The organism is Micromonospora sp. BQ11 (assembly GCF_052068135.1).
Lineage (GTDB): Bacteria > Actinomycetota > Actinomycetes > Mycobacteriales > Micromonosporaceae > Micromonospora.
In genome coordinates this window covers 227,867-285,537 of the sequence record NZ_JBQHDB010000008.1, presented here as the reverse complement: position 1 = coordinate 285,537, position 57,671 = coordinate 227,867, and the positions used below count along the sequence as shown (strand labels likewise).

Here is a 57,671-nt window from a genome sequence, read left to right as displayed (position 1 = left end):
CCACCGGCCGGGAGGGCTACCTGCAACTGGTCGACCTCGCGCCGACCGCGCTCACCGCGCTGGGCCGGCCGCTGCCGGAGCGTCCCTTCCTCGGCCGGCCCGCCGAGTCCGTCGGTGGTCGGCCCGCCGACCTCGCGGCCGCGATCGCCGCCCCGGCCGACGCCGACCGGGAGGCCGCCGCCCAGCGCCGGATCGCCGGGTGGTTCTTCGCGGTACTCGCCGGCGCCCAGGTGCTGCTCGCGCTGGCGGCCCTGCCGATGCTGCGCCGGGCGCGCCGCCACGCCGGCCCGTACGGCCCCGAGCCGGTGTCCGGGCGGATCGTGGCGGTGGTGGAGCTGCTGCTGATCGCCGCGGCGCTGGCCGTTCCGGCGGCCCTCCTCGCCAACCTGGTGCCGTGGTGGCGCGGCGAGCATGCCGGGGTGTCGTTCGCCGGCACCACGATCGCGCTGGTGGTCGGGGCGACGGTGCTGGTACGCCTCGCACCCGGCTACGCGAGCACCCTCGGGCCGCTCGGCGCGGTCGCCGCCCTGGCCACGCTCACCGTGGGCGCGGACGTGCTCACCGGTGCCCGTCTCCAGCTCAACGGTGTCGCCGGCTACTCCGCCCTGGAGGGCGGGCGGTACGCGGGCCTGGGCACCGTCGGGCTCGGAGTGTTCGTCGCCGGCGCGCTGCTGACCGCGGGGTGGCTGGCCCAGCGGGTGCACAGGTCCTGGCGGCCGATGGTGATGGTGGCGGTCGGTGGGGCGGCCGTGGTGGTGGTCGGCAGCCCGTACCTCGGCGCCGATTCGATCGGGGCGATCGGGCTCACCGCCGGGGTGAGCGTCGCGGCGGCGATCAGCGCCGGTGGCTGGCTGACGGTCAGCCGGCTGGCCTGGGCGACGATGGCCGGGCTGGCGGTGACCATCGGCTTCGCGGTGCTGGACGTGCGCCGCCCACCCGTCGAGCGGGGCAGCCTCGGGCGGTTCCTGGCGGCGGTGGGTGACGGCACCGGTGGGCTCACCGTGCACCGCTCCGGCAGCGCGAACGTCGAGACGCTGGTGAACAGCCCGTTGACCGTGCTGGCCCTGGCCGGCGCGCTGCTGGTCTGGTTCGCCCTGCTCCAGCCCTGGGGTGGCCTGATGCGGCTGTTCGGCATCTACCCGGCGGTGCGGGCCGCGATGGCCGGTACGGCGGTCGCGGCGGGCCTCGGCGGGGTGCTGGGCGGCGCGGCGCTGGACGTCGCGGGGGCCTCCGCCGCGTTGGTGGTGCCGATGGCCGTGCTGGCCTCACTGCGGGTGCTCGGCCACTCCACCGACCGGACGCGGCCCGAGATGCCCCGCACCCGCGACGGCGGTGCGGCGGACGGTGGGCCGGGGCCGGGATCCACCGGACCGGGTGGCGACGGCCCCTCCGGACCGGGTGGCGACGGCCCGTCCGGACCGGGTGGTGATCGCCCGTCCGGCTCCGGTGGGAGCGTCCCGGACGGTCCCGCTCGGGACGGCGCGGGTGCCGCTCGCCCCGGCGGCGGGCCGGGCGACGGGGGAGCGGCGGACCGCGGCGGAGCGGTCGCCCGGGTATCGACCGAGGTCACGGCGAGCTGAGGCGGCGCGGGACGCCCGCGGACGTGCTCCGGGTGCCCCCGGTGGTGCGGCCCGACGAGGTGTTACCGTGGAATCCCGTGGATCGCGTGATCACTCTGCTGATCGCACGGCGGTCTGCACGACCGCGACGGACGACACGGGAGCAGGCCTTGGCCCCTTCAGCACGGACGACCAGGCACATTTTCGTCACCGGGGGCGTTGCCTCCTCGCTGGGTAAGGGCCTCACCGCCTCCAGCCTCGGGAACCTGCTCACCGCGCGCGGCCTGCGCGTGGTCATGCAGAAGCTCGACCCCTACCTCAACGTCGACCCCGGGACGATGAACCCGTTCCAGCACGGCGAGGTCTTCGTGACCGAGGACGGCGCCGAGACCGACCTCGACGTCGGGCACTACGAGCGGTTCCTCGACCGGGACCTGTCCGGCAAGGCCAATGTCACCACCGGCCAGATCTACTCCGAGGTGATCGCCAAGGAGCGGCGCGGCGAGTACCTGGGCGACACCGTCCAGGTCATCCCGCACATCACCAACGAGATCAAGTCCCGGATCCTCGGCATGGCCGACCCGGACGCCGACGGCCAGGTGCCGGACGTAGTGATCACCGAGGTCGGCGGCACCGTCGGCGACATCGAGTCGCTGCCGTTCCTGGAGGCCATCCGGCAGATCCGCCACGACCTGGGCCGGGACAACTGCTTCTACCTGCACGTCTCGCTGGTGCCGTACCTGGCGCCCTCGGGCGAGCTGAAGACGAAGCCGACCCAGCACTCGGTGGCGCAGCTGCGCAGCATCGGCATCCAGCCCGACGCGCTGGTGCTGCGCTGCGACCGGGACATCCCGGACAAGGTGAAGGAGAAGCTGTCCCTCTACTGCGACGTCGACCGCGAGGCGGTCACCGCCGCCCCGGACGCGCCGAGCATCTACGACATCCCCAAGGTGCTGCACCGCGAGGGCCTCGACGCGTACGTGGTGCGCCGCCTCGGCCTCTCCTTCCGGGACGTGGACTGGGCCAGCTGGGACGACCTGCTGGACCGGGTGCACCAGCCCCGGCACACCGTCACGGTCGCCCTGGTCGGCAAGTACGTCGACCTGCCCGACGCGTACCTGTCGGTCAGTGAGGCGATCCGGGCCGCGGGCTTCGGCCACCGGGCCCGGGTGCAGCTGCGCTGGGTGCCCAGCGACGACTGCGTCACCCCGGCCGGCGCGGCCGCCGCCCTGGCCGGCGTGGACGGCATCGTCATCCCCGGCGGCTTCGGCGTGCGCGGCATCGAGGGCAAGATCGGCACCGCCCGGTACGCCCGCGAGAACGGCATCCCGCTGCTCGGCCTCTGCCTCGGACTCCAGTGCATGACCATCGAGGTGGCCCGGCACCTGGGCGGCCTGGACGGCGCGAACTCGCTGGAGTTCGACGAGGAGGCCGTGCACCCGGTCATCGCCACGATGGCCGACCAGCAGGACATCGTCGCGGGTCGCGGCGACCTGGGGGGCACGATGCGGCTCGGTGCGTACCCGGCGACGCTCGCCGAGGGCTCGCTCGTCGCCGAGGCGTACGGCAGCACCGAGGTCAGCGAGCGGCACCGCCACCGGTACGAGGTCAACAACGCCTACCGTGACCAGCTCACCAAGGCCGGCCTGCACATCTCCGGCACCTCGCCGGACGGCCGGCTGGTCGAGTTCATCGAGCTGGACCGGGAGCTGCACCCGTTCTTCGTGGCCACCCAGGCCCACCCGGAGCTGAAGAGCCGGCCGACCCGACCGCACCCGCTGTTCGCGTCGTTCGTGAAGGCGGCCGTCGCGTACTCCGAGGCCGACCAGCTTCCAGTCGACCTCGACGCCGTCCCGACGGCGAAGAAGGCCGGCCGCAACGGCGCCGCGGCTGCGGCGAAGGCGGGTTCGACCTCGTGAGCGCGCCGGGCGAGCGAGCGTTAAGAGGGGACCCTTCCTCTACCGGAGGCGTTAACAGGGGGCCCTTCCTTGCACACCGGTACGAGCTGCGGTCCCGCACCGAGCGGTACCGGGGCAAGATCTTCGACGTGGTCAGCGACGAGGTGACCATGCCGGGCGGGGGCACCGCCGTGCGGGACCACGTCCGGCACGTCGGTGCGGTCGCCGTGGTCGCGATCGACGACGCCGGTCAGGTGGTGCTCATCCGCCAGTACCGGCATCCGGTCGGGCGGCACCTGTGGGAGCTGCCCGCGGGGCTGATGGACGTGACCGGCGAGGACCTGGCCGTCGCGGCGGCGCGGGAGCTGGCCGAGGAGGCCGACCTGACCGCCGGTCGGATGGACGTCCTGGTGGACCTGCACAGCTCGCCGGGGTTCAGCAACGAACTGGTCCGGGTCTTCCTGGCCCGGGACCTGGCGGACGTGCCGGCGGACGAGCGGCACGACCGCCACGAGGAGGAGGCCGACCTCCAGGTCGTGCGGATCGACCTGGACGAGGCGGTCGGCATGGTGCTCGCGGGCGAGGTCACCAACGCCTCGGCGGTGGCCGGGCTGCTCGCCGCCGCCCGGGCCCGCGACGCCGGGTGGTCGGTCCTGCGCCGGCCGGACGCGCCGCTGCCCCGCTGAGACCCCGGGACGGTACATGAGAAAGGGGCCGCGCGGTTCGCCGCGCGGCCCCTTTCCGGTCGATGGTCCGGTCAGTCGCGCAGCGGCCGGCCCTGCGCGTCGGTGCCGCCGTTGACCAGGATCAGGATCCCGTCGATGAGGCCCCAGAGGCCGCCGGCACCGCAGGTCACGAGGCTCACCACGAGCTGCAGGACGGCGATCTTGGTGTGGCCGGTGTAGAAGCGACCGGCACCGAAGGTGCCGAGCAGGATGCCGAGGATGCCCGCGACGATCTTGCTCTTGTCGGAGACGCCCGCCGGGTAACCCGGCTGGTACGGAGGAGTGGTCATGGGGCGACACACTAGTGATCCACTTACCGCCTGTCCCCGGCGTGACACGCCCGGTGGGACGATAATGGTCGAACACTGTCCTGTCGGCTGAGGCGGTCTCCACCGTCGGCCGGGGTGGCACCTGACAGTTCGTCAGGCCGGCCGAGCACCGGATGTCACTGTGCTGGCTCGCGGAGGCGCCAGGCGCGCCTAGACTGCCGCCGGCGGGACCGGTGGACCGTGGCGGCAACGGGGCCGTCGTGGCGCCGAGGCAGTCGGGGGTGAGCGGCCCCGAAGAGAGGTGTCTGCATCGTGAAGGTCGGAATCCCCCGCGAGGTCAAGAACCACGAGTACCGGGTGGCGATCACGCCGGCGGGCGTCAACGAGTTCGTCCGCGCCGGCCACCAGGTCTTCGTCGAGTCCGGTGCCGGTGTCGGCTCCAGCATCAGCGACGACGAGTTCGCCGCCGCCGGCGCCAAGATCCTGGCCACCGCCGACGACGTGTGGGACGCCGCCGAGCTGGTGCTCAAGGTCAAGGAGCCGATCGCCGAGGAGTACCACCGGATGCGCGAGGGGCAGGTGCTCTTCACCTACCTGCACCTGGCCGCCTCGAAGGCGTGCACCGACGCGCTGGTCGACCGGAAGGTCACCGGCATCGCGTACGAGACCGTCGAGCTGCCCGACCGGTCGTTGCCGCTGCTGGCCCCGATGTCCGAGGTGGCCGGTCGGCTCGCCCCGCAGGTCGGCGCGCACCACCTCCAGCGCCAGGGCGGCGGGCGCGGCATCCTCATGGGCGGCGTCTCCGGCGTGTACGCGGCGAAGACCGTCGTCATCGGCGCCGGTGTCTCCGGCATGAACGCCGCCGCCATCGCGCTGGGCCTGCAGGCCGAGGTGCTGCTGCTGGACAAGAACGTCGCCCGGCTGCGGCAGGCCGACGCCATCTACCGGGGCCACCTCCAGACCGTCGCCTCCAACGCGTACGAGGTCGAGCGGGCCGTCCTCGACGCGGACCTGGTCATCGGCGCGGTGCTGGTGCCCGGCGCGAAGGCCCCGACCCTGATCTCCAACGAGCTGGTGTCCCGGATGAAGCCGGGCAGCGTGCTGGTCGACATCTCCATCGACCAGGGCGGCTGCTTCGAGGACTCGCGGCCGACCACCCACGCCGACCCGACCTACCAGGTCCACGAGTCCATCTTCTACTGCGTGGCGAACATGCCCGGCGCGGTGCCGCACACCAGCACCTACGCGCTGACGAACGTCACCCTGCCGTACGCCCTGGAACTGGCCAACAACGGCTGGCGCGACGCGCTGCGCCGTGACCCGGCGCTGGCCCTGGGCCTGAACACCCACGACGGTCAGGTCGTCTACGGCCCGGTCGCCGAGGCGCACGGCATGGCCACGCTGCCCCTGGCCGAGGTCCTGGCCTGACCGGCGACAGCCTGACCACCACAGCGCGTCGGGCCGGCACGGGCGTGGAGCCCGCGCCGGCCCTTCGGCGTGCCGTCCGCGGCTACCTCGACCACCTCACCGTCGAGCGTGGACTGTCCACGAACACCCTCGCCTCGTACCGGCGGGACCTGGACCGCTACGTCACGACGCTGGCCGAGGCCGGCATCGCCGACCTCGCGTCGGTCGGTGCCGGCACGGTCGAGTCGCACCTCGCGCGACTGCGCGCCGGCGACGACGGGCATCCGCCCCGGGCCGCCGCCTCCGCCGCCCGCGCGGCCAGCGCCGTACGCGGGCTGCACCGCTTCGCGCTGCGCGAGGGCCTGGCCGGTGCCGACCCCAGCCGCGACGTCCGACCGCCCACGCCGCCGCGCCGACTGCCCCGGGCACTGCCGGTCGACGCCGTGGTCCGGCTGCTGGAGACCGCCGGCCCGGTGACCGCCACCGGCGACGGCGCGGCCCGTGCGCTACGCGACCGGGCGCTGCTGGAGTTCCTGTACGGCACCGGCGCGCGCATCTCCGAGGCGGTCGGCGCGGCCGTGGACGACCTGGACGTCGACGAGGGCGCCGCGCTGCTGCGGGGCAAGGGCGGGCGCACCCGCCTGGTGCCGATCGGCGGGTACGCGGTCGAGGCGCTGCGCGCGTACCTGGTGCGGGCGCGTCCGGTGCTCGCCGCCGGCGGCCGGGGCACCCCGGCGGTCTTCCTCAACGCCCGCGGCGGGCCGCTGTCCCGGCAGGGTGCCTGGACGATCCTGCGCCGGGCCGCTCAGGGCGCCGGGCTGCCGGTGGACGGACCGGAGGCGGTCTCCCCGCACACGTTGCGCCACTCGTACGCGACCCACCTTCTGGACGGCGGCGCGGACGTCCGGGTGGTGCAGGAACTGCTCGGGCACGCCTCGGTCACCACCACCCAGGTCTACACGCTGGTGACCGTGGAGCGGCTGCGCGAGGTGTACGCGACGGCCCATCCCCGGGCCCGGGGCTGAGGCCGGCCGCCGACACGCCGCACGGGTGCCGAACGGCCTGCTGGACGGTGGCGTACAGTCGGGATCGGCGCGGACCTGGCGGGGCGACGCGGACCCAGGGTGCGCGGCGGCGCCGCGAAGGGACGTCGGTCGACTCCGACGCCGGGTGGTCGTCGGGAGGGGGCAACGAGGACATGGCGGGCAACGGTGACCGTGCCGAGACCTGGACGTCGGAGCTCCGCGAGCAGCAGGCCACGCTCGGGGCGGACCTCGGTCCGGCGGACCCGGCGGCCTACACGATGCGCAAGCCGATCCCCGAGCCGATGCCGACCGACCGGCACGGCCCGGCCCGGATCATCGCGATGGCCAACCAGAAGGGCGGGGTGGGCAAGACCACCACGACCATCAACCTGGGCGCCGCCCTCGCCGAGTACGGCCGTAAGGTGCTGCTGGTCGACTTCGACCCGCAGGGCGCGCTCTCGGTCGGCCTGGGCGTCAATCCGCACAACCTCGACCTGTCGGTCTACAACCTGCTGATGCAGGACGACGTCACCGCCGAGGACGTCCTCATCAAGACCGACGTGGCGGGCCTGCACCTGCTCCCGGCCAACATCGACCTGTCGGCGGCCGAGATACAGCTCGTCAACGAGGTCGCCCGGGAGATGGCCCTGGCCCGGGTGCTGCGCAGCGTCCGCAAGGAGTACGACTACATCCTGATCGACTGCCAGCCCTCGCTGGGCCTGCTGGCGATCAACGCGCTGACCGTCGCGCACGGCGTGCTCATCCCGCTGGAGTGCGAGTTCTTCTCGCTGCGCGGTGTGGCGCTGCTGCTGGACACCATCGACAAGGTCCGCGAGCGGCTCAACTTCGACCTGGAGCTGGAAGGCATCCTGGCGACCATGTACGACAGCCGCACCACCCACTGCCGGCAGGTCCTTCAGCGGGTCGTGGAGGCGTTCGGCGACAAGGTCTACCAGACGGTGATCACCAAGACGGTGAAGTTCCCGGAGTCCACCGTCGCCGGCGCCCCGATCACCACGCTCGACCCGGCGTCGTCCGGGGCCCGCAACTACCGGCAGCTGGCCCGCGAGGTGATCGCCGCGCAGTCCGAGCGGTAGCCGGAACGCCGGGTGTCCGCAGCGTGGACTACGGTTCTCCGGTGACCGCGCCACCCCTCGACCCGACCGCTCCGCCCCGGGCCGCCGACCCGGCCGTGGCGGCGGAGCTGGCCGCCGAGGTCGACGACGTGGTGCCGGCCAGCACGGACGACGCGGCCGCGACGAGCGGCTTCACCGTACGGCTGGCGAACTTCACCGGCCCCTTCGACCTGCTGCTGCAACTGATCAGCAAGCACAAGCTGGACGTCACCGAGGTGGCGCTGCACAAGGTCACCGACGAGTTCATCGCCTACATCCGGGCGATGGGCGACCAGTGGGACCTGGACGAGACGAGCGAGTTCCTGCTGATCGCCGCGACCCTGCTCGACCTGAAGGCGGCCCGGCTGCTGCCTGCCGCCGAGGTCGAGGACGAGGAGGACCTCGCCCTGCTGGAAGCCCGGGACCTGCTGTTCGCCCGGCTGTTGCAGTACAAGGCGTACAAGGAGGCGGCGGCGCACATCGCGGCCCTGGAGGAGGTCGGTGGGCGGCGCTACCCGCGCGCGGTCACCCTGGAGCCCAGGTACGCCGAGGCCCTGCCCGACCTGGTCCTCGGCATCGGCCCGGAGCGGCTGCTGAAACTCGCGATCAGGGCCATGACGCCGAAGCCGGTGCCCGAGGTGTCCATCGCGCACGTGCACATGGTCCGGGTCAGCGTCCGGGAGCACGCGGCGATCCTCACCGAACGACTCCGCCGCGCCGGCACCGCCGCGTTCTCGCTGCTCTGCGCCGACTGCGAGATCACCCTGGAGGTGGTGGCCCGCTTCCTGGCGCTGCTGGAGCTGTACCGCGAGGGCCTGGTGGCCTTCGTGCAGGAGCAGGCCCTGGAGGAGCTGACCGTACGCTGGACCGGCCCCGCCGACGGCGGCCCCGACCTGCACATCGACGAGTACGCCGGCAGCCCCGAGCCACCGGAGGACGGCGTGGCCGAGGCGGCGCCCGCCGACGTGGCCGAGCCGGGTGACGCGGCCCAGCCGGACGGCGTGGCCGAGCCGGAGCGCACGGCAAGGACCGAGGAGTGAGCGCGATGAACGACGAGGAGCGCCGGGACTCCCTGGCCGACCAGGCCGCCGCCTGGGTCCCGCCCTGGGACCGCCCCCGCCCCCCTGCGCCCACCGAGGCCGCCCCGGCGGACACCGGATCGGATCTTGGTACCGAAGCGCCCCTGGAGGGGCCGGAACGTACCAAGATCGGCGCGCCGGCTGACGCGGCGCCGGCTGACGCGGCGCCGGCTGACGCGGCGCCGGCGGGGGAGGGGGAGGCTGCGGGCGTACCGGAGAGGGCGCCTCGACCTCGACGGCGGGCGACGGTCGTGCCGGAGCCGGCGCCGCAGCTCGACGACGCGGAGCTGCGCGGCGCGCTGGAGGCGATCCTGCTGGTGGTGGACGAGCCGGTGAGCGAACTCGTCCTCGCCCAGGTGCTCGAGCAACCGGCCGAGCGGGTCGGGCCGGTGCTGGACGAGATCGCCGCCGGGTACACCGCCGCCGGGCACGGTTTCGAGCTGCGTCGGGCCGCCGGTGGCTGGCGTCTCTACACCCGGCCGGAATACGCGACGTACGTGGAGCGGTTCGTACTGGACGGGCAGTCGGTCCGGCTGACCCAGGCCGCGCTGGAAACCCTGGCCGTGGTCGCCTACCGGCAGCCGGTCACCCGATCCCGGGTCTCCGCCATCCGCGGTGTCAACTGCGACGGCGTGATCCGTACGCTGGTGTCCCGAGGCCTGATCGAGGAGTGCGGCACCGAATCCGACAGCGGTGCCTTCCTCTACCGGACCACCACGATGTTCCTGGAGAAGCTCGGGCTGAACAGCGTCGACGATCTCCCGCCGCTGGCCCCGTTCCTCCCCGACGATGTAGAAGAGCTTGCCGATGCCACGCGATGACCGCGCCCCGAAGTCCGACGCCCCCGTCCACACCGGCACCGAACGCCTGCAGAAGGTGCTCGCCGCCGCCGGCGTGGGCTCCCGACGTGCCTGCGAGGACCTGATCTTCCGCCGCCGCGTCACCGTCAACGGGCGGGTGGCGCAGCTCGGAGACAAGGTCGACCCGGCCACCGCCGTCATCCACGTCGACGGCGAGCGCCTCCAGGCCGACAACCGCCTGGTGTACGTGGCGATGAACAAGCCGCGCGGGGTGGTCACCACCATGTCGGACGACAAGGGGCGCAACGAACTCGCCGAGTTCATCGGCAACCGGGTGGAGCAGCGCGTCTACCACGTGGGCCGGCTCGACGCGGACAGCGAGGGCCTGCTGCTGCTCACCAACGACGGCAATCTCGCCCACAAGCTCACACACCCGTCGTACGAGGTGCTGAAGACCTACCTCGCAGAGGTGGCCGGGCCGATCCCGCGCAACCTGGGCAAGCGGCTGATGGCCGGCGTGGAGCTGGAGGACGGCCCGGTGCGGGTGCACTCGTTCAAGGTGGTGGACACCCTGGGCAAGACCGCCCAGGTGGAGCTGACCCTGCACGAGGGGCGCAAGCACATCGTCCGGCGACTGCTGGCCGAGGTGGGGCACCCGGTGAGCCGACTGATCCGTACGTCCATCGGGCCGATCAAGCTCGGTGACCTGCGTACCGGTCGGATCCGGCGACTGACCAACGCGGAGGTCGCCGGCCTGTACAAGGCCGTGGGCGAGTGACTGACGGCGGCCTGCCGGGGTACGGCTGCCGGTAGGCTCCGTGCCGCCCGGCGACGGGTGGCGGGCGTCGCCCTGCGCGACGGCGCGTGAGGACCCGGCGTGGCGCCGGGCATGATGGAGAACGTGTGGTTACCGCTCGCGGGACAGGATGTTCCGTGAGGTACGGGCTGAGGAGGACGACGGTGGAGGAAAACGAACGGATCGGGCGCTGTGTGGTCGCTGTGGACGGGCCGTCCGGTTCGGGTAAGTCCACCGTCTCCCGGCGGCTCGCCGTCGGGCTCGGTGCCCGCTACCTGGACACCGGCGCGATGTACCGGGCGATCACCTGGGCGGCGCTGCGCTCCGGCATCGACCTGGCCGACGCCGAGTCGGTGGCCAAGGTCGCCGGCGAGGTGGACCTGCGCATCGGCACCGACCCCCAGGGGTACGGCGTGACCGTCGACGGCGTCACCGTCGACGCGGACATCCGCGGGCCCGAGGTGACCGGCGCGGTGTCCGCCGTGGCCGCCGTGCCGGCGGTCCGCGCGCTCCTGGTCGCCCGGCAGCGGGAGATGATCGCCCACGCGGTCCGGATCGTCGTCGAGGGCCGGGACATCGGCTCGGTCGTGGCGCCGGACGCGAACCTGAAGGTCTTCCTGACCGCCTCCGAGGCCGCGCGCGCCGCCCGGCGCAGCGCCGAGGACGCCGCGGACGTCGCGGTGACCGCCGCCGACCTGGCCCGCCGGGACCTGCTCGACTCGACGCGCAAGGCCGACCCGCTCACCCAGGTCGACGACGCGGTCGTGCTGGACACCACCGAGCTGGGCATCGACGAGGTCGTCGCACGCCTGCACGCACTACTGACCGAGCGAGGTGTGGCATGAGCGATGTCGGTGGATGGGTGGAACTGCGCGAGCCGGACGTCGAGACCGAGGAGCAGACCGGCCCGCAGCCCGTGGTGGCCGTGGTCGGCCGCCCCAACGTGGGCAAGTCGACGCTGGTGAACCGCCTCATCGGTCGCCGGCAGGCGGTCGTCGAGGACGTCCCCGGCGTGACCCGGGACCGGGTGCCGTACGACGCGCAGTGGAACGGCCGGCAGTTCACCGTGGTGGACACCGGCGGGTGGGAGCCCGACGCCAAGGACCGGGCGGCGGCGATCGCCGCACAGGCCGAGGCGGCGATCGGCACCGCCGACGTGGTGCTCTTCGTGGTCGACGCCATGGTCGGTTCCACCGACGTGGACGAGGCCGCGGTGAAGATGCTGCGCCGCAGCGCCAAGCCGGTGCTCCTGGTGGCGAACAAGGCGGACAACACCTCCATCGAGATGGAGGCGACCTCACTCTGGTCGCTGGGTCTCGGGGAGCCGATGCCGGTCTCCGCCCTGCACGGACGGGGGTCCGGCGAACTGCTCGACGCCATCCTCGACGCGATGCCCGAGGCACCGAAGATCGTGGAGAACCGGCCGCGCGGGCCGCGGCGGGTGGCCCTGGTCGGGCGGCCCAACGTCGGCAAGTCCAGCCTGCTCAACCGGTTCTCCGGCGAGGAGCGGGCGGTGGTCGACTCGGTCGCCGGCACCACCGTCGACCCGGTGGACAGCCTCGTCCAGATCGGTGGCGAGACGTGGCAGCTGGTGGACACCGCCGGCCTGCGCAAGCGGGTGGGCAAGGCCAGCGGCACCGAGTACTACGCCAGCCTGCGCACCGCCGCGGCCATCGAGGCGGCCGAGGTGGCCGTCGTGCTGCTCGACGCCAGCGAGGTCATCAGCGAGCAGGACCAGCGGATCCTGTCCATGGTCACCGAGACCGGCCGGGCACTCGTCATCGCCTTCAACAAGTGGGACCTGGTCGACACCGACCGGCGCTACTACCTGGACAAGGAGATCGAGCGGGAACTCCGCCGCATCCCGTGGGCGATCCGGCTCAACCTGTCGGCCATGACCGGCCGCGCGGTGGACAAGCTCGCCCCGGCGCTGCGCAAGGCCCTGGCGAGCTGGGAGACGCGTATCCCGACCGCCCAGCTCAACTCGTGGCTGACCGCCCTGGTGCAGGCCACCCCGCACCCGGTGCGCGGTGGACGGGCGCCGAAGATCCTCTTCGCCACCCAGGCGGGCGTGGCGCCGCCGCGCTTCGTGCTGTTCACCACCGCCCCGCTGGACCCCGGCTACCAGCGCTTCGTCGAGCGCAAGCTCCGCGAGGAGTTCGGCTTCGAGGGCAGCCCGATCGAGATCTCCGTACGCCCGCGCAAGAAGCTCGGCCCCGGCGGCCGGGGCAAGGTACACGGCTGACCGCTCGTCCGGATCCGCCCCGTCACCCACCCTCCTAGGACGCTTGAGGGGTCGTGGCGGGGCGCTCCGGAACGGGAGGGGCGGGTGCGGACTGTCGGAAGATCCTGCGCTAAGCTGTACCGGCTGTCGCGGGGGAAATCGCGCGAGGGCATCGGGACGTGGCGCAGCTTGGTAGCGCACTTGACTGGGGGTCAAGGGGTCGTCGGTTCGAATCCGGCCGTCCCGACAAAGAAAAAGCCCTGACCAGCGAGAATGCTGGTCAGGGCTTTGGTTTTCTTCTATGAAGTTTTGAACCTCCCCCGAAAAACCCCCCACTTACGGGGTGCGGCAACCCGGTTAGTCATCGGTGTGCATCGTTGCGTGCTGTTCGTGGTTGTGGTTGGTTTCGGTTGGTGCCGAGCCGTTCGAGGATGCCGGACACGTCTGGGGCCTGTACCGGCTTGGCGATGTAGTAGGTCTCGGTGATCTCCTCGCTGGAGTGGCCGAGCTGTGCCGCGGCGCTCTTGGTGTCGGTCTCCTCCTTGATCAGGGTGGCCACGGTCTTGCGGAAGGTGTGGGGAGTGACCCAGTCGAGGTCGGCGTCGGCACGAGCCTGGCGCCACTGGCGGCGCACGTTGTTGGGCGACAGCCAGGTGCCGCGTCGGGAGGCGAAGATCGCGTCATGCGGGTTCTCGGCCGCCCCGAGCTTGCGGGCCAGGAGCATGCCGACCGCGAACCGCGGCAGGACGACCATCCGATAGCCGGCGTCACTTTTGGTCCAGGGTTGTCGGAAGATGCCCTGGCCTTTGACGAAGACGAGGGTGCCGCAGATCGTCAGGGTGGGTCGTTCGGCGGCGAGATCCAGGTCTTCCCACCGCAGGGCGAGGATCTCGCCGATGCGGGCGCCGGTGGCGAGCATGAGGTCGACGACGTCGGCCAGGTCGCCGGTGTGTCGAGGCCCCGGCTTGCCGGGGACCGGTTCCTGCCATTCGCGGATGGCCGTGCGGACAGCGTGGAGGTGCTCGTCGGTGAGGGCGACTACTGTCCGGCGGGGTTTGCGTAGCCGGCCGGTGTCGCGTACGGGGTTGGTCGGGATCGCGCCGTGGCGTACGGCCAGCGCGAACATCTGGCCGAGGACGACCTTTACTCCCTTGGCCGTTGACGGGCGATCCTTGGCGATGTCGCGTAGGAGCCGGTCGAGACGGCCGACGCTGGCTTCTCGGATCCGGAGGTTGCCCAGGGCAGGCACGATCGCGGTGCGCACGCTGGTCTCGTATCGGTGGATGGTCTGTGGTGCGATCCGTTCCTCGGCAGTGACTTCTTCGACCCACAGCTCGGCGAGTCTGCCGATGCGGGTTTCGCGGGCGATTTCGTCGTTGTTGGGTGTGGCGCGGTCGCGGAGCTTGACCTTAAGAGCCCGTTCGGCGGCCGGACCGGTGGTGTCGGTGGCCTCGATGTCACGGGTCTTGCCGTCGTAGTCGCGGAACCGGGCGCGTGCCCGGAACCGGTTGGGTCCTAGTTTCGCGGTGCGGATCTTGCCCCAGGTGCCGACGGGGAGTTCAGGTCGGGCCACGGCTCACCGCTCCGCGTCGGTGTGGTCGTCGAGCCAGCGTTCGACCTCACTGCGGCGGTAGCGCAGCGTGTTGCCGACCCGGATGGCGCGGGGCCCTTTGCCGCGGCTGTGCCAGGCGTAGAGCGTGTTCTTCGGCTTGCCCAGCCAGGCAGCGAGTTCATCGATGGTCAGTAGTGGGTCTGGCCGCCATTCGCGGGCGGCGGGGCTGTTCATCGCCGGTCCAGGGTGTTGGCCGAACGGGGGTGCCGGCGTGGTGTGACGCGGCCGGCAAATCGCCGGTTGACGCCGACGCCTGACGGTACGAATTCGGGGCCTAGGCGGGGATGGGGTGCGCATGGATCCGGCTTCCTCTCGGGGTCACAGCGCCGCTGTAACCGGTTGTTGCTGCTGCAGTCGCTGCGATGCACGGTCGCGGTATTTGTCACTTGTGGACGTCCATCCACCCGTTGCGGCCGCCAGGTGTCAAGCCTGCTTGCCGTAGCGGTGGTTGCGGTGCGCTGCCGGCTCCGTGGAGCCTTTGAGCAGGGATTCTCGTTCTGGTCCTTCAGACCGTTGGCCCGTGGACGAGGGCGACTCGGCGAGCCGTTTCTCGACGGTGGCGAAACGGCGCGTGCACCCGTACGGGGCTCGGGCGCGCAGGAGCGTGTCGCCCAGGCGGGGGTACTCATTCGTCTCGTCAGGACGATGAGGATCGGAAAGTCCTGGAGTGTCTTCATGGTGCTGGCCTTTCGGAGGGGTTCAACAGGGTGAGGTGCTCGGGGCGGTACTGACCGCACTGCCGCGATAGCGGGAGCGCGCGCGTCCGCCAGCGGCTCGGCCAGGCGAGCCGGCCGACTGGAAGGGCGGAGTGGGTTCGGACGCGGCTGAGCTGAACGTCGTCGTAGCTCGGTCAACGCCACGATGCGATGCCTCCTTCGCTCGACCGGACACGTGCAGATAGCCCGCCGAGCGAAGAGCTCAGCGGGCTGGCTTTCATGGAGTGGGGGCCGCCGATCTGGCGGCCTGTCAGCTGTCAGACGGCCGTACCGGCGCAGGTGATCACGGCGTACTGCACCTGAGCGTCGCTGAGCCCGCAGTCTGACCGGCGACCTTCCGCGCTCGATGCCTGTACCTGGCGGTTTGTCAGGAGTTAGAGCCGCCCATGAGACGGCTTAGCGTCTGCCTCGCGGTGGGGTAGGCAAGTCGCAGGGTATGAGCGGTGAGACGGAGGCCCCACCAGGTGAGAGCGATGAGGTAGCCGACGATCAGGGCGCTGCTGGTGTTGCTGCTGAAGACGAGGGCGTAGCCGATGGCCAGGCCGGGTGCGGTGATGGCGCGGGTTACGCGGCTGCGGCTGGCGGTGAGGGCGGTGGCTGCGCCGAGGAGGGCTGCGCCGATGCTGCCGGTGAGGCCGGGCATGCCGGTCAGGTCGACGGGGGTGGTGATGGTGAGGGCGGCGCGCATGAGGAACATGCCGGCGGCGGCGGTGATCGTGTGGGTGATGACGGGGCGGGTCAGGGCGAGCCAGGTGGGCATGGCCTCGGCGGGGATTCGTGGCGCGGTGACGGCGATCAGGGCGGCGCAGGCGGCCAGGGGGAGGGCGGCGCCGAGGGTCCATTTCAGGTAGGGGGTGTAGTCGAGTCCGACGGCGGTGCCGGTGGCGAGGCCGTAGAGAGCTGCGGCGACGGTGCCGCCGACGGCGGCGGCGAGGTAGCCGCGGCGGATGAGACTGCCGGTGGTGGGCTCCGGTCCTGACGCGGCGGTGGTGCCGGCGAGCCAGGTGGTGGGTGCCAGGTGCGCGACGGCGAGGGCGGTGAGCATGGCGAGCGCGCCGGCGATGCCGAGTTGCGGTAGGGAGGTGCGGGCGCCGATGACGGTGGTGAGGATGGTGGTGATGTCGGCGGTGAGGACGGCTTGCAGGAGCAGAGTCAGGGAGCATGCGCCGATGAGCAGGGCGCCGGTGAGGTCGCTGACGCGCAGCCGCACGCGGGGTAGCCGTGCGGCGGCGGCGCGAGGGTCGGGTTGGTGGGCTGCGGTGAGGTTCAGGGCTCCGTCGGCCAGGGCGTGAGGGTGATCGACCAGAACGGGGCTGAGGCCGGTGGCGTGGGCGAGCCGGTCGGTCAGCGCGGGCAGGGCGCGGGCGGGCCGCAGGATGACGGCAGCCAGTTTCTCCTTGTCCACGTCGGCGGCGTCGAGGAGCTCGATGACGGTGGTGGGTATCTGATCCAGGAGCGGCTGCGCGGCGGTTGTGATGTCGTCGCGGGTGATGACCGCGGGCTGTCGGGGTGCGGGTAGTAGGACCGGTGCGCGGTCCTGGGTCGCGAGCAGGGTTCTGGCCGCGCGGACGGACTCCACGATGGCCAGACGACCGTCGCCGTCTGCGGATGAGTTACTCGCCGTTCGCAGCGGATCATCGTCTGCGGTAGCTGCTCGCACGACGTGCTCGGTGATGAGGCTGTCGAGGTCGGGTACGCCGTTGAGCTGCTGTGTCGCCAGCTCGCGATAGCCGTCGTCGACCGCCTGCAGGACGGTGACGATCGCCGGATGGCGGTCGGCCTGGCACACAAGCACACAGGAGTTCTCGGGCGTGGTGAGGCCGAGCGTCGTGGCGTACGCGGTGAGGGCGGCGGGCGCGGTGACCAGGGCGGGAGAAGGTAGTCCTGCTCGGGTGGCCGCCTCGCTGACGTGTCCGCGGCGGCGTGGCCCCCAACTCGGTGGGATGGTCAGGGTGAGCTCAGCGATCGGCTGGCCGACCTGGTCGGCCGCATGGTGTCCGGCATGTCGTAGGACGGCAGCGAGCAGGTCCACGGGGTCGGGTTGTGTCGGGTCGTCGGGGCCAGTGGGCGTGCCGAGCAGGGTGGTGGGGTCGTCGACGAAGCGGTGGTCCGCGGGGAGTGATCTGACGGCTGCGGTGTCGAGACCGACGTAGATCTGACCCGCGGGTCCGGTGGCGACGCCCGCGGGCATGGCGGGCCGACCGTCGATGAGAACCGGGATCCGGACGCCCTGCTGGGTGACTGTGACGGCGACGGCCGAGGAACTGAGGTCGATCGACGCCCTGACGCCCCCGCTTGGCATGAGGGGCAGTCTCACGCGTGAAGGTGACGTGACGCCAACGTGATCCTCTCCGAGTGATCCTTTGTGCGCGTATGGTGAGAATCCTTCTTGACGGGATGGCGGTATCCACTGACTCTCGTGTATCCGGAGAGGTCATGGATCAACCGGCGAGGAGAGGGGGTGCCGTGAATGTCTCCAGACAACAGCGACCGGATCGCCGAGTACGGTGCACGGGCCACGGTGCACCTACCACGCGACGTACCTCCACCGCGTAGGTCGACGTCACGGTCCTTGGCCGGTCGTGTGCGCGCGGTCATCGGCGCTGTTTTCTTGCTCGTGGTGGTACCGGCGTTGCTCTGGCTCGCAGGCGGCAATCCGGTGCGGCGGCTGCCCGCGTGGTCGCAGATCCCGGAGTGGTTCGAACGCTCGGGCGGACGGTTCACGCCGGAGGTCCTGATTGGCGCGGCTCTCTGGGTGATGTGGCTGCTGTGGGGCGTGTTCGCGCTGCTGCTGTTCGCCGAGCTCGTCGCAGTGCTGACCCGTCGCCGTATTCCCGTGCTCAGGCTGCCGGCGCCGCTGCACCGGCTCGTGTTCGGCCTGGCCGGCACCGCTGCGCTCGCCGTCACCTCCACCGGCTCGCTCGATCGCGCGGCGAACCCTGACGTACCGGCCACTTCTGCTGCCGCGGCGGAGCGCGCTGACGTTCCTCGGCAGGCCGCCGCCCGGGGCCCTGCGGTCATCCACGTCGCCGGCCAGCGCTACCTCTACACCGTTGAGCGGCACGACACCCTGTCCAAGGTCGCTAGGGAGTGGCTGGGCGACGCGGACCGGTGGCCGGAGATCTGCACGCTGAACAAGCACCGCCACTTCCCTGAGGTCGGCGGCAGGCTACGCGACTGCAACCTCATCTACCCCGGCTGGGAACTACGACTGCCCGGTGACGCCCGTCCACCACAGGCCGCACGGCTCGCACCGCCACCCGAGCCACCCTCGACGGTCACGCCCCCGCCCGAGAAGCCGGGCGCCACTGCAGAGCCACCTGGTCCCACCGTGCAGCCGCCCACCACCCGTAAGGAGCCGTCCGCCGTCCCGAGCACGGCACCATCGACAAACCCGAGCGCTTCCTCACCGCCGGCTCGCTCAACGGCACCGCCCAGTGTTGCCGCGCCGCCGCCAGTTGCTCCGACCGTCACCGGCACCGACAGTCCGGCGGTGACGACCGACGAAGACGGTGTGCAGCTGTCGCCCTCTACCTGGCTGCCGTGGTCCCTCGCCGCCGCGATCAGTGCCGCCACCGCATTGGTGTGGCTCCAACGCCGACGCCGCTACACCAGCGAACCGGACACCGAACCACCCATCGACCTGCCGCCACCGGTTGTCCAGGTCCGCCGCGCCGTGGCCACCCACCGCCCTCCGCTACCCGACGCCGACGACGACGGCGAGCCGGCCGACCCCGTACCCCAGCTCATGTCACTGCCGACAGGCGGAATCGGCGTCGTCGGCGACGGCGCACACGCCGCAGCCCGCGCCACGCTTGTCGCGGCCCTGGCCTCCGGCGGCCCGCACCACCCCGATGCACGCGGCGAAGTCATCATCGACTCCGCCACCCTGGTCACGCTCCTCGGGCCCGACGCCACCGCCCTGCAACCGTGGCCACGGCTGCACATCGTCGACAGCCTCGACCATGCACTCACCGCGATCGAGGCCCGGCTCCTGCACCGCAGCCGCATCCTCGACGAGCACGCACTGACCGACCTGGACACCCTGCGCCGGCAGGCCCCCGACGAGGAAGCCCTACCACCGATCGTCGTCATCACCGCGGCCCCGCCCGCCGTCGTATCCATGCGGACCAAGACCGCTCTCACCCTCGGTGCCACCCTTGGCGTGTCCGCCGTGCTGCTCGGCGAATGGCAGCACGGCGTCACCCTCGACATCGCCGCGGACGGCCACACCAGCCACGCCTCCGGGGCGGCCAGCGGGCCGATCCCCCCGCGCCTGCCCGTCCTTGACACCCCCACCGCCATCGGCGTCCTCACCACCCTGCGCGAGGCGCAGACCGGGGAAACCAGCGCACTGCTCACCGACGCGGCACCGGGCCCGGTGGTCCCACTGCACGCGAGTCGAACCGACCCCGCACCGCCCAATCCGCCGGCACCGGTCACCGCGACCGTCGAGCCCATCACTGCCGGCAAGGCGCACCTACGCGTGCTTGGACAGCCGCGCATCGACAACATCAGCCAACCCGGCCGACCACTACGCGCCAAAGCACTCGAACTCGCGGTGTTCCTGGCCTGCCACCCCGACGGCGTCACCACCCGCGAGATCGGCGAATACCTCGAACCCGACGCCCGCCTCAGCCAAGCCGACCAGCGCGTGCACACCAACGCCAGCAACCTGCGACACGTCCTCGCCCGCGCCGGCACCTACGAGGCCAGGAACGCCTACGTCGTCAAGAACGCCGGACGCTACCGGCTCGACCCCGCCGCCGTCGACGTCGACGTCTGGACCCTGCGCGACCTGCTCCGCACCGCCACCATCGCGACCGGCCCACGCCGCCGCCAACTGCTCACCGCCGCCTGCGACCTCTACACCGCGCCCCTGGCCGACGGCCACGACTACGAATGGCTGCCACCACACCGGGAGACCGTGCGCCGCTGGGCCACCGAAGCCCACCTACTCCTGGCAGACGACCTCATCAACACCGACCCACAGGCCACATCCGACCTCCTCGACAAGGCCATTGGACTGGACCGCTACAACGAAGCCCTCTATGCCAAGGCGATGCAGGCCCGCCATGCCCTCGGCGACACCGACGGCATCCGCGCCCTCCTGCGCGCCCTGACCAAAGCCCTCGCCGACCTCGACGCCGAACCCCAGGAAGCGACCATCACGCTCGCCCACCAGCTTCGGAACAACCTTGCCGGCAGCTAATCACCACGGGTACCGGCGCACAGCCAGCCAGGGACTGACGCCGGCTGCCGAAGCCATCCAGAGCCATGGCCGGAGAGATGTCGACGTCCGGACATGCCGAATATAGTGCGTCGTGGAACAGCCCCTAAGGGTGCCATCCTTTCGTGACCTCATGGGAGGGGCGCCTGTTGGGAATGATTAATTCCTAGGTGGCGACTTGCTGCCAGCGGGAGGTGGATGCATAACTCGAAAAGTTTATCGCCTGGTACGTGCAGCCTGTCACGCATTTGTCCGCTTCGCCGGATTGTCGGGTATGCGCCTAGTTGATCGCGAGACAGCTCACTTGTGTCCGAACTGGGGAGGCCGCGCCGATGTCGCGACGCTAGCGGAATGGTGTCCATGCCGGCTTGGAGACAGGAGTGATCGCGTTGAGTGACCCGCCAGAGCTGGCGTTGGACGATCTCGTCGGTGAGGCCGCAGTGCTGCGGGTCTACCGTCAGGTCTTCTCGGTACTTGCTCGCGAGGCCGGGGCGATGATCGTGGATCCAACCACGATCAATGTCGACGAGTCGATCTTGGAAGCCTTCGCCGAGGCGGCCGGCGAAGGGCTGACAGTGGAACAGGCTGTTGCCGAGTGTCGGCAATGGGCTGCTTCGATCGTGAGGCGGCGGTTCGACGTCTTACGCAGCTACGGCGCGATCAGCCGGGTCAATGATCGGCCGAATGAGCTCTACCACCGGGCCGCGTTCGCGCCCTATGTAATGCTGCTGTTCTTGCGGCGTATGGCCGAGCAGGGCGGTCAGTCGGAACTGCATCAGCTGCTGACCTTGGAGCAGTTGAACGTCAAGAGCGCGAACGCCGTTGCGGCCGACGGCGTGGCCTCGGTGCGCCGGTTGACCAAGGTATTCCGATTACTGGGCAATGAACTGGCCATCCTGGCGGCGGGCAGCACAGCCGAGACGCTCGGTAACAACGCCCAACTCTTGTGGGGTAACGAGTCGCTGATTGACCAGGCCAAGGACGTCCACACTGTCGTGCTGGGTAAGTGGCCCGAACTCGACCGCGAGTGCGCGGAACTCCGGGTCGCGCTCGCTGCCTACGCGGACGCGATTGACGCGGCGGCGGGCCGCTTGATCGCACAGGCCGGCACCACCCGCGCGTTGGGGCTGCTTCCGGTGGAGGCGTGGCGCACCTTCGGCCGCGAGTCGAGCCCGGAAGTGCTGGCCGCGGTGCTCGATCGCTTTGTCTTCGACGCCCCCGCGCCGTGGTTTTCACCGCAAGCGCTGATCGAGGCAGTGGAAGCGGGACGCCAGATCAGCACAGCGAGGGTTCCGCCTCCCCGCTCTGATAACGCCGAGCCAGCACCAGAGGCTGATGCTGATATCGCCGACGACGTTGAGAAACTCAGAGCCATCGCAGAGCGGCTGCTGGCGGACGCGAACTCGGTGAGCATTGTCGATGTGCTGGATGACGCCGGTGACTGGATATCGGCACGTCGCGTGCTCGCCGAGGTCACCGCCATCCATCACCACCCTGACCTTGACTACGAGCTCGTGTGGCGCGACGGCGTGCGTATCGAGGTCGCCGCCAGCCCTTCATGGACGTCACAGGGGCGCTTTCGGCGCGCCAGCCGGGCGGGCGGGTAGGAGGGATGAACGAGTCGGAAACGGCACTGTGGTGGGCGCGCATTCGCGCCGCCGGCCCGCAACGCGTGGCGCCGAGCAGCGCCTTCCCAGCGGGAATGCTGCGCCTGGTCGAGCCTGACGTCACGGCGGTATGGCTGTTGACAGTGGTTCCCGAAGGCGCGAGACCCAGCGTGTTGGAGGAGTTGGGATTGCCTGCGCTCGCCGTTGAACAACCCAACGACACCGCGCGCGTGCTCGCTGCCTGCCTGCGCTGCTGCTGGGCGGAGCCGACCGGGTCGATGTGGCCGGGGACACCGGTGTCCAGGCAACAGGTGGCAGCGGTGTTCGAGGAGATCACTAACCGGGACCAGGTTGCCTCCCACCGAGCCTTACTCGCGGCGATCCGGCGTTTGGCTGGTGCCGGCTGGCTACTCTGGGACGAGCCCGGCCAGACGGTGCGGCTCGGTCCGCGAGTCGCCGCATGGGGATCAGCGGATCTGAGTGCCCTGCGTGAGCTGTTGCGGATGTTGCCCTCCGCCGCCAGCATCGGCCACGGCGACCCGGAAACTCGGCGATGACTAGCCCTAACGCAGCGCATCCGGTATTTGAGCCGATCCTTGCAGGGCTGAGCGAACGGCACCGCGACGAAGTCCTTGCCGCGTTCGCGGCGGTGGAACATAGCGCCCACCCGGTCCCCGAGGTGCAGATGTTGGCGTTGCGGGATGCCACGCTACGCAGGGACCTTCAGCGGCTATTGCACCGAATGGGACGGACGCTCGTCCCAGTGGGTGGCACGCAGTGGACCTCGGGGTACCGCGACGACGTCGCTGCCGAACTGACTGGTGCAGGCTGGAATGCCCTCCCGGTCATCGACCGGGCCGTGCTCGTGCTGGTGTTGATTCACTCGGTCGCGATTCCCCGTAGCCAGGGACTACTGTCCGGCGACTCTTGGATCTCCGCGCAACCGACGCCAGTCGATGAAATTCTTCGCTACGCGCAGCCTGGAAGAGGTGACGTTCGTGTCGCTCTGCAGAGGTTACGTGCTGCTGGACTCGTACAGCTCGCTCCCACTCGAGGCAGAGGATCCGCCGGCAGGACTGCTTACTTGCCCGGTCCTCAACTTCACCGGCTGACACCCGTGGCACGCGCGGCGTTGCAGCAAGAGTTGATTCTGGCCGCCGCACCGCACAGCCCGCTGGCTGCCGCGATACGAACGCGCCGCGCGCATCCCCGAGGAGAACAGTGAGCACGGCCCTAACCTGGTCTACGGCGGGTGGCGATTCCGGCCCTGTCGACGTTGTCGGCGAGCGGGTGCTGGTCGGCGTCCAAGTGGTCAATATCTCTCGGTTGTCCACGCACCCGGTACCGATGATCAGCCAGGGCCTGGTCACGGTCGCGGGTCAAGGCCCGAAGGACTCCAACGGTGCGGGGAAGTCCTCATTGATCGCCGCAGTGAGCCTGCTACACGCCGATGAGCAATGGCGGCTGGCCAGTGGGGCGGCCGGGGCTGCGGAGCTGCTGTTCACCGCCGAGATCGCCGCGCAAGAAGGCCGCTGGTCCAACGTCGACTGGGGGTATGTGATCGGCGTGTTCACCGACCCCCGCGCCGACACCTCCGATGCGCTTTCGGCCAGCGCCCTGACCGTGTGGATACGGATCAACCGTAAGGCCTCGCACATTAATCTGCGCTGGAAGGATGGGCTCTATGTCCCATACGGGGCGACCGAGTTCGAACGAGCCGCAGGAGTCGACACATTGTGGGACGCGCTCCCTACCAGCAACGGGCGTAGCGACTTCCACGCGAACCGGCTCGCATCCGTCCTATACGGAAGCCACGTGCGGTGCGTGTCATTCCTGTCGACCTCGGTGCGGTCCAGCCCAGCGGCCAACCTACTCGCCCAGCCCCTCAACGACCTGGACCCGCAGAGGATCTTCGACGCCATCGCCACACTGACCGGGTTGGACCGCGAACTCGAACAAGAGCAGGCCCTCCGGTCGGCTGAGCATACCCACCGCAACAACGTCCGCGACGCCGTAAGAGATCTCGATGGCTGGGAACACGAAATGGCAGTCGTTGAAACCGGCATTGCGCAGCGCGGTCACGCTCGCCTCCTGTTGGGCAATGCGAAGGCGTCGTGGCAGGCCCGCTGCGCTCGACACTTCGTTGACGGGGCCGCTCGCAGCGACGAAATCCGCCATGAACTCAACGCGCTGGAGGTCCGCACCAAGGAGTTGCAAGCAAAACTGTCCGCCGTGGAAGGCGATCTTTCAGGATTGACTGACGACGAGGAGTTCAACCGCAACTTCCGCGAGGTCGAAGGGCGCTGGAAGGAACTCAATGGGCGTGACCAGCAACTGGACACCGAGCATCAGGTGGCCGCCCAGCATCTCGAAGACCTGACTACGACACATCGGGAGCTTTCCGACAAGGCTCGCGCGGCTGACGGACGCAGCGTCGAGACCGCGCAGGCTGAGGAGGCCGGCGCACGCACGGCAGTGGAACAGGCTCTCGGGTCCAGGGGAGTCGCCGAAGAAGCCGAAAAACAAGCGAGCAGGCTGCTGGCCGCCGCCGAGTCCGGTGAGGACGTCGCCGCGGACGAGCTACAGGTGCTGCGCGATGAGGGTATCCCCGCCGCCGCGTTATTGGACGTCGTCCAGCTCAACCCCGACCAGCGACGCAACTGGGAGCCCCGCCTTGTGCCCTATAGCGGTGCCGTCGTGGTCCTACGCGGGCACGTTGACAGAGCCCAGGAGAAACTCGCGGGGCGGCCAAGGAGGGCGACACTGGTCATCGCTGACCCGCCTCGAACGCACGCGCCCACCCACAGCACCAGCCTGCCCGCGAGCGCCGATACCAGGTTCGACCTCACCGCGTTCTTTACCGCGATCCTCGACCGGGCGGGCACCCAACCTGCAGAGATCGACGTGGCCGCCGGGGTAATCGTGGTGGGTGAATTCGCAGATCCACTCGCCGGCCGAGCCGCACGCATCGCCGCAGCCCGCGCTGAGCATCGCGCGAAAGCCGATCTTCTCACCGAAGCCAACAAGCTCCTCGCCAGTGCCCGGCACACGCTGGCCCGAGCCGAAACCCGTACCAAAGCGGCCGAGGCAGGTGAGCAAGCGGACACGACCGAACTGAAGATCTCCGAACTGCGAGCGGCCAACCAGAAGCGACAGGAGCGACGCGATGCGCTGAAGCCCGCGCTGGACGTCGCCCATGCGGCCTACACCGACGCGCTGGGCGCGGGCAAAGCACGCGAGGAACGGATCGAGAACCTGCGCGGCACCAAACAGCGCCTTGAGCGTGAGCAGATCGAGCAAGACGAAAGCACGACGAAGCTCACCGATGAGCGGTTGGCTCTGGACCTGCCCGGCCGCGAGGCGGCCTGGGGAGACTCACCCCAGTCCGCAAACCGGTTCCTGCTGACCCTGGACGCCGAGCAGCAGACCCGTATCACCGCGGCGTGGAACGAGGAAACCTGCTCTCAAGTCAACGAGGTCGTCCGGCGGTGTTTCCCCGAAGGCACACCCCACGACGAGATGCCCGCCGAGATCCGAGAACTGCTCATCGAACAACGTTGGCATCGCGGCGGACTGGACATTCGCGTCGGTCTGGTCCCCGCACTCATCCGCGCGCTGCGTACCCATCTGACCCAGACCGAACAGCACGACCACTACCAGCAGCAGCAAATCGCCACCCAGCGTGCGCAGCGCACCGGTGACCTGCAGGCGGCGCGGCTAGGCTTGAGTGAGGCCGAGCAGACCTCCCGGGCGCACCGGGCATCGCTTGCCCAGGGGATCAAGGCGAAGCTAAAGAAAGTCAGCGAAGAGTTCAACCGCCTCGACGAACGGTACGGCGGTTACGGGGCGAGCCTGGACTACCCCGAGCCCGAGCCACCCGCTGAACCCGATAGGCCGTGGCGGTGGACCGTCACACCCAAGTGGCGGCGCGCCGAGGGACAGCGGATGTCGGGCTACAACCTTCGTAGCAACACCGCCCAAATGGACGAGAAGGCCGTCAAGCTGGTGTGCGCCGCCGCGCTTGCTGGAGGGGGCGGTCGCCCCTTGCTGCTCGTTCTCGATGAACTCGGCCGCAACCTCGGCAAGCAACATCGCCGTGAGGCGGTCGCGCTGTTTGAGCAAATCGGAAAGGACCGCAACATTACCGTGATTGGTGCGCTACAGGATGACATGGAGCGCTACGCCATCGAGGCATCTGGGCTCTATATCAAACTCCGTCGCCGCTCCGACAGCATGGCCTACAACGAAGCACCTGTCATCGTCGGAGACGACGCCAACCGTGCCCGCGTCGAACTGCTCCAGGAGTGGTTGACCTCCTACCGCCCCGCCGCCGACATCGCCAACGAAGAGTCCGACGAGGACGATTTGGATGACGACGCGGCGTGACCGAACCGTCGCACCCAACAGGGGAATTCCCCATGCCCGGCCACCCCGGCGTGCCCGAGGGACTCCGCGCCTATGCGCAGCCCACAAACGCCGACGGCACCTTCGACCACGACCGCGCCGGCCGCCCCAAAGTACGGCGAGTACACCTACGCACGCACCCGCCCACTCCACCACAGCGACCGGACGGACTCGTCAACGACGCCGACTGGAGCTGGGCCACCAGCGCGCCTCGCCGCTGGAACACCATCACGACCAAACTCGGTGATCGTGCCGATGACGTGGCACTCGCCCTGGCCCGAGCAGGATGCGTTGGCCTCGAACACGACTACCGATCAGGCACGATCTGCCATCCACCCCGCGGCTGGACTCCTCATCCTGACCTGCACGCCGCCCGGCAAGAGCAAAACCGCCAGCGCGCCGCCCACCGGGCCGCACAGGCCGACGAGGCACGCCGCCTCGCTGCCGAGCTCATCCACCGTCCGGCCACCAGGCCACTTGTAGCCATGCTCACAGCGCAACGGGGCGGGCCATACCGTGACCACGTCATCGGGGCCGCCCGCGCCCTCCTAGCCGACGGCACCATCACCGACACCAATATGGCCGCAACGTGGGCCGCTGTGCGCTGGCTCAAGCGCGGAACGAAGTCGGACTACGACAGAGACCAAGAGCCGCTCGCTGAAGGAGGTCAGGGCGCGGTCTACAGCGGCATGCACAAATACACCCGCACCCCCATTGCGCTGAAGCAACTCCGCTACGTCGATGAGGACGCCCTACGCCGCATGCGCCGCGAGATCTCCTTCGGGCACCGCTACGGAGAGCACCCGAACGTCATGCCGGTCTTGGACTCCGACCCAGACGGGCGGTGGTTCGTCATGCCGCTCGCGAACGGCAGCGCAGCCAGCCATGCGGAACGCCTCAGGCGGGAAGCAAGAGCACTCCGGGACCTCGTCACAGCCGTCTGCGAAGGGCTGCGCCGCCCACACACCGACGACAGAATCCACCGCGATATAAAGCCAGCCAACGTCCTGCTCCTCGACGGCAAATGGGTCGTAGCAGACTGGGGACTAGGCCGGCAGCCCCGAGGGGAAACCAGCATTCCGCGCCAAACTCGGACCGGCACCGGCTTCGGCTCCGAGGGATTCGCCGCACCGGAGCTGTCGTCCGGAAACCCCCACAACGTCACAGCCGCCGCCGACATCTACAGCATCGGGCGGCTCATCGCAGCCATCCTAACCGGGGGACGACCGGAGCAGAATCTCCCACTGCTGCCTCCCAGCGGACCATGGGTAGCTGTAGTAGCGGAAGCAACCCGGCACAAGCCAACCGACAGGCCACAAGACGTCGACGAATTCCTCCGCCTGCTCAAGGACATCCCGTGACCGCTCCCTCGCCGTCCCGACCGAAAGGATCATCTTGTCGATGACGCGCATTGCGCTCGAGCCGTACTTCCTGCACCAGGACCAGGTTCAGTCCCTACTCGGAGAGCACCGGACGGAATCCGCACGGGCGCGGGCGGCCCGCAGGAGCGATCCCGAAGCAGCACTGCCCTACGTGCTTGCCGCAGAACTCGCCCAGGCGCTCTCCTCGCTGGGAATCGGCGAACTAGCCAGGCACGTCCTGGAGCGGGACCTACGCGCGGGGCAAGTCGTCGGCACCGAGCTGCAGTTTGAGTTCCAGCGAGACCGGGACCGCGACGCCCCAGGCTTCAAGCCAGCCAGCTTCACGGCGGTACTCGACGCGGGCGAGCCTATGCGTGTCACCGGAACATTCAACGCGGTACGAATCGCCAGTTCCTCCGCGGCCGGGAGCCTCGCCGGGAACAGGCGGGTTTACCTGATCGGGACGGTCACCAATCTCAGCGCGGAGCAAGTCGAGCTCAGGCCGGTCTTCATCGGAATCAGGTCGTTCGTCGATGACGAACTTCCCGCCGGAGTTTCAGCGCCGAGAGCGCGGGTCTACCCCAGCGATATCGGCCAGTTCAGCGGCATCGACTTCGCATCTCCCTTCGCCGAGGCCGAGGGTGAAGCGGTGCTGCGTGTGCCGGAGGACACGGTGAAGCGCGCCTTTGCCGAGCTGCTCGGCGAGCCGTACGTTCCGAAAGACTGGGGTGGCGAACGCTCCGACCTCTACACCTCACGAGTGTTCGCCCGTGGGCGCCAACTGTCGGCCGCCTGGCTGTTCAAGGGACCGGGCTTCCCTCGCGCGATGGACGTCAAGGCTCTGGGCAAGAACGGTGACCAGATCGACCGGCTGTTCACCGAGCCCGCGGAGCTACTCGTTCTGCAGCACTGTCATCAGATCAAGCCGAGTGTGGTTGGCATGATGGATGCCTACGCCCACGACGTGCGGCACCCCCGTTTCTACATGATCATTGATGGGGCCGATACCGGACGCATACTGAGGTCTTTGGGTCTGCTCCCTGTAGCCCCCGCACGTCCGCCTCTGTAGATCCACAGGAGCCGGCGGCCGCTCGGCGCGGGTCGAGCGGCTCACCTGGGGTGAACCGTTGCCGCATCGGTGGCATCAGCTGTCACGGGTCAGGGAGTGGTCCTGTCTGGTGGCCTTTTGATCTTCTTTGCGGGCGGACAGCAAAAATCCGTGCTGGTGGTCAGGTGATCTCCGGTTGGGTCAGGTCCGCGCTCACCCCTTTGCCGGCGAGGGCTTGCTGCAGCCTATGAGAGTCGCCCTGAGTGGTACCAGGTGAACAAGATCAGTTGTCTTGGTACGGGGCTTCCGAACTGCGATCGGCATCTTCGTCTGCCGCAACAGGGCGCAGCAAACAGAATTTAGCGGCGCTGACACTGTCAACGGCGGCTGAAATCTGACCCCTGGTGACGCGCGGGTCGCTACGTAAGGGGTCAGTTTTCACACGTCGTCGATATTGACACCTCGCTGTGTCAACAGCAATCGCTCGCCGCACTCTCATAGCCGCGATTCGCGCAGCCATGCCGCGATCCGGGTGGTTGCAGCCGACCGGCTGGCCCTGCTGGTGTCGGCTCCGCCTGAAAGTTCAGCCGGTGTTGACAGCTGGGACTTTCGGGAGCCCGCTCACGACGAGTGGGCTCCCCGGAGCCTGGCCCGACTCGAACGGTGCTGCCACCCCTGGGCTCAGTGACGCGCGGTACCGGCGCCGCGTCGTTGGGCAGGCCGGCCCCAAGCCTAGTGCGCTCGTCCACGATCGGGGTGCCGCACATGCCACCGCGTAGGGCGTACCGAGAGAGATCGACACCTTCCGGGAGTCCTGCCATTGCCGATCGGCGCACTCACCGGCGTTGGATAGAGCTGAGGCTCTGAACTGCGGTGATTTGAGCGAGCGATTCGGCGTGGCGTCCCAGGAGAGACCGAAGTGGTCGGCTGTATGTTTCGCAAGGCGCGGATCGGGTGTCCGCTACGTCCGCCGGCTCATGCGTCGCTGTCAGGCTCGGTATAGCCGTGTGTGAGTAGCACGGCCAGGAGCTGGTTGTGCCACGTCTTCTCATCGGCGTCGCGCCACCGGTGCTGCCGTGGGCACTGCCAGTTCGGTGGCGGTTCTTCGGGGAGGAGACATCCACCGAGCGCGAGCTGGCCGTCGGTGGCAGCAGCTCTCGCTTCTGGGGCGGGACGGCCGAAGAGCAAAGGGACGCCTGCTGTGTGGCACTCGGGGCAGGCTGGGATCACGTCGCTACGGTACCGAGCCTGCGACCTCTGCGGGGCTCCTGTGGTCGGGTCGGGTCCGGCAAGCTGGCTGGAGGAGCGAAGAGGCCGGGTGCCATGTGCGTCTACGGCATCGGTGGCCGCTCCGTCGGGCCCGGCGTGGTCGGGTCGACCTCCGCACGTGCTGAGACCGGCGCGTGACGCAGTCACGCGCGGAGGCGTGACCAAACTCTGCGGCCCGGGTCGGGTGCAGATATGAAGTGGCGGGCGGGAGCGTTACCGTTGCCGGCGTCCCGACGGTGTGCTCAGCCATTGCTCCGCTCGGCGGCGTTTGTCGTCGTCGCCTGACTCCTCACTGCCACCAGTAGACGCATCCGTAGCTCTGCCGGGACTTTGGCGATGTCCCTCGCCTGGTGCGTGCGTGCCTTCCAGCCGCACAGGTGCCGCACGGCGCCGGCGTCGATGTGAGCTTCCGTGGGGTAGGTCTGCATGGCTCGGATGAGGTGGGCGATCGGAGTTTCGACGAGCGCTGGCGCCGGCAGTGCTTCGTGTACGGGGAAGCCGGTACAGCGCCCTGTTCCCGAGCCATACCAGGCGAGCGTGACGCCAGCCCGCTCGACCGGATCCGGAATCGCTTCTTCGAGACGGCGGGCGACCAGCCGGTGTATCCCCTCGGGAAGAAGCCCGTCGGCGCTGCCGGCGGCCACCGCCACATCAAGTAGGTCATGTACTGCGGCGGGTGCAGCGGCCCTCCACCGCTGCTCGGCGAGCCGCCGCTCGTGGCGTTCGCGTTGCCGCTGTTCCTCCTGCACCAACGGATTTTCGATCCCATGCTCGGCGAGCCAGCGCAGCACCGCACCGCCATCGCGCAGCCTGGCGTCGCCGTCCCAGCCCGACCAGCGCAGGTAGTGGGCGTGATGAAACCCCACGGCTGCAGTCAGCCGCCCGCTCCGGTCGAAGAACTCGAAGGCGAGATCGCCATGACACATGCAGTACCCGTCGGTCGTCTGCGTGACGGCCAAGGCCTGGACCAGCCGGCGAACTGCCACCGGCTCAGCCACCTCCAGCAGCACATCCTCGCCCAGCACCCAGATACCGGACACCCCACCATTGGTCACCCGAACTCGGGCGGCGCTGCGCAGAACCTCGCCGAGGGTGGCTTCCGAAGTCACCCCGCTATTCTGCGGTCGCAACGCCCTGTCGACGAGACCCGCCCCTGGCGATCTCCGTACTGGTGCTGTCCATCATCCGCGGCCGGCCCGACCCCACGAACCTGGTCGTCGCCTCCGGTTCGGTGGCATTCGCGTTCCTGTTACAACACATGGTTGGCTGGACGTTGAACCGGTGAAACGGCATCGGGGTGTGCCTGTCTCCGGCGAGTCGGGCCTCCGGCGAGAGCCGGGCACCTACTGCCGGTCGGCTGACGAGCTGGGTAGGACGTGGTGATGACCGTTGACTGGAGCCGGCTCGGGCACGCGTACGGCCGGGCGACCGATACCCCGGAGCACCTGGCCGCGCTGGAGTTCGGTGACGCCGAGGCCCGGGAGGCCGCACTGGATCACCTCGACATGGCGGTGCTGCATCAGCGTTTCCCGGAGACGGCGACCGCGCCGGCAGTTCGGGCCGTGACCGAACTGCTCGCCGAGGGGCGAGCCCACCCGGACACCGTCGAATCGCTTCTGGAGTTCCTCGGCGACGCCGCTATGAGCGTGACCGACCTCGCCGACGATCGCCACTTCGCCGGGATACTGCCGGACCTCGCCGATGCCGTGGCGCAGGCATACCCCGTGGTGCTTCCGCTGCTCGCCGCGTCTTCGCCGGACCGGGCGCTGTTTCACGCGGAGAACCTCGTGGCGATCGCGCGGATGCCGTCCCTGGTCGACCGGCGGGAGGAACTGGCGGCGCTCATCCTCGAATGGTCGAAACGAGGCGCCGGGCCGCAGACGGGATGGCTGCACTGCCTCGGCCAGCTCGGCGTCGACCTCCGCGACCGGCTCCTCGACCCGGACCCGGCGGTCCGGCTCCGAGCCGCGCTGGCCCACGAGGACGACCCACGCGCCCGTGAGCTGATCCTGACCGCGCTGGCTGAGCCACCCCCTCCGGGAGTGCACCAGTTCACGATCGTCGCCGCAGCGATCCGCATCGCCACCGACTTCGACGAGATCACCACGGCTGCGTGCCAGGTGGCCAGTCGGGACAGTTGGACAGGCTTCGACGACGGCTGGGGAGCGCTGGTGCGGTTCGCCTTCCCCAAACCGCACGCGACGCACCGGCCCCTCACCGAACCGCAGCGCGCACTGGTGCGGGCGCTGGTAACCAACCACGAACTCTGGGACCCGACGAACGGCAGCTGCGGGCTCGTCTTCACGCAGGCCGGACTACCGCACAACCGGAGTGCCTGTCGCCGGCTCGCTCGGTGAGCGCACGAGAAAAGCGCTCAACAGCCAGAGGATCGATGCCTGCGCAGGGTGCAATGATCCACGCGGCGATCGCGGTGGCCGTCCTCATGCTCACGCCACGCCCAACGCCGAAGCCAAATGACGGGCGAGTACTAATGGCTATCCGGACGCCGGGCGGCCCTCCGGTCGGCGACGGCGATCGCCACCGTGCTGACCATCAACGCCAGGAAGTGCGCCGCCATCAGGGCCAGCATGGCTCCCGACCACGATTCGTCCGGGTCCTGCCGCAGCGCGGTGACGGCCAGTCCGGCCGTGGTGGGCGCGAACAGCGCCACCCCGATCACCCTTACCCGGGCCCGCGGGTCGGTGCGGAGGACATGCTCGGCGTACGTGCGCGCGCCCGGTGAGAGGGCGCGCCAGGTGCGGGTCGCCCAGAGCAGCCACAGCGCAGGCGGCAGCAACACCAGCAGCCACATCCACGGGAGCATGGCGAACACGCCGAGGAAACCGGCCGCCCAGACCGACATCATCGCCCAGCCGGCGAGGCCGCCGACGACCAGCCGGTCCAGTTCGGCGCGGGCGACGTCATTAGTCGGTTCGGCAGTGAGTACCGCGCTGACGTGCCCGGCCGCGGTCGCCAGCCGACCGCGGGTGGCAGCGATCTGACCGAGCCCGGTCAGTGCCGCCCGGTGCTCCGGGGCGAGCGCCAGTGCCCGGCGGTAGGAGCGTTTGGCCAGCGTGTTCCACCTGATCGACTGGTACATCGACGCGCGGATGTAGTGCGGTTCCGCCGACTCAGGGGCCAGACCCACCGCCCGCCTGATCGCCCGGAACGCGCGGCGCGGCTGCCCGAGGCCGAGCGAGGCGAGCGCCAGCGCGGCGTGCCCCCGCCAGTCGTCCGGATCGAGACGGACGGCTTCCACCGCGCTGGCCCGGGCCGCCGCCGGCTCTTCCATGCCGACGTGGGCGAAGGCCAGCAGCAGGTGTCCCTCGTACTGCCCCGGCCCGACCGAGACGGCCCGTGCCGCCGCGTCCCGCATGGCCGGAAAGTCGTCCTCCGCCTGGTGGGTGCGCGCCAGCACGTGTAGGGTCTCGACGTGGTGCGGGTCGGCCGCCAGGACCGCCAGGATCTCCCGCCGCGCGGCGTCGGCCCGGCCGACCTCCAGCAGCGCCTCGGCTCGGGCCACCCCGGCGTCGTCGGCCGCCACGTCCTGCGTCACCGGCCCAGCCTAGTCTGGTGTCCTGAGCTGTTAACTCGTCCGCAGTATGTGACGAGGCCGTTCAGGGTCTCGTCGGCGGTCCTGGTCCACACGAACGGTTCGGGTCGGTGTCCATGCCTCGATCCAGGTCTGTACGTCGGCTCCGTACCCCCGCACGACCTGATTACTGCCAGGATCAGCGGCAACCAGCCGGACCGCGCCGGGCGCCTTCGCGGCGCCCGGCGCGGGTGAGCTGCCGGCTCCGCTCAGCGGTTGCCGAGGATGAGATCGGCATGCTCGCCCCGGCCATCCTGACCATCCTCACCGCCCAGCAGCCAGACGCCGGCCCGAACCGGAGATCATCGCGTTGACCGTCGCCGAGATCCGCCGACTCCTCAACGCCTTCTTCCTGGCCGCAGCACTGCCACAGAGCACACCCTGAACTGGTCGATCTGGCGGCGAACATCCCAAGCCCGCGCCCGACGAGCCCACTACCAGCGCAGACAGGCGAAGTGACGTTGGAGTATTAGGCTCCATATATGGTCCGGGATGAACTGCTGCGGCTGCGCGCGAGGGCCGAGGCTGAGGCGGCGACGCTAGCCCGGGATCTGGAGGCGCTGTTCCTGGCATCGCGGGATTCGAATGCTGACGACGAGCACGATCCGGAGGGTGCCACCATCGGCTTCGAACGCGCCCAGTTGACCGCGCTGCTGGCCGGGGCGCGGGAGCGGATCGCCGACGTTGACGACGCGCTGCGTCGGGTGGACGCGGCGACCTACGGCGTCTGCGAACGATGCGGGCAGTCGATCGGCGATGAACGGCTTGCCGCGCGGCCGTTCGCCCGCTTCTGCATGGCATGCGCATAGGGCAAGAGGGTTGGCGAACACTGGGGGCGCTCACCAATTACAGTGAGGCGGTTACGCGGGCTACGACGAGGTGCGCTCAACTGCCGCGGACACGCGTCACGGAGCGCAGCCGACCGCCCAAGGGCGGCGGCGCACGGTCGTGCCGAATTGAGGTTGCCGAGCCGATTGCTCGGGTTGGCTGAGAGCCCCAGAATCGGGGCATGCTGCCGACGGAGATGCCGTGTCTCGACGAGCCGCCAGCGCGCTTGCGGGCGTTTCGGTTGGACGACGCCCCGCTCGTCGCTTCGGTCGCCTCGGACCCTCTCATCCCCCTCATCACGTCAGTGCCGCGCTCCGATGCGGACGAGGACATCGCTGCCTACCTTGAACGGCAGCACCAACGGCTCGCTGAAGGGTCTGGCTACTCCTTTGCGATCGCGGACGCCGAGACCGACGAAGCTGTGGGGAACATCGGCCTCTGGACCAGCTACATCTCCACCGGGCGGGCATCGATGGGCTACTGGATCGCACCGCAGCACCGGCGCCGCGGATACGTCCGGGCCGCTTTGAGCGCCTGCACCGCTTGGGCTAGCTCACTGGACGACGTCAAGCGGCTGGAGCTGTTTGTCGAACCATGGAACGAGGGTTCGTGGCGCGCCGCAGAAGCCTGTGGCTACCAGCGCGAAGGACTCCTGCGCAGCTGGCAGCAGGTCGGGACCGAGCGCAAAGACATTTACGTCTACAGCCTCATCCCTGTCCGCGACTGAACGTACGGATCTGCCGTGATCTGCTCGCCGAGGTCGGTGATATAGCGAACCAAACGGGATCGAGGGTGGAGCCGACGCTGTCACAGCACAACGCGTCTGATGGTGGCGATCTGGCCGGACCAGTCACTCAGTTGCGAGATCTTGACCGTGTCGCCGGTTGTTGGCGCTTGGATGATCAGGTCCTGTCCGATGTACATGCCGACGTGGCGGGGGTTGGCCATGGTGCCGTGGCTGCCGGGGATGAAGACGAGATCGCCGGGGAGCATGAGCGCCGGACTGGCCACCGGCTTTCCGGCGCTGACCTGGTCCGTGGTGACGCGTGGGATCGAGATGCCGGCTGCCCGGTACGCCGACTGCATGAGCGACGAGCAGTCGCACTGTTTGTCGGGGTCACCGGAGCGCGGGTCGGTGCAGGAGCCGCCGAACTGGTACGGCGTACCGAGCTGGCCGACGGCCCAAGCGATGGCGGTTGCGACGGCGGGCGGGGTAGTGGCGGGTAACGCGAACCCGGCGGGAAGTGCGTCGAGCGCATCCGTGGTGCAGTCAGCGAGGGTGCTGGTCAGCTGCTCCACGAGGTGCAGGGCGTCGTCGGTCCACTTGGCGTAGGCCCCCGGATAGGCGGACACCTGGACGGCTTGTGCGGCCTGGGTCAGCGGCATCGTCTGCCAACCGGACACGGTCTGAAGCTTGTTGAAGAATTTTCCGGCTTGGTAGGCGGGTTGGGACAGTTGCGCGATGGTGCCCCAGCCTTGGCTGGGGCGTTGCTGGAACACGCCGATGGAGTCGTGGTCGTTGTTCTCGCCGAGGTGATGCAGGTTGCGTAGACCGGATTCCTGCATGGCGGTGGCGACGGCGACGATCCAGCCCCAGCGGGGTACGCCTCTGGCGACCCCGACATCGATGATCGTGGCGGCGATGTCGAGTTGCTCGGTGTCCCATCGGCCGGCGCCGGGCGGCTGCCCGGAGGGGCGTATGGCCGGCGCGGCGGCGACGGCGCATCCGCCGGAGCCGCCGCCGGTGACGGAGGACAGCAGTAGCAGGGGCAGGCCGATGCAGGCGATGACGACGACGGTGACGACGCCGATGACGATCTTGGTCATGGTGATGGCCTCTCGGGATAGCAAGAAAGGAGCGGTCTGTGTGCGGGTGCGCGGCCGGACGCTGCGCGGCAGGGGTGCGTTCTGGAGGCGGTGAAGAGGGGGAAGCAGTCCGGCGTGGGTCTCGCGGGGATGTCTCCTCTTGTCGTGAAGCACGAAAAGGTCGTGGGCCGCCCACTGGGGCGGCCCACCTTGAGCGGTCGGGGTCAGTTGGGCATTGTGCCGAGGACGTTGGCGGCTTGAGAGCAGGTGTTCGATGACGAGGCCGACGCTGTAGACGTCGGCGCGGGTGTCGATCTCGGTGGCGCGGTCCCAGTCCCAGGTGCCGTTGGCCATGGCCGGGACCTGCCAAAGGTCGCCGCTCCGTTCGAGGAACAGTGCGTGTCCCAGCTGGTTGGTCAGCAAGGTGATTGGCTGGGTGGCGCAGGTGATGGCGCAGGCGCAGCCGTGCTCGTCGTAGGTGAGGCGCGGCAGGTGGTGGTGAACGATGCAGCGGCAGTCGCAGACCCTGCGCCACGGTGGCGTGTGGGTCATGGGTTCCTCCTGACGGGTGTTGTGCGCGTATGCCTCGGTCGCTGCCGGTGTAGGGGCGGCTTCCGAGGCGTACGCGGTGGCGCGAATGTCAGGTCGTCATGGGTGCGGTGGCGGGATGGTGGAGCTGCCGTGGTGGTCTGAGGAGCACGGTGTCCTGGATCTAGCGGGTCTCCTGCACGGTGAGCACGTAGGCCGGTAGCCGCGGTACGTGCTCGCGCCAGGCGCGGTAGAGGCGGTGGGTTCCGTCGACGAGCAGCGGGCCGGTCGGTGCGCCGTCGACGCTGAGGTGCGCCACGATCAGGGGCCTGGTCAGGTCGGTGGTCATGGCGGAGGTCCGGTTGAGGGCGGTGCTGGTCGGGCCGATGAGGCTGGTCGCCCACGGGTTGGGGTGGTCGAGATGGGCGAGGTTGTACGCGGCGGCCCACGCCGGCACGTCCACGGGGCGGGTGTTCCGGGGCGACGCTGCGATCAGCGCCTGCGCGGCGTCGATCGAGAACACCCACGGCCCGAAGTGAAACCACTGGGGTGGTCGGCGCCCGGTCACTAGTGGTCCTTGTTCGCGGTGAGGCGGGTGTAGATCGCGACGCAGCGCAGGATCAGCTCGTGCGACGGCAGGGCCAGCAGGCGTTGCCTTTTGTCGTCGCGGAGTTGGTCCCAGATGAGGACGGTGACGCTAGCCGACCACAGGTCGACGAGGACGCCGTCGATCTTGGCGTGCTGCCGGTGGGCGACGATGCGCCGCAGCGTGTCGATGAGCGTGGGGTCTCCGGGTGGGTGGTGTGCGTCGTCGGGTCGTTGCGCTTCGGGCAGCAGGGTGTAGCAGTCCTCGCAGGTGGATTCGATGCGCGGCGGGTCTTCGGTTTCCCACCGCTGAAGGTCGGCGGCGGGCAGTCCGCACACCGACTGTCGGAGGTCACGGGGGTGACGGATGTGGCGGATCATGGGCGGCCCGCCCGGTCTGATACGCGCCGGGAGGTGCTCGGCAGTGCCATGGAGGTGTCCGTTCTATGCGGGCCGGGGCAGCGGTCCGTGGACCGCTGCCCCGACGGATCAAGGTGCGGTCAGACCTTCAGCAGGTCGAAGGCGGCGACCTTCAGCTCGCCGACGTTGCCGGTGAGCACCCGGTTGGCTCGGGCGATGTCGTTCTTGGCGGGCTGGTAGTGGTCGAGGTATTCGGTGATGGCCTGGTAGCCGGCCCACCGGCTGCCGGTGATGGCCTTCTGGGTGTCGGCCTCGCGGATCAGGTACTTGAGGGTGCCGAGGCGCTGCTTGGCGTTGTTCTTGGTCTGCTCGGATGCGGTGTCCTTGACCGGCCATACCTCGGCGACGACCTTCTCGAACTCGCGCATGGTCATCTCGGTCTGGAGCATCCGCTCGGCGGCCTTCTCGAAGGTCTCCAGGTACTTCCACATCAGGCCCAGCGCTTCACGGGCCTGGCTGATCTGGGAGTTGACGTTGGAGGTGTGCCGGAACGTGTAGTGCCCGGCCGAGTGGGCGAAGGCGGCGCGTTGGGTGTTGGCGCAGACGACCCGGATCGGGCTGGCGTCCACTCGCAGGGCGGCGGTGCCGTCGTGGGAGGTCGTGCCGATGAGGTAGAGGTCCAGGCGGTCCACCCCGGCGATCTCCATCGCCGTGGGCAGCTTCATCGTGACGAACACGCTCTTGCCGCGGCGCAGGCTTCCGGCGGTTTCGAAGTGGGCGCCGCCCACCTGGTCAACGAGGCGGTCGAGCATTTCGGCGCACTGCTCGTTCTGGACGACGGTGTAGTCGGTGCCGACGATGCCCAGGTACTCGGTGGTCCCGGTGACGGGGTTGCGGCGGACGGTCATTCGCCTGTCGTCGGCGGGGATCTGCACCTCGACGCCGTCGACGATGTCGATGCCGACGGTGCGGATGGTGCGCACGCCCCAGTCGCCGAGCCGGGCGGCGGCCATGATCTCCTCGGCCTTCATCGTGTCCTGGGTGACGGTGCCCAGCTGGTGCCAGGCCGACAGGCGGGCGCTGGCGAAGGCGGTCGTTCCGTCGGTGAACGTTTCGAGTTCGTGTGGCACGGTTCTCCTCTTCGATGTGCTGCGGGGGCCGAGCGCATGCGCTCGGCCCCCGCGATGGGTTGGGATAGGGCGGGTCAGGACTGCGAGGTGTCGTCGTTTGGCTGCCCGGTGCCGTCCGCGCCGACTCCGGTGGTGGTGCCGGTGTCGGCCGGCGCGGGGTAGGTGAAGGTCAGCGGCGTGTCGGAGGCCAGGAGGATCCGGCCGGTCGCGGCGGCTTTGGTGCAGTTGTTGCGTACCGCCCCGGAGCTGACCGCGCGGCCGAGCTGTGCGCTGATGGTGGTGGCGATGTCCTGCGGGCTCATCGCCCGGCCCGGGTTGGCGGCCAGGACGTCGAGGGTCAGCTTCTCCAACTCACCTCGGCCGAACGGCTGGCTGCCGTCGGCGTTGACGGTCGCGTCGCTGCGGCGGCCCACGCTCGCGGTGATGCCCGGGGCGCGCGGGGGCGTGCGCCGGGGCAGGGTGACGATGTGGGTGGCGCCGTCGGGCGCGACGACGTGCAGCGTGCCGTCCGTGCGAATCAGGGGCAGCACCGCCGCTGTGGCGCTCGGCGCGGTCGCCAGGCCGCGGATGACCTGGTAGCACAGCGGGCAGCGGGGCGGCTCGGGGTTCGGGTCGACCTCGCTGGCTCTCGTCGGGCCGGCGATCCACCGCTCCGGCAGGCCGGGCAGTCGGCGGGCGGCGTCGGCCTGCTCCATCGCGGTCAGCAGCCGGGAGGCGGTCGGGTGACTGATGCCGCTCTCGGCCACGATCAGGTCCAGGGTCGCGCCGGCGTCGCCGTAGTCGGCCAGGACACCCTTGATGGCCATGACCTTGCGGTCGCCGGGGCGAGCGGGCTGCACGGTAGTGATCGTGGGTGCCTGCTCGTCTTCGCCAGTGTCGGCGTCGTCGGAGTCGGTCGCGTCGTCGGGTTCGGTCGCGTCGTCGCTGACGATCTGGCTGCCGGGCTGGTCGGTCGTCTCGGTTTCCGGCGTGTCGTCGGCGTCGTCGCTGCCGTCGTTGGGTTGGCCGTTCTCGGCGTCGGTGCCGTGGACCGTATCGGTGGGCTGGTCGCCCATCTCGGAGTCCGGTTGGTCAGCGGTGTTGTCGGAGTCCGGGCCTCCGATGTCGGTCTCGTCCACCGTGTCGGCGGGCGTGAGGGCGGTGGCGTCGGTCGGCGCGGCGAGGGCCCACCGGGTGGGGGTGTCCTCGCTCGGGTCGGCGTCGGTGTTCACCGCGACGATGACACCGGCGTCGGCCAGGGTCTTGAGGGCCTTGTCGGTGGTCGAGCGGGCCTTGCCGGCTTTGTCGGCCAGCTCGTGGACGTTGCCCCGGCCGAGATCGGTCAGGGCGTCGAGGACGGCCTGCGTGGCAGGCGTCAGGGACAGGTGTTCCATCAGGGTTTCCCTCCTTGGGGGAACTGGTGGGACGCCTGGCACGCTGGTGTGCCGGGCGGTGGTGCGCCGGGTCGCGGGCAGCGGTCAGCCGGGCAGGCGCGTGACGCGGTGCGCTGCCGTGCTGCTCAGGTATGGCCTGGTGGTCTTGGCGGTGGGTGGTCCCGCGCCGGCCGGTCAGCGGTCGGGGACGGCCTCGTCGTCGGCGCCCTGCAATATGTAGAGGCGGTCCTCGGTCGGGTCGCGGTAGATCCCGGCGTCGGCGTGGGACAGCCGCAGCGGGTTGACGCTGCCGGGCGGGCGGAGCCGGGCGTCGGACGTGCCGACCTTGATTTGGGTGGCGTGTCCGGCGAGGTTCTGTCGGCGGCAGGAGTCGGTGTGCGGCAGGGCGACCAGGACCGTGTCACCGGGGTTGACGTAGCGCCGCCGCAGCGACCGGCCCGGGTTCGCTTCGGCGTACGCGGATCGCGCCTCGTCGCCGATGAGGGTGTCGATCCAGTTACGGGCGTACCGGTACTCGCGGGCCAGCGCCCGGATGGTCTCCACCGGGCCGGCGACCGTGCTGGTGGAACCGTTCAGGTCGTCTTCGTTAATCAGGAGGGTGCGCAGCTGATCTACCGCGAGCAGCAGCTCGGTGCGCAGGTGCCGCAGGGTGGCGGCGGCTTCGGGCAGGTGCGCAGCGGCGGGGACGGGGTCGGCGGCGTGTTGGTCGAGGCTGCGATCAGTCGTCGCGGTAACCCAGCGGCTGATCGTGTCGAGGTGCGGCATGAGGTCCCCCGCGTCAGCTGGTGAGGTGGGCGAGTTCGGCGGGGTCGAGTTGGTTCGGGGTGCGGTTGCGCCAGGTGTCGGAGTGGCGCAGGTGCCACCAGCGCATCAGCGACCGGCAGGCTGCGGTGAGGTCGCCGCACGCGGGCAGCGAATACACCGTGGCCAGTGGTGCCTGATGGGACCGGGTGATGTAGGCGGTGGGCGTCCACCCGCGATCGGTCTCGGTGACCTCGCCGACGACGCGATCCGGATAGGGGATGTCGAACGCGCCAGCGGCCTCGGCGTCGGGCACCACTAGCCAGGTGTGCGGGTCGTTGCGCCGCAGCGTCGCCACGCCGCGCGACGGGTCGCAGCGCCGCAGGAGCAGGTACCGTTCGTCGTCGTCGGCGATTGGCCGGTGGTTGCGCCAGGCGTGGTAGCAGGTGACGAGCGCGGCCCCGAGGACGTGGTGCCGTTCGCGGGCGACCAGCGCCTCGGTGAGCGTTTGCGGATAGCTGGCGAGGTGCAGGTCGGCGCGGGCGGCTATCCCTTGCCGGGCGGTCGCGGCGAGCACACCCACTCGGGCGAGGGCCTGGTCGAGGTTGGTGGTGCTGTCGATGAAGTCGATGGCGGTCTTGTGCAGGATGCGGGCGAGGTCGCCAAGTGGGCCGGGGGTGGCGGTGTCGTGGCGCCACAGGTGCTCAGGCAGGACGTCATTGGTGTCGGCGGCAATGCGCCGCAGCGCGGGATCCGTCAGAAACACCGGGGAGTCTCCTTCGTGGGCGAGATGTGTGGGCATGGCGAGGACCGGTCGCAGTGGGGCTGCGACCGGTCCTCGGGTGTTTCAGGCGGTAGGGGGAGCTAGGCGATGGCGACCGCGCACAGCCGTGCGCTGGAGCGCAGGCCGCGCAGGTAGGCGCAGGCTTCGTTGAGGAAGCGGAATCGGTCGGCGACGGAGTCACTGGCCGGGGTGAGCAGCCGGCCGTCGGTGGTGATCAGCGCGTCGCCGATCAGGGCGATGCGCCAGTACAGCCCGACATAGGTGGCTTCGCCGGCCTGGTAGACGGACAGCTCGTACGGGTCGAAGTGGTGGGCGAGCATCGCTAGGAGCCGGGGCTGTTGCTCGAAGCGGCGGCGGGCCTCGGCGACGCTGACCTTGGCCGGGTCGGCGTGGTGCTGGGCGAGGTAGTCCTCGAACGGGCGGGCCGGACGGGTCGTCGCGGCGATGTGGGTGTTCCAGGCACGCCAGCGCAGCGCGGCGTGGTGGGCGGCCTTGGCGGCGGTGCCGGTCAGGTCGAGGCGACCCTTGCGTCCTCCAGCGGCCACAGTGACCGCCCCGAAGCGGCGGGCGGCGTCGAGCAGGTAGTAGCCGAGGAAGCGGGTCAGCCAGCCGATGAGCCTTTGGTGGCGGACGTGGTAGCGGCGGGCGGGGGTGCCGTTGGCGTGCAGAAGGTCGTTGACCTTCTCGGAGGCGGCGAACCAGTCGGCGTCCTCGCCGGGGGCGAAGCAGACGGTGACCACCGAAGCGGTGAGCGGGGTGGGCGTGGGCATGGCGGGGTGCTCCCTTCGCGAAGCAGTGGGCGTGGAGTGGGGATGCGCGGTGGTGCCACCGGGGCGCGGCGTCTGGACCGGGGAAGCTGCCGTGAAGGGCGCGGGGCGGTGATCACGCGCCGACCGAGGGTGGGCTGTGGTGATCTCGCTGGCGCGGGCAGATCCGAGGAGGACCAGACGGGCGGCGGTGCGAGCAGAGAAAGAAGAAGCTGAACCGTAGCGGCTCGACCTGACAGCGGCAGCGTTGTCAGGAACCTCGACCATGCGTGTGAGCTGCGCTGACAGGATCCGCCGTGGGCGTGCCAGGGTCTGTCAGGGCACGAAGACACCGTCGTCGTAGTTGGGGTTGTCCGCCACGGGCTGCCCGTGGTCGCTGGGCAGGTCGGCGAGCCGGACCCGGCTGGTGGCGCCTACCGGGAGCCAGACGGCTTCGGCCGGGTCGGCGTCATGGGTGGCGGTGGCGACCGGGACGTCGCCGTGCTGGCCGCGCAGGAGTTGGTGAAGGTGCTCTTCGCGTTGCTCGCTGCTCAGCCAGAACAGCACCGGGTAGCGGGGGCCGGCGCGGCGAATCAGCTTCGCGTACCGGTCGAGCTTGGTTACCACCCGGCTCCGCAACGGTTCAGTGCCGGCGTCGGCTTCGAGGAAAAGCCCCACCGTGGCGTGGGCGACGCTCCACAGGCCGTGTCCGTCAGCGGTGATGGTGCGGAACTGCTTGGTGGTCATCGTCTCGGACCACCACCGGTCCAGCCGCGCCTCGGGATGCTGGCGGGCGTGCGCGGTGAGCCTTACGAAGAACTCATTGGTGGTGAGCAGGTGTGTCAGGTGCGGGTTGGCCGACAGCCGTTGCACGGTCTGGCGACTCGTCCGAAGGGTGGGCTCGGACCGGTTGTGGGCGGCGGCTTGGAACCGGTGTCCCTGGTGGCCGAGCGTCCAATGCCACGGTTGGCTACCGCCACCGTCGCGGGCGAACCGGAACCGTTCCAGCAGGCCCAGGGCGGCCAGCTCACCGAGCCGGATCTGGCAGGTACGTCGGGCGTGGAACAGCATGCGGTGGATCTGGTCGGTGGTGAGGACCTGGTGGTCGTCGAGGAGTTGCAGCAGCAGGCGGTCACGACTGGTGATGTGGGGATAGATGGTCAGCAGGCCAGATGAGAGCGATTGCGGCATAGGTCAGGTCACCCCTGGAGAGAGTCCCGTAGGGAGTCTGGATAGATCGATCTTGGTGTCGCTGCCTGTGCCGGGTGGCTTACGGCAGGTCAGGGACCTGACAGGCCGGGTGCGGGGGGCTCGTGTGGGGTCTCGTGTCGCGGACACCCCTAAGCGAGCCCTGAACGCCGCACCCAGACGAGGCCCGGAAGGAGCGGCTTTGATCAGCGTTCGCGTTCGGCCATGCGTCGCTTCATCGCCGTGCGGGCGAGCTGCTGCATCGGCGGCTCGTCGCCGGCTGGGGCGTTCGTGGCGGCACATGCTTGCCGGATCGCGGTCGGTGCACCGTCGGCTGGTGCCGGCGGGTTGGTGACGAAGGTGAACGTGGGTAGTTCCCGGTTGCCGACCAGTAGCCGAGCGCAGGCGGTGTAGACGTCGAGGTGGGCGAGGTCGTGCTCGTCGAGCTCCGGTTTGGTGTGCCGCGACAGCTCCCGGGCGTCGGCCGGGTCGACGTTGAAGAACAGCTTCGAGCGGGCGTTGGCCGACACCGCCGCGGCGATGTCCTTCGGTAGCTGCGCCAAGTCCTGGTGCGCCAGGACGAGGCCGAGCCGGAACCCTCGGGCTTCGGCCAGCATGTCCCCGACGCTGCCGGGCAGCGTCAGGAAGTTGTGGCACTCGTCGACGTACAAACTGGCGTCTTTGCGCTGGTCCTCGGGGATTGAAGCGCGGGCGATGGCGGCCTGCCAGACGCGGGCGACGATGAGCGAGCCGAGGATGCGGGTCGTCTCCTCGCCGAGGATGCCCTTGGGCAGCCGGCACAGCAGCACCCCGCCATCGAGGACTGTGCCCATGTCGAACGAGCTGTGCGCGTTGCCGATGACCGACTTCACGAAGTCCCGCAACAGGAAAGCCCGCAGCCGAGCGAGGACGGGGGCGATGACCTGCCCGCGGAACTGCTCGTTGATGCCGTCGTACCAGACCCAGAACCCGCCCAGGCCATCCGGGTCGTCCAAGCCGTGGGTGAACCTGGCCCGGAACTCCTTGTCCTGCAACAGGCTCGGCACGAGGCTCAGCGTCGGCTTGGCGTGGCGCATCAGCGTCAGGCACGCCACCCGCATCGTGTCGTCCATGCGGGGTCCCCACTGACCCTGGAAGATCTTCGCGAAGATGCCCACCAGGTTGTCCACCGCCAGGTGCGGATCGCCCCGGTCGTCGAGGGGGTTGAAGCAGCCGGGATTCTCCTGGTCAGGGTCGATGATGACGATCTTCTTGGCGTACGACTCGGGTAGCCGGTCGAGGATGTCGGTGATCAGGTCCCCGCGCGGGTCGATGACCACCGTCCCGCGTCCGGCCTTGATGTCGCCGAGGATCATGTTCAGCAGCAGGGTGGACTTACCGACGCCGGTCTTGCCGACGACGTGCACGTGCTGCCGGGCGTCGATCACCTTCAGGCCAACGCTGTGGTGGCCGATCTGCGAGCGGCCCAGCACCTTCACCCCACGCCCGCCGGAGGGCACCTGCACCGGTACCGGCACGGCCTTGGCCCGCGCCCGATCCAGGCCCGGCACGGCGAGGTCTTGCGGCAGCGCCGCGAGGGCCGCGAGTTCCGGCACGGTGGCCAAGAACCCCTGCCGCAGCCGGCGTCCGGCGAGGGTGGCGACCGGTTGGAGCATCTTCATGCGCCGCAGCCGGTTCGGGCCGGTGTACGCGGCGGCGGCCGAGGCGATGGTGTGCCCGAGGCCCACGAGGCGTTCGCGGATCTGCGTCGCGCGATCCTTGTCTGGTGGCGTCTTGTCCGGATCGGTGGCGACGGCGAACCGGACCGAGATCTCGAAGTGCGGCACCCGCACCGCCTTGTCGACGACCGTGCGGGCGTCGGCTTTGGCCACGGGGTCCCGCTCGGCCACCCGCCCCGCCGTGACCGGTGTACGCGCCGATCGGAATGCGCCCGGCGTGAACACCTCGAGCAGCCATAGCAGCGGCTCAATGGCCAGCCGCGCCGCCCCCGACACCGCGCGGGCGGCCAGGTCGGGACGTCCGTGCGGGTGGGTGCTGGTGGTTGCCGCCGCCCGCCGGGCGGCGCGGACGCGGCGGGCGGGTGCCGGGCGGGCGAGGATCTGCACGCACGCGTGTTCGCGGTGGCGTACCTCGGCCCCGGCGGCGAGCAGCGCCCGTAGCGGGTCGGTGTCGTGGTCGCTGCGCAGCGGCAGCCCGTCGGGGTGCTGCGGCCAGTGCGCCCCGCCCACCTGGTCGCCCACGTCCGCCGGGATCGGCGCGTCGGCGTCGGCGGTGGTCAGGGTGGCGGCGGGCCATGCCGCGCGGACGGCGGCTTCGACCGCGCCGGGCGGCACCGTGCCCGGCACCCAGATGCGGATGGTCAGGGCGCGGCCGGTCCAGGTGTACTCCCACCCGACGTGCGGGTAGCCGTACACCCTGCGCCGCCACACCGACGGCGTGAGGACACCCATGAGGGTGGTCCAGAACGCGGCGGCGGCATCGGCGGTGACCTCCGGCGGGGCGGCGATGGTCAGCCACCCCGCGCCGGTGGCGAACCGCCGGTGCCGCCAGGCGAGGAGCTGGTCGTGGCCGAACACGGCTGCGACGATCGTGGTGGCGGCGATGACGCCGATCCACGGCCGGGCGATGATCCAGTGGCCGAGGTCGGCGGGCCAGGTCGGGGTGGTCGTCATTCGGCCTCCCCGATGCCCGTGACGGCGATCCTGTGCTCTGCGGCCGATCCGACGCTGCGAAAGGGGATTCGCGATCGGCCCGCGACGAGCAGGCCCTCGCCCTTGGGCGCCGACAGCAGCAGGCGCGACTCGCCGGCGGTCAGGTTGAACGCCTCGCTCACGGCGTCGATGGACTGTGTCGACTGGCGCATCAGCACCTGGGTGGCCGCGTTGGACACCACGGCGAGACCGAGGTCGGTCGACAGCACGTCGGCGGCGTCCTGGGTGATGACGCACAGTCCGGCGGAGCGTTTGCGGGCGGCTTTGGCCATCCGGAACAGGAACCGGCTGCCCTCGCTGTCGCGCATCAGCAGCCAGGCTTCGTCGACCACGACGAGTTGCCGCCGCCGGCGGGCGCCGGTGGGCGGAGTGTCGATGCCCGACCAGATCGAGTCCAGCGCGAGGAGCGTCCCGACGGTGCGCAGCTCGTCGGGCAGGTGCCGCAGCGACCAGATCACGAGGTGCCCGCGCGGGATGGTGGTGGTCGGCCCGTCGAACAGGTTGGCGAAGTTCCCGACTGTCCACGGGGCGAGCCGGGCGGCGAGCTGCCCGGCGGCGGAGTCGTCGTCGGCGGCCAGGGTGTCGGCCAGGTTCCGCAGCAGCGGCGCGGGTGTGGTCCACGTGGCCGGGTCGCCGGTGATCCCGGCCTTGGCGTAGGTGGCGGTGATGGCCCGGTCGAGCGCGGCGCGTTCGGCGGGCGGCGGGGTCGCGCCGAGCATGACCGAGATCAGGGTGTGCAGGTACAGCCCGCGTCGGGTGAGGGTGTCGGGGCGGTTGTCGGCGGGCAGGTCGAACGGGTTGATGCGGACGCTGGGCTGGCCGAGCTGCACGACGGTCCCGCCGACGTGCTCCGCCAGGGGCGCGTACTCGTCCTCGGGGTCGATCACGCTGACCGTCGTGCCCTGGTACAGGTTGCGCAGCACCTCCAGCTTGACGAAGTACGACTTCCCGGCACCGGACCGGGCCAGGACGACCGAGTTGTGGTTGTCCTGCGCCCACCGGTTCCAGACAACGACCCCGTTGCTGGTGGTGTTGACCCCGTACAGCACGCTCTCGGGCGGGCAGACAGTGCCCGGGGCGGGTGCGGCGAGGTCGGCCGAGGCGAGCGGGAACGCCGCCGCGAGGGCGGTGGTGTCGAGGATGCGGCGCATCCGCAGCGGGTCCACCCCGACCGGCAGCGTGGCGATCCAGCCCTGCTGGTGGCGGAACGTCGCCGGTTGCAGGTCCAGCAGGACGCTGGCGGCGGCGGAGCGCACCCCGGCGGTGACGGCGGCAAGCTCGTCGAGGGTGCGGGCGTGGATGGTGAGGTATATGCCGACGTCGAACAGCTTCGCCGCCCCTCGGGCGACCCGGTCGGCGAGGTCGGCGGCGTCGGCCGCTGCCGCCTCGACCATGGGGTCGCTCAGGCGGCCCTGGTCGGCGTCGAGGCGGCGGGAGGATTCGAGGCGGGCGCGTTGGCGCTTGAGCATCGGCGCGGCCAGTTGCGGCGCGACCGGGTCCAGGTGCACGGCGACGTCGACCCGCCCGGGGTAGGACAGCAGCGGATCGAGCCAGGCGGGGCCGACCTCGGCCGGGTAGCCGCACACCGCGTAGGTCGCGGCGTACCCGTCGCCGACCTGCACGTGCCAGGGGGTGACCGACAACGCGGCTGGAGAGGGCATGCCCTCCCCAGCCGCGAGACTCTTCTTGGGCGTCAACAGGTTCATGATGTGCTCCGTCGGGTGATCGGGGCGCCGGGCACCGCACGCGGTCCGGGCACCGGCGGACAGAACGGGTCGACCGCGCCGGCGAGGGCGGAGGCGACGGCCGGCCCGTCCAGGGCAGCGGCGTGGACGCCGAGCCCGGACAGGGCCCGCACCGCGGCATCGGCCGTGTGCTCCCCGCTGACGACGACGAGGACCTGCCGGCGCAGCGGATCGCGTTCGGCGTCGAGGTCGAGCAGGAAGTTGGCGTAGTCGTTGGCGGCGGCCTGCAACGCGGGGTGCGGCAGGCGCGGCGCGTGGTCGACGGTGGCTTGGGCGTAGGCGGTGAGGTCGTGCCGCTGCGCGGCCACGACGATCTGCGCCGGACCGGTCAGGCTGTTGAGGAACCGGCCGAACCCATCGAGCAGCGCGACCTGCTCGCTGCCGGTGCGCAGATGGATGTTCGTGGTGCCGCAGGCGATCAGCACCTTGCCCCGGCCCTCGCTGGTCAGGACGCCGGTCGCGCTGACAGCCGTGACCGGGGAGCGCAGCGGCGCCGGGAGGCTCGGTTCGCCGGCCACGACGGCGACCGCGCTGGCCCGCGCCGTGCCCGGTGTGAGCGTGCGCGGGCTGCGGGTGAGCGTGACAGCGTGCCGCAGCCACACGTCCAAGGGCAGGCCGTCACGGCGGCCGAGCGCCACCACGACCGCGACGGCGAACACGATGACCCCGGCGACGATCCACACCACCGGCGGTAGCAGGTGACCGAAGGCGCGGTAGACGCCGAACCCGGCCAGGCCGGTACCGCCGACGATGGCCAACTGTCGGAACGTCAACCCGAACGCGATGCGATCCGGCTCGTTGACGTTAGCCGGTACCACGGCGCGTGGGGTGGTGTCCTGGCTGCTCATCGTCCACCTCGCATCGCGGTGCGCCCGAAGCGGCCCAGCGGCAAATTTCGGGTGAGGCCCTGGACGAACACCGTGCGCAGCAGGATTCCGCCGATGTTCGGCGAGCCCCGGCCCGGCGTGTAGCGGCGCATCATGCTGGGGATCTTGAGCGTCACCCAGAGCACGACGATGACGAGCATCAGGTTCAACGTGTCCGAGCCGGGCAGCCCGAGCAGGATCGGCAGGTTCTGCTCCGGATCGGTCAGCAGGTTGATGCCGACCGAAAACGCGACCGCCTGCAGCGTGGGTGTGGCTACACACCCCAGCAGGGTGCGCCACCACAGGCCGGCGGCACCCTGCGTCCACGGGGTGGCGTAGCAGGCCAGCGCCACGGGCGCGACCCCGGCCAGGATGACCAACACCGCGACCCGCACGAGCCAACTGCCGACGAGCAGGAACATCAACACGACGATGAGCAGTCCGATGACGGCCACCAGCAGCGCGGCGCTCTCGTCGGCCGTCGCCGAGCGAATGCGGACCGTGGAGAAGTTGATCGCATCGGTGGTCGGCGCGGATGCCCCGACGAGCGACACCGTCAGGGCGTTGGCGATGTCGACGACAGTCGCTGTCAGCGGGACCGCGAACGCGGACAGGACGAATCCGACGACGAGTCGCGGGATCAGTTCCTTGATGCCGTAGCGGGTCTCAACCGAGTCACCGACCATCGTGGTGATGCCAGCGGCGATGATCGCGAGGATGAAGCAGGCGTTGACGACCAGTGCGCTCTTGTCAGTAATCGCTTGCACCTGCGGCAGGACGGTGACGTCCGGCGAGAGGAAGATCGAGGATGTCAGGAAGGCCAACAGGGCGCCGAGAAGGTCGACGACCCTCTCGGCGAGCCAGGCGACCAGGCCGTTCATCAGCCAGATGACCATGCCCGGTAGCCGCCTCAGCCGCCGATGATGCCCTGCAGCACCTGCAGGATCACCGGAGATAGCACCGCGAGGGCGTATCCGATCAGCGCGGACTTGACGTTCCCCTTGGCCTGCTCGACCTGCGCCGGATCACCTCCGGCGGCCATGTACCGCAGACCACCGATGACCAGGAACATCGTCGCGACTAACGCGATGATGCCCATGATCCAGCCAGTGATGCTGGAGATCACCTCGTTGATGCTTTTTGGGGCCGCCACCGGCGGTGCGGCAGCGGCAAGCTCAGACAGAACTGACAGAGTGGGATGCATCGCAGCGCTCCATAGGGACATTGAGGCCGCCGCGGTGGAGACCAGAGCGAAGCTGCATGTGGTCCGGTTGGGGGCGCTCCTCCTCGCGGATGCGAAGGGCTGCGGTGTCAGTACGCCACGCCAGCCACGCCGAACCGTTGGCTCCGCTGCCTGTGGGGTCCCCACCGGGCGGGCATGCCAGGAATGACATGCGCCGCTCAGATCTCGATTGTCAGGCCGATCGAACCCGCTGTACGCCTGTCACGCACTGACGAGACCGGTCAGCGACTCACCGCTGCGGGCACTGGTGCCGCCGGGAACGGTCGAACCGGCTGGTCGGACGTGGAGCGCTCGATGCGTGACGCCTTGTCCCGCGGGTTCTCCACGATTTCGACGATCGCGACCTTGGGGTCATGCTGTTCGGGCAGATACTGCCCACCCCGCTGCTGCTCGTCCTCCGCGCGCACTGGAACGGGCCGATCGTGCTCAAGGGGATTCAACACTCCGACGACACGTTCCTGGCACTGGAAGACAGGGCCGACGAGCTCGTCGTTCCGTACCACGGTGGCCGTCAGGTGGACGGCGCCATCGCGTCGCTCGATGCGCTGCCCGCCGCCGCCGTCGCCTTCGCCGACGCCGCGGCCAAGCGCCGGTGCTATTCGACTCGGGCGTGCGGACCGGTGCCGATATCGTCAAGGCCCTCGCACTGGGCGCCGACGCGTTGCTGTTCGTCCGGCCTGAGGGGTGGGACCTGCTGCAGGGGGATCGACCACGTCATCCGCGTGTTACTCGCGGAGCTGGACATCAGCCTAGCGCTCGTCGGGCGCCGAAGAGTCGCCTCGCCCGATTGCAGGTTGCTGCGCCGTGATGGTCAGGGCGTCAGTTGACGGACCGGCAGCTGACCTGACGTGCGGACCCAGCGCAGACCGTCGATGTCGGTGAAGGTCACGGTCGGCACGACGCCCGAGTCGTCGCGCAGCACGGAGGCGGAGCCGACCTCGGCGTTCACCACCTGGCCGGCGTCGATCCGCTGGATCGTGACCGGCGTGCGGACCCGAGCCCCGTCCAGGCCTGGAACTACGTCGAAGATCGGGCCGTCGCCGTCGTTGGCCACCTCGAGGCCAAGCCGCAAGCCGCTGCCTTCGCGTACGGTCACTGAGACGCGGCGCGCGTGCCGGGCTTCGAGATCGCGGCGCTCCTGGTCGCGCTGGCCCTCCTCGGCACGCCGAAGGCGGATCTCCCGGAGCAGGGCGGTGCCGAGGAAGACTAGGTTCAGCAACGCCCCAATCGCCGCCAGCCAGTCCGGCATGGAACCCCAGTCGATCTTCGGGTTTTTCGTGGGAGTGGTGGCCGCCAGGAGGTCCGTGGCGGCCTGCAGGCCTTGGGCCAACGCGGTCATGTGGGCTCCTTGGCCGGCGGGGTCAAAGACACGATCTGCTGGGCGACGCGGTGAACCGTCTCGGGAAGCCGGAGGTCGGCCGTGACCCGGCGGCACGGGGGAAGGCGACCGGCGTCGGAGTCCAACGCGGAGCCGAGCAGAAAGGGCAGCGTCGTTCCAATGCTCGCCACGACCACCGTGGGCACGCCGCGGGCGAGCGCCACTCCGGCCTCGATCCACACGCTCGACGTCTCGGCGGCGCCGTCGGCTAGGATCACCAGCACGGTCGCGGAGGCCACTTGCTCGACGTTCCGCTCGGCCAGTCGTCGTCCCTCCCCGTCTCTGAACCGGGCAATCGCGACCGGCTCTTCCACCACGACCTCCGGTAGTACCGTCCAGCCGCAGGCGGTCAGTGCCGTACGCAGGCCTTGGGCGACGGCCGCGATGTCCCCGACGTGCCTGGTTCCGGTGACCGGATAGGCGATAAAGGCAGACGGCGTCATGCGGCGACCCCGGTGACCAACAATGTCTCCTCCGGAGGTATCGGTCGCCGTAGCAGGGCGAGGGCGGTCGTGCCTAAGATCATGAACGCCGCGCCCACCACGAACTCGATGGTGGGCACTAGCTGCAAGGAGGGGAAGCCTCGGGCGAGGACGTTCCGGTAGTACCGCCAGTGACCTCGCACCGGGGTAGTCCGTACCTTCTCGACCACGACATCGGTGAACCCGGCATGATCGAGCCAGGCAACCACATCAGCGCGGTCGGGCATCGCTCTCCGCTCGGCCCGTCGCGCCGCCGGAAAATAGCGCAGAAACCTAAAGCTCGAGATCGTCTCCTGCGCGCCGGTCCGGACACACAGGATGCCGCCCGGCCGCAGCACCCGGCGGATGTCGCGGCAGACCGCAGCTGGGTCGGGGCTGTAGTGCAAGACCATCGAGCAGAGGCACGCGTCGAGCGATCCGGTCCGCAATGGGAGGGCGCCCATGTCGGCGTGGACGGCCAGGCTTCCGTCCCCCGGGATCATCTGATGCAGCATGGGCATCGATCGGTCGATGGCGATCACCCGCTCGGCTCGCCACGCCGCGCGAAGGACCGGAACGAAACGGCCGGACCCCGCACCGAGATCCAGCACGTCGGGCCGCACGTCCGTCCCCGCCACGCGGGCCAGGGCGCCGATCCAGACCAGCCGCAGCTCGGGGCTCAGCGCCCGTGCGGTCACGAAGCGGCTCGCGTATCCCGCCACGTCGTAGTTAGTCATGTGATGCCCACTCGTCCGGCCACGGGGCCGATCCGCTCACGTAGTCGCCGATCAGGTGGCGGACGCGCTGCGGGGTGGGTGCGGCGCAGGTGATGCGCGACGTGGCAATCACGTCCTCGCTCAGCAGCGGAACGCCGTCGTACGGGAGCTCCGCCGCGTATCGCGTCGCGGGCGGCCGGGACGGCAGCGCCGCGAGTTGCACCTGGTCGAAGACCCGAACGCCGGTGGCCATGGCGACCAAACGCAGCGTCCCGGAGACGCGCGGATTGACCTCGATGACAGACAGCGCTCCACCGGAGGCGATGAACTCGACCTCGGCGAAGCCCCAAACATCGAGCAGCTCGGCGACCCGCGTCCCCATCCTGGCCAGCTCGCTCGCGAGGTCGCGCCAGCTTGATGGTAGCGGGCACACGCGCAGCCGGCGCCACGGCGGCAGCAGGTCGGTCCGGGTCTCGCCCTTCCACACCGGCGGGAACACGACTATGCGCTGATCCTCGCGGTGGAGCACGACGGAGAATTCGACGCCGTCGACATACGTCTCCCAGTACCGGTCGTCGCCGGGGCCGGCGGTGGTGTGCGCCCAAGTGAGCCCCTGGCTCTGGGTGCCGCTGCGCCGCTTGACCAGCACCGGCGACGCGACCTGTCGTGGCGGTGCGCCGCGGCCCCAACTCGGGGTCGGCACGCCGCTGTCCTCCAACAGGCGTTTGACCATGACCTTGTCGGTAGCCGCTGCGGTCGCCCGGGCAGACTGGCATCGCACCGCCACACCGGCGTCTCGTAGCTGCGCGGCCAGGCGCCGGTCGCGGAGCAGCGTCTCGTGCGACGAGAGAAAATCGACGGTCGCGTCCCCGGCCTCGAGGACCAGGCGAGCGACGTCGACCGCTGGCCGTGCCGGGTCTTCGCCAAGAAAGATCATCCGACCGGCCGAACCGGCGAAGGCCGGATACCACGAGAGCAGGCTCGCTGGCGACACGGCGGCCAGGCGCGTCAGCCCCATAGCGCCGCCCAGTCGGCGTGCCCGATGCTGGCTGCCAGCTGTTCGGCATACGCGCGGTTCCCGCCGTGCAGGAACGCCGCTGGAAAGCTGATCAACCGGTCGTGCAGATCCGTGCTGTGCGGCAGCCCGTCGTCAGCCGCGGCACCGGCCGCGTGCTCGGCGAGCCGGCGCCAGAGAATCCCGCGCTCGTGAACGGGTGAGGCTGCGACCGCCCGCAGCACTCTGTTCAGCGGTCGAGTGGCGGGGGCACGAACGGGCAAACCGGCCGCCACCAGCCCCCGGACAACCTGATCCCGGTGGACCGCTGGGACGTCCCCGGGCAGGCCGTAGACCAGGTCGAAGTGGGTGCGGTTGGCGGTGCCCGGAAGCACGGGAACCGGCAGCAGCCGGCCGGCTAGCGCCTCATCGATCAGGGCGATGTTGGCTAGTTTCGCGGCGGCCAGATCGTCTAGCTGAGCCAGATGGTCCAAGGCCAGCGCGGCCGAAAGCGGACTCATCCGCAGGTTTCCGCCGAGCCCGTACTCGGCCTGGGCCCGCAGCACCGCGACACTCGTGACCGTACGGGCCCGGGGCTTGAAGTGGCCCACGAGCAGGGCGCTGTCCCGCCACGCCGGATCGTCGGTGAGCAGAACTCCGCCATGGCCGCCAGAGACCATTTTTCGGGCGCCAAGGCTGAATACCGCGATGTCGCCGAAGACGCCGACCGGCCGCCCGTCGATGGTCGACGCGTGGGCGTGCGAGCAGTCTGCCACGACCGGCAGGCCGCGGCTGCGGGCCAGCCTCATGATCCGGGGCATATTGACCGGAAACCCGAAGACGTGAGTGACCACGATTGCCCTGGTGCGGTCGGTGATGGCACGCTCGACCGCCGCCGGGCTCATGCCCGTTTCCTTCTGAGTTGTGTCGCAGAGAATGGGCGTCGCGCCGAGCCACAGCAGCGGGGAGACGGTCGACAGGAACGTCAAGTTCGGCACGATCACCTCGTCACCCGGTTCCAGGCCGAGGGCGGCGAAGCCTGCGAACAGGGCGCTGGTGCCGGAGTTGAAGGTGAGGGCAAGGCGACCTTCATGCCGATCGGAGAACGCTTGCTCCAGCTCGAGAACGGAACCACCCCCGCTGTAGTCGAAGACGGTGCCGGCCTGAATGAGACCAGAAATACGCTCTGCCGTCGCCGGAGAGTAGATCGGCCACTCGGAAGTCATCGTCGCTCCATTCGTCAGTAGCCGATGATCGGATCGACCAGGCTCACCAGGGGAAGGTTCGCGCGGTAACGCTGGATCTCCCGGCCGAAGTGCTCAAGCGCGAGCCGGTCCGTGCGCGGGCTGCGGCTGGCTACGTGCGGGCTGATCAAGACGTTTGACCTGCCCCACAACGGGTGACCAGGCGGCAACGGCTCTGTCGCGAAGACATCGAGTGCCGCGCCGCCGAGGCTGCCCTGGTCGAGCGCATCGCATAGCGCTGGCTCGTCGACGATGCCGCCGCGTCCCGCATTGATCAGCCAGCTGCCGAACCGGAGCCGCGCCAACTCGGCTGCGCCGATCATCCCGACCGTCTCGGCGGTCAGCGGGGCGGTCACAACCAGGAAGGACGTTTCGGGAAGGAACACACGCCAGTCTTCGGAAACTGACACGATCACATCGGCGTTCTCGCCCTCACGCCCTGGTCGCGGCTGCCGAACGACCCCGACGACCCGCATCCCGAGCGCGCCCGCGATCCGTCCGACGGCTTTCCCAATCGCTCCGAAGCCGATCAGCAGCATGGTTGTGCCGGCCAGATCGATCGTGCCGGTCACCTCCTGCCAGGTCCGGCGATCTCCGTGGCGCACCGTCTCGTCGAGTCTCTTCGCCGCGAGCAGTACCGCGGCGATGATCCACTGGCTGACCGGTTCGGTGTAGACGCCGCGCGCGTTGCTGAGCTGCACGCCGCACCGGTGTAGCTCGTTCAGGGGCAGCCGGTCCACGCCCGCCGTGTCGGTGTGCGCCCATCGCACGCTAGGGCTAGCGGCGAGGGCGTCGGTGAACCATCGGGTGCGGTCGTACTGCCGCCGCCACAGCACCTCGATGTCGGCGCTGGGTGCCTCGGTCAGCCTGACACCGGGAATGGCTCGCTCTCCGAGCAGGCGCAACGTTTGCGCCGAGACGCCGACGCCCGTCGCGGTTCTCAAAGATCCTTGTATTCGAGCAGCTGCGGCAGCAGCAGGACGGCGCCGGTCTCGTGCGACGGGACGTCCTGCCGGACGACCGCCACGTCGCCCCAGCCCACCGTGTCGCACGCCTCCAGGACATCCAGGTTGTGTTTCAGCGCCCCAGCGAGTCGATCGTGCAAATCGCCGAGCGTGCCGAGCGGGCTGAGGATGCGGCTGGCGACCTCGAACGCTGCCCGCGCCTCGGCAGTCGAGCCCGAGACGGCCAGCATGACGCCGTCGATTGCGGCGCTCTCGGCCTGCTCGTACGCGAAGATCGGCGCCTTACGAGCGGTGATCTCGTGCAGCGCGCGCGCCTCGGCGATGAGCTTGCGCGCTCCGGTCACGTTGCCGGCGGCCAGCGCCGCGGGGGCCGTGTTGGCCAGCGCGCGGGCGATGAACGGCAGGAAGCGATCCCGGTTGTCGAAGGCCTGGGCTCGCCGGATGCGTACCGCCTCGGAGCCGTGGCGCACCGCCGCCTCGTAGTCTCGCCGAGCGACCAACATACAGGTCAGGTTGTTCAGCGGGGTAGCCTCGGCACCCTTGACGCCCGCGGCCCAGAACGCCAGCAGCGCGTTGGTCGCGTGGTGGAGAGCGGCGTCCAGCGCGCCCATCTCGAACAGCCGGAAAGCGAGGTTGCTCTCCGCTGTAGCGGCCGCCAGCGCGCCGCCGCCGAAGGTGGTGAACCACTCGACGGCCCGGCGCGCGGGTGCCAGGGCTTCCTTCACCCGGCCGGTCTCCCATAACCGGTTGGATAGGTTGGACCGGGCTCGCGCAAGCCTCTCGGACTCATTCCGGGTCGCCTCGAGGTCCTTGACCGCCGAGGCCGCTGCGTTGGCGGCCTCCAGCCCCCAGCCGGCGTCGCTAAACCGGTTGGACGCCGCGAGCAGCAGTTCAGTCTCATCTCGGCTGCGGGCGCCCTCGGGCGGTAATCCGCTGATCGCGACTCTGGCCAGCTGGGCGGCGAGCTCGGCGAGCGCCACGGTCTCGTCGGGGATCAGCCCCAGCATGTCGAGCGTCTCGCCCGGGGTGCGTGCCTGCGTCTGCAGCACGTGATCGAGCTGATCGACCAGCACCGACGGGTCCGGCACCAAAGTGCTTACCTCAATCGCGGCGGCCAGCGTCTCGAAGCGTGCCTGTTCGATGATGCGGCGCAGCTGCGGTACGACGACGGGGTAGGTCGCGGCAGCCCGGGCCAGGATAATCAACGCGCGGCGCAGCTGCTCGGGGCCTACCGCAGACGAGTGCCACAGCGCGTGCCCGCCGATTAGGACAGGATCGTCGGTGGCGACCTGGGCCACCAGCTTCTCGGCCAGCGAATCGGGCTTCACGCCGTCGACGTAGCGGTCCTCGCCCGGGTACAGACGCCGGCATAGCCGGGCTAGCTTGCGCAGCTCGGCCAGGCCGAGGTCGCTGTCGACGGTGGACAGCAGCTCGATGGTGGAGCGCTCGCTGACGGCGCCGAATAGGGTGAGCACGGTGAGGAACCGGTCGAGCTCGACCCCGTCCAGGCCGTCGAGTCCCTCGTCTTCGGCCGCCGCCAGCA

Annotated in this window: 48 protein-coding genes, 1 tRNA gene and 1 pseudogene (2 of these 50 running past the window's edge); 23 read left to right on the top strand and 27 right to left on the bottom strand. The window is 69.9% G+C overall.

Going from position 1 to position 57,671, the window contains the following annotated elements; translation table 11 throughout:
* The 3 genes from ACTMSW_RS19345 to ACTMSW_RS19335 form a co-directional block, all read left to right on the top strand.
* Positions 1-1,580 carry the 3' portion of a hypothetical protein gene (locus tag ACTMSW_RS19345; protein ID WP_441182019.1) on the top strand. Its footprint begins 790 nt before the window's first position, so only the last 1,580 of its 2,370 coding nucleotides appear in the window; the start codon falls outside the window, past its left edge; the stop codon is at positions 1,578-1,580.
* A 149-nt stretch (positions 1,581-1,729) separates the two neighbouring features.
* Entirely contained in the window at positions 1,730-3,478 is a 1,749-nt protein-coding gene (locus ACTMSW_RS19340; RefSeq protein WP_441182018.1) for a CTP synthase, read from the top strand.
* Between the two features lie 86 nt (positions 3,479-3,564).
* A complete protein-coding gene (locus ACTMSW_RS19335; protein ID WP_441182041.1) occupies positions 3,565-4,143 on the top strand; it encodes an NUDIX domain-containing protein in 579 nt (192 codons plus the stop codon).
* A gap of 71 nt (positions 4,144-4,214) precedes the next feature.
* On the opposite strand, the gene ACTMSW_RS19330 is transcribed toward ACTMSW_RS19335, so the two are convergent.
* Positions 4,215-4,520, bottom strand: coding sequence for a TM2 domain-containing protein (locus ACTMSW_RS19330; RefSeq protein WP_441182017.1), 306 nt, complete (start codon positions 4,518-4,520; stop codon positions 4,215-4,217).
* Between the two features lie 243 nt (positions 4,521-4,763).
* Between ACTMSW_RS19330 and ald the strand changes: the two genes are divergently transcribed.
* The 9 genes from ald (at position 4,764) to ACTMSW_RS19285 (ending at position 13,144) form a co-directional block, all read left to right on the top strand.
* A complete protein-coding gene (ald, locus tag ACTMSW_RS19325; protein WP_441182016.1) occupies positions 4,764-5,879 on the top strand; it encodes an alanine dehydrogenase in 1,116 nt (371 codons plus the stop codon).
* Positions 5,880-5,890: 11 nt separating this feature from the next.
* Complete coding sequence (locus ACTMSW_RS19320; protein WP_441182040.1) at positions 5,891-6,883, top strand: site-specific tyrosine recombinase XerD; 993 nt, start codon at positions 5,891-5,893, stop codon at positions 6,881-6,883.
* Between the two features lie 173 nt (positions 6,884-7,056).
* Positions 7,057-7,980, top strand: coding sequence for a ParA family protein (locus ACTMSW_RS19315; protein WP_334559639.1), 924 nt, complete (start codon positions 7,057-7,059; stop codon positions 7,978-7,980).
* Positions 7,981-8,021: 41 nt separating this feature from the next.
* On the top strand, positions 8,022-9,038 hold the full coding sequence (locus ACTMSW_RS19310) for a segregation and condensation protein A (protein ID WP_441182015.1): 1,017 nt from the start codon (positions 8,022-8,024) through the stop codon (positions 9,036-9,038).
* Positions 9,039-9,043: 5 nt separating this feature from the next.
* Entirely contained in the window at positions 9,044-9,898 is an 855-nt protein-coding gene (gene scpB / locus ACTMSW_RS19305; protein ID WP_441182039.1) for an SMC-Scp complex subunit ScpB, read from the top strand.
* On the top strand, positions 9,885-10,655 hold the full coding sequence (locus ACTMSW_RS19300) for a pseudouridine synthase (RefSeq protein WP_441182014.1): 771 nt from the start codon (positions 9,885-9,887) through the stop codon (positions 10,653-10,655). Before scpB ends, ACTMSW_RS19300 begins: the two co-directional genes overlap by 14 nt.
* 182 nt (positions 10,656-10,837) lie before the next feature.
* Positions 10,838-11,518 (top strand): (d)CMP kinase, encoded by a 681-nt coding sequence (cmk, locus tag ACTMSW_RS19295; RefSeq protein WP_441182013.1) that lies wholly within the window; start codon positions 10,838-10,840, stop codon positions 11,516-11,518.
* Positions 11,515-12,918, top strand: coding sequence for a ribosome biogenesis GTPase Der (gene der / locus ACTMSW_RS19290; RefSeq protein WP_441182012.1), 1,404 nt, complete (start codon positions 11,515-11,517; stop codon positions 12,916-12,918). Before cmk ends, der begins: the two co-directional genes overlap by 4 nt.
* Positions 12,919-13,070: 152 nt before the next feature.
* Positions 13,071-13,144: transfer RNA gene (locus ACTMSW_RS19285), tRNA-Pro, on the top strand.
* A 114-nt stretch (positions 13,145-13,258) separates the two neighbouring features.
* On the opposite strand, the gene ACTMSW_RS19280 is transcribed toward ACTMSW_RS19285, so the two are convergent.
* The 3 genes from ACTMSW_RS19280 to ACTMSW_RS19270 all read right to left on the bottom strand — a co-directional run bounded on the left by ACTMSW_RS19280 (position 13,259) and on the right by ACTMSW_RS19270 (position 17,527).
* On the bottom strand, positions 13,259-14,470 hold the full coding sequence (locus ACTMSW_RS19280) for a tyrosine-type recombinase/integrase (RefSeq protein WP_441182011.1): 1,212 nt from the start codon (positions 14,468-14,470) through the stop codon (positions 13,259-13,261).
* A 3-nt stretch (positions 14,471-14,473) separates the two neighbouring features.
* Positions 14,474-14,683, bottom strand: a complete 210-nt coding sequence (locus ACTMSW_RS19275) for a helix-turn-helix transcriptional regulator (protein WP_441182010.1) — start codon at positions 14,681-14,683, stop codon at positions 14,474-14,476.
* Between the two features lie 909 nt (positions 14,684-15,592).
* Positions 15,593-17,527 carry an Hsp70 family protein gene (locus tag ACTMSW_RS19270; RefSeq protein ID WP_441182009.1) on the bottom strand — a complete coding sequence of 645 codons (1,935 nt, stop codon included), beginning with the start codon at positions 17,525-17,527 and terminating at the stop codon, positions 15,593-15,595.
* A gap of 330 nt (positions 17,528-17,857) precedes the next feature.
* Between ACTMSW_RS19270 and ACTMSW_RS19265 the strand changes: the two genes are divergently transcribed.
* The 6 genes from ACTMSW_RS19265 (at position 17,858) to ACTMSW_RS19240 (ending at position 28,896) form a co-directional block, all read left to right on the top strand.
* Positions 17,858-20,437 (top strand): transcriptional regulator, encoded by a 2,580-nt coding sequence (locus tag ACTMSW_RS19265; protein ID WP_441182008.1) that lies wholly within the window; start codon positions 17,858-17,860, stop codon positions 20,435-20,437.
* 398 nt (positions 20,438-20,835) lie between these two features.
* Positions 20,836-22,062, top strand: a complete 1,227-nt coding sequence (locus ACTMSW_RS19260) for a hypothetical protein (protein ID WP_441182007.1) — start codon at positions 20,836-20,838, stop codon at positions 22,060-22,062.
* 5 nt (positions 22,063-22,067) lie between these two features.
* Positions 22,068-22,619 (top strand): hypothetical protein, encoded by a 552-nt coding sequence (locus tag ACTMSW_RS19255; RefSeq protein ID WP_441182006.1) that lies wholly within the window; start codon positions 22,068-22,070, stop codon positions 22,617-22,619.
* Positions 22,620-23,283: 664 nt separating this feature from the next.
* Complete coding sequence (locus ACTMSW_RS19250) at positions 23,284-26,448, top strand: hypothetical protein (RefSeq protein WP_441182005.1); 3,165 nt, start codon at positions 23,284-23,286, stop codon at positions 26,446-26,448.
* Positions 26,445-27,827: a protein kinase domain-containing protein gene (locus ACTMSW_RS19245; protein WP_441182004.1), complete on the top strand. Its 1,383-nt coding sequence runs from the start codon at positions 26,445-26,447 to the stop codon at positions 27,825-27,827. The genes ACTMSW_RS19250 and ACTMSW_RS19245 overlap by 4 nt, the downstream gene beginning before the upstream one ends.
* Positions 27,828-27,867: 40 nt before the next feature.
* On the top strand, positions 27,868-28,896 hold the full coding sequence (locus ACTMSW_RS19240) for a hypothetical protein (RefSeq protein WP_441182003.1): 1,029 nt from the start codon (positions 27,868-27,870) through the stop codon (positions 28,894-28,896).
* 1,490 nt (positions 28,897-30,386) lie between these two features.
* Here the strand turns inward: ACTMSW_RS19240 and ACTMSW_RS19235 are convergent.
* Positions 30,387-31,253 (bottom strand): hypothetical protein, encoded by an 867-nt coding sequence (locus tag ACTMSW_RS19235; RefSeq protein WP_441182002.1) that lies wholly within the window; start codon positions 31,251-31,253, stop codon positions 30,387-30,389.
* A 273-nt stretch (positions 31,254-31,526) separates the two neighbouring features.
* On the opposite strand from ACTMSW_RS19235, the gene ACTMSW_RS19230 reads away from it, so the two are divergent.
* The gene (locus ACTMSW_RS19230; RefSeq protein ID WP_441182001.1) at positions 31,527-32,501 is read left to right on the top strand and encodes a hypothetical protein; all 975 of its coding nucleotides are present in this window, start codon (positions 31,527-31,529) and stop codon (positions 32,499-32,501) included.
* 131 nt (positions 32,502-32,632) lie between these two features.
* Here ACTMSW_RS19230 and ACTMSW_RS19225 read toward each other — a convergent pair whose 3' ends face one another.
* The gene (locus ACTMSW_RS19225) at positions 32,633-33,700 is read right to left on the bottom strand and encodes a tetratricopeptide repeat protein (protein ID WP_441182000.1); all 1,068 of its coding nucleotides are present in this window, start codon (positions 33,698-33,700) and stop codon (positions 32,633-32,635) included.
* A gap of 518 nt (positions 33,701-34,218) precedes the next feature.
* On the opposite strand from ACTMSW_RS19225, the gene ACTMSW_RS19220 reads away from it, so the two are divergent.
* Together ACTMSW_RS19220 and ACTMSW_RS19215 are read left to right on the top strand one after the other, a co-directional pair.
* Positions 34,219-34,545, top strand: coding sequence for a TraR/DksA family transcriptional regulator (locus tag ACTMSW_RS19220; RefSeq protein WP_441181999.1), 327 nt, complete (start codon positions 34,219-34,221; stop codon positions 34,543-34,545).
* Between the two features lie 200 nt (positions 34,546-34,745).
* Positions 34,746-35,291, top strand: a complete 546-nt coding sequence (locus ACTMSW_RS19215; protein ID WP_441181998.1) for a GNAT family N-acetyltransferase — start codon at positions 34,746-34,748, stop codon at positions 35,289-35,291.
* Between the two features lie 80 nt (positions 35,292-35,371).
* Here the strand turns inward: ACTMSW_RS19215 and ACTMSW_RS19210 are convergent, their stop codons facing one another.
* The 14 genes from ACTMSW_RS19210 to ACTMSW_RS19145 all read right to left on the bottom strand — a co-directional run bounded on the left by ACTMSW_RS19210 (position 35,372) and on the right by ACTMSW_RS19145 (position 50,331).
* A complete protein-coding gene (locus ACTMSW_RS19210) occupies positions 35,372-36,922 on the bottom strand; it encodes a C40 family peptidase (protein WP_441181997.1) in 1,551 nt (516 codons plus the stop codon).
* 160 nt (positions 36,923-37,082) lie between these two features.
* Positions 37,083-37,466 (bottom strand): hypothetical protein, encoded by a 384-nt coding sequence (locus ACTMSW_RS19205; protein WP_441181996.1) that lies wholly within the window; start codon positions 37,464-37,466, stop codon positions 37,083-37,085.
* Entirely contained in the window at positions 37,466-37,864 is a 399-nt protein-coding gene (locus ACTMSW_RS19200) for a hypothetical protein (protein ID WP_441181995.1), read from the bottom strand. Before ACTMSW_RS19200 ends, ACTMSW_RS19205 begins: the two co-directional genes overlap by 1 nt.
* A 119-nt stretch (positions 37,865-37,983) precedes the next feature.
* Positions 37,984-38,973: a DUF932 domain-containing protein gene (locus ACTMSW_RS19195; protein ID WP_441181994.1), complete on the bottom strand. Its 990-nt coding sequence runs from the start codon at positions 38,971-38,973 to the stop codon at positions 37,984-37,986.
* A 74-nt stretch (positions 38,974-39,047) separates the two neighbouring features.
* Positions 39,048-40,346 carry a helix-turn-helix domain-containing protein gene (locus tag ACTMSW_RS19190; RefSeq protein ID WP_441181993.1) on the bottom strand — a complete coding sequence of 433 codons (1,299 nt, stop codon included), beginning with the start codon at positions 40,344-40,346 and terminating at the stop codon, positions 39,048-39,050.
* Between the two features lie 174 nt (positions 40,347-40,520).
* On the bottom strand, positions 40,521-41,111 hold the full coding sequence (locus ACTMSW_RS19185; RefSeq protein WP_441181992.1) for a hypothetical protein: 591 nt from the start codon (positions 41,109-41,111) through the stop codon (positions 40,521-40,523).
* Positions 41,112-41,124: 13 nt separating this feature from the next.
* Complete coding sequence (locus tag ACTMSW_RS19180; protein ID WP_441181991.1) at positions 41,125-41,853, bottom strand: hypothetical protein; 729 nt, start codon at positions 41,851-41,853, stop codon at positions 41,125-41,127.
* A 98-nt stretch (positions 41,854-41,951) separates the two neighbouring features.
* Positions 41,952-42,641 carry a hypothetical protein gene (locus ACTMSW_RS19175; RefSeq protein WP_441181990.1) on the bottom strand — a complete coding sequence of 230 codons (690 nt, stop codon included), beginning with the start codon at positions 42,639-42,641 and terminating at the stop codon, positions 41,952-41,954.
* Positions 42,642-42,953: 312 nt separating this feature from the next.
* Entirely contained in the window at positions 42,954-43,808 is an 855-nt protein-coding gene (locus ACTMSW_RS19170) for a replication-relaxation family protein (RefSeq protein WP_441181989.1), read from the bottom strand.
* A gap of 203 nt (positions 43,809-44,011) precedes the next feature.
* On the bottom strand, positions 44,012-46,477 hold the full coding sequence (locus tag ACTMSW_RS19165; RefSeq protein WP_441181988.1) for a type IV secretory system conjugative DNA transfer family protein: 2,466 nt from the start codon (positions 46,475-46,477) through the stop codon (positions 44,012-44,014).
* Positions 46,474-48,222 carry a VirB4 family type IV secretion system protein gene (locus ACTMSW_RS19160; protein ID WP_441181987.1) on the bottom strand — a complete coding sequence of 583 codons (1,749 nt, stop codon included), beginning with the start codon at positions 48,220-48,222 and terminating at the stop codon, positions 46,474-46,476. The genes ACTMSW_RS19165 and ACTMSW_RS19160 overlap by 4 nt, the downstream gene beginning before the upstream one ends.
* Positions 48,219-49,109, bottom strand: a complete 891-nt coding sequence (locus tag ACTMSW_RS19155; protein WP_441181986.1) for a PrgI family protein — start codon at positions 49,107-49,109, stop codon at positions 48,219-48,221. Before ACTMSW_RS19155 ends, ACTMSW_RS19160 begins: the two co-directional genes overlap by 4 nt.
* Positions 49,106-50,008, bottom strand: a complete 903-nt coding sequence (locus ACTMSW_RS19150; RefSeq protein ID WP_441181985.1) for a conjugal transfer protein TrbL family protein — start codon at positions 50,006-50,008, stop codon at positions 49,106-49,108. Before ACTMSW_RS19150 ends, ACTMSW_RS19155 begins: the two co-directional genes overlap by 4 nt.
* A gap of 29 nt (positions 50,009-50,037) precedes the next feature.
* Positions 50,038-50,331 carry a pilin gene (locus tag ACTMSW_RS19145; RefSeq protein ID WP_441181984.1) on the bottom strand — a complete coding sequence of 98 codons (294 nt, stop codon included), beginning with the start codon at positions 50,329-50,331 and terminating at the stop codon, positions 50,038-50,040.
* A gap of 392 nt (positions 50,332-50,723) precedes the next feature.
* On the opposite strand from ACTMSW_RS19145, the pseudogene ACTMSW_RS19140 reads away from it, so the two are divergent.
* Positions 50,724-50,930 (top strand): annotated as a pseudogene (locus tag ACTMSW_RS19140) (alpha-hydroxy-acid oxidizing protein); the annotation flags it as partial.
* Positions 50,931-50,962: 32 nt separating this feature from the next.
* On the top strand, positions 50,963-51,178 hold the full coding sequence (locus ACTMSW_RS19135; RefSeq protein ID WP_441182038.1) for an alpha-hydroxy-acid oxidizing protein: 216 nt from the start codon (positions 50,963-50,965) through the stop codon (positions 51,176-51,178).
* Positions 51,179-51,181: 3 nt separating this feature from the next.
* On the opposite strand, the gene ACTMSW_RS19130 is transcribed toward ACTMSW_RS19135, so the two are convergent.
* The 7 genes in view from ACTMSW_RS19130 to ACTMSW_RS19100 are tightly spaced (at most 14 nt apart) and all read right to left on the bottom strand, a layout consistent with a single transcriptional unit that may run on beyond the window.
* Positions 51,182-51,709, bottom strand: coding sequence for a hypothetical protein (locus ACTMSW_RS19130; protein ID WP_441181983.1), 528 nt, complete (start codon positions 51,707-51,709; stop codon positions 51,182-51,184).
* Positions 51,706-52,191, bottom strand: coding sequence for a hypothetical protein (locus tag ACTMSW_RS19125; RefSeq protein ID WP_441181982.1), 486 nt, complete (start codon positions 52,189-52,191; stop codon positions 51,706-51,708). The genes ACTMSW_RS19130 and ACTMSW_RS19125 overlap by 4 nt, the downstream gene beginning before the upstream one ends.
* Positions 52,188-52,946: a class I SAM-dependent methyltransferase gene (locus ACTMSW_RS19120; protein ID WP_441181981.1), complete on the bottom strand. Its 759-nt coding sequence runs from the start codon at positions 52,944-52,946 to the stop codon at positions 52,188-52,190. Before ACTMSW_RS19120 ends, ACTMSW_RS19125 begins: the two co-directional genes overlap by 4 nt.
* Positions 52,939-53,943 carry an ATP-grasp domain-containing protein gene (locus tag ACTMSW_RS19115; RefSeq protein WP_441181980.1) on the bottom strand — a complete coding sequence of 335 codons (1,005 nt, stop codon included), beginning with the start codon at positions 53,941-53,943 and terminating at the stop codon, positions 52,939-52,941. The genes ACTMSW_RS19120 and ACTMSW_RS19115 overlap by 8 nt, the downstream gene beginning before the upstream one ends.
* Positions 53,934-55,145 (bottom strand): aminotransferase class I/II-fold pyridoxal phosphate-dependent enzyme, encoded by a 1,212-nt coding sequence (locus tag ACTMSW_RS19110; RefSeq protein ID WP_441181979.1) that lies wholly within the window; start codon positions 55,143-55,145, stop codon positions 53,934-53,936. The genes ACTMSW_RS19115 and ACTMSW_RS19110 overlap by 10 nt, the downstream gene beginning before the upstream one ends.
* A 14-nt stretch (positions 55,146-55,159) precedes the next feature.
* Complete coding sequence (locus ACTMSW_RS19105) at positions 55,160-56,107, bottom strand: D-2-hydroxyacid dehydrogenase (protein WP_441181978.1); 948 nt, start codon at positions 56,105-56,107, stop codon at positions 55,160-55,162.
* Positions 56,104-57,671, bottom strand: the 3' portion of a protein-coding gene (locus ACTMSW_RS19100; protein WP_441181977.1) for a tetratricopeptide repeat protein. The gene runs 1,225 nt beyond the window's last position; 1,568 of the gene's 2,793 nt are visible here — the last part of the coding sequence; its start codon lies off the right edge, out of view — the gene reads right to left on this strand; the stop codon is at positions 56,104-56,106. Before ACTMSW_RS19100 ends, ACTMSW_RS19105 begins: the two co-directional genes overlap by 4 nt.

Bases quoted from the DNA above. Each gene is read 5' to 3' on its own strand.
- ACTMSW_RS19315 (WP_334559639.1), top strand. From the start codon at position 7,057: ATGGCGGGCAACGGTGACCGTGCCGAGACCTGGACGTCGGAGCTCCGC.
- scpB (WP_441182039.1), top strand. From the start codon at position 9,044: ATGAACGACGAGGAGCGCCGGGACTCCCTGGCCGACCAGGCCGCCGCC.
- ACTMSW_RS19300 (WP_441182014.1), top strand. From the start codon at position 9,885: ATGCCACGCGATGACCGCGCCCCGAAGTCCGACGCCCCCGTCCACACC.
- der (WP_441182012.1), top strand. From the start codon at position 11,515: ATGAGCGATGTCGGTGGATGGGTGGAACTGCGCGAGCCGGACGTCGAG.
- ACTMSW_RS19275 (WP_441182010.1), bottom strand. From the start codon at position 14,683: ATGAACAGCCCCGCCGCCCGCGAATGGCGGCCAGACCCACTACTGACC.
- ACTMSW_RS19270 (WP_441182009.1), bottom strand. From the start codon at position 17,527: ATGCCAAGCGGGGGCGTCAGGGCGTCGATCGACCTCAGTTCCTCGGCC.
- ACTMSW_RS19255 (WP_441182006.1), top strand. From the start codon at position 22,068: ATGAACGAGTCGGAAACGGCACTGTGGTGGGCGCGCATTCGCGCCGCC.
- ACTMSW_RS19240 (WP_441182003.1), top strand. From the start codon at position 27,868: ATGACGCGCATTGCGCTCGAGCCGTACTTCCTGCACCAGGACCAGGTT.
- ACTMSW_RS19230 (WP_441182001.1), top strand. From the start codon at position 31,527: ATGACCGTTGACTGGAGCCGGCTCGGGCACGCGTACGGCCGGGCGACC.
- ACTMSW_RS19220 (WP_441181999.1), top strand. From the start codon at position 34,219: ATGGTCCGGGATGAACTGCTGCGGCTGCGCGCGAGGGCCGAGGCTGAG.
- ACTMSW_RS19215 (WP_441181998.1), top strand. From the start codon at position 34,746: ATGCTGCCGACGGAGATGCCGTGTCTCGACGAGCCGCCAGCGCGCTTG.
- ACTMSW_RS19210 (WP_441181997.1), bottom strand. From the start codon at position 36,922: ATGACCCACACGCCACCGTGGCGCAGGGTCTGCGACTGCCGCTGCATC.
- ACTMSW_RS19200 (WP_441181995.1), bottom strand. From the start codon at position 37,864: ATGATCCGCCACATCCGTCACCCCCGTGACCTCCGACAGTCGGTGTGC.
- ACTMSW_RS19190 (WP_441181993.1), bottom strand. From the start codon at position 40,346: ATGGAACACCTGTCCCTGACGCCTGCCACGCAGGCCGTCCTCGACGCC.
- ACTMSW_RS19185 (WP_441181992.1), bottom strand. From the start codon at position 41,111: ATGCCGCACCTCGACACGATCAGCCGCTGGGTTACCGCGACGACTGAT.
- ACTMSW_RS19175 (WP_441181990.1), bottom strand. From the start codon at position 42,641: ATGCCCACGCCCACCCCGCTCACCGCTTCGGTGGTCACCGTCTGCTTC.
- ACTMSW_RS19170 (WP_441181989.1), bottom strand. From the start codon at position 43,808: ATGCCGCAATCGCTCTCATCTGGCCTGCTGACCATCTATCCCCACATC.
- ACTMSW_RS19165 (WP_441181988.1), bottom strand. From the start codon at position 46,477: ATGACGACCACCCCGACCTGGCCCGCCGACCTCGGCCACTGGATCATC.
- ACTMSW_RS19160 (WP_441181987.1), bottom strand. From the start codon at position 48,222: ATGAACCTGTTGACGCCCAAGAAGAGTCTCGCGGCTGGGGAGGGCATG.
- ACTMSW_RS19155 (WP_441181986.1), bottom strand. From the start codon at position 49,109: ATGAGCAGCCAGGACACCACCCCACGCGCCGTGGTACCGGCTAACGTC.
- ACTMSW_RS19150 (WP_441181985.1), bottom strand. From the start codon at position 50,008: ATGAACGGCCTGGTCGCCTGGCTCGCCGAGAGGGTCGTCGACCTTCTC.
- ACTMSW_RS19145 (WP_441181984.1), bottom strand. From the start codon at position 50,331: ATGCATCCCACTCTGTCAGTTCTGTCTGAGCTTGCCGCTGCCGCACCG.
- ACTMSW_RS19130 (WP_441181983.1), bottom strand. From the start codon at position 51,709: ATGACCGCGTTGGCCCAAGGCCTGCAGGCCGCCACGGACCTCCTGGCG.
- ACTMSW_RS19125 (WP_441181982.1), bottom strand. From the start codon at position 52,191: ATGACGCCGTCTGCCTTTATCGCCTATCCGGTCACCGGAACCAGGCAC.
- ACTMSW_RS19120 (WP_441181981.1), bottom strand. From the start codon at position 52,946: ATGACTAACTACGACGTGGCGGGATACGCGAGCCGCTTCGTGACCGCA.
- ACTMSW_RS19115 (WP_441181980.1), bottom strand. From the start codon at position 53,943: ATGGGGCTGACGCGCCTGGCCGCCGTGTCGCCAGCGAGCCTGCTCTCG.
- ACTMSW_RS19110 (WP_441181979.1), bottom strand. From the start codon at position 55,145: ATGACTTCCGAGTGGCCGATCTACTCTCCGGCGACGGCAGAGCGTATT.